The sequence below is a fragment of the uncultured Dialister sp. genome (genome assembly GCF_937959425.1).
Classification (GTDB): Bacteria; Bacillota; Negativicutes; order Veillonellales; family Dialisteraceae; genus Dialister.
Window position 1 is genome coordinate 1 of the sequence record NZ_CALGPS010000183.1, and the last position, 55,081, is coordinate 55,081.

The 55,081-nt window shown below is 51.6% G+C and carries 39 protein-coding genes, 1 tRNA gene, 1 other RNA gene and 1 pseudogene; 39 read left to right on the forward strand and 3 right to left on the reverse strand.

What is annotated here, in order from left to right; genetic code table 11:
- Positions 1-126: 126 nt before the first annotated feature.
- The 3 genes and pseudogenes from Q0482_RS07380 to Q0482_RS07390 all read right to left on the reverse strand — a co-directional run.
- On the reverse strand, positions 127-1,854 hold the full coding sequence (locus tag Q0482_RS07380) for a DUF4127 family protein (protein ID WP_299145108.1): 1,728 nt from the start codon (positions 1,852-1,854) through the stop codon (positions 127-129).
- Between the two features lie 1,654 nt (positions 1,855-3,508).
- A tRNA-Ser gene (locus tag Q0482_RS07385) sits at positions 3,509-3,597 on the reverse strand.
- Between the two features lie 11 nt (positions 3,598-3,608).
- Positions 3,609-4,274 (reverse strand): annotated as a pseudogene (locus Q0482_RS07390) (nucleoside deaminase); the annotation flags it as partial.
- Here Q0482_RS07390 and Q0482_RS07395 point away from each other — a divergent pair.
- The 39 genes from Q0482_RS07395 (at position 4,179) to ispG (ending at position 54,977) form a co-directional block, all read left to right on the forward strand.
- A complete protein-coding gene (locus Q0482_RS07395; RefSeq protein WP_299145109.1) occupies positions 4,179-4,625 on the forward strand; it encodes a histidine kinase in 447 nt (148 codons plus the stop codon). The pseudogene Q0482_RS07390 and the gene Q0482_RS07395 overlap by 96 nt on opposite strands.
- Before the next feature lie 273 nt (positions 4,626-4,898).
- Positions 4,899-6,911 (forward strand): single-stranded-DNA-specific exonuclease RecJ, encoded by a 2,013-nt coding sequence (gene recJ, locus Q0482_RS07400; RefSeq protein WP_299145111.1) that lies wholly within the window; start codon positions 4,899-4,901, stop codon positions 6,909-6,911.
- Positions 6,912-7,140: 229 nt separating this feature from the next.
- On the forward strand, positions 7,141-9,312 hold the full coding sequence (locus Q0482_RS07405) for a bifunctional (p)ppGpp synthetase/guanosine-3',5'-bis(diphosphate) 3'-pyrophosphohydrolase (RefSeq protein ID WP_299145178.1): 2,172 nt from the start codon (positions 7,141-7,143) through the stop codon (positions 9,310-9,312).
- Positions 9,309-9,758 (forward strand): D-aminoacyl-tRNA deacylase, encoded by a 450-nt coding sequence (gene dtd, locus Q0482_RS07410; protein ID WP_299145113.1) that lies wholly within the window; start codon positions 9,309-9,311, stop codon positions 9,756-9,758. The genes Q0482_RS07405 and dtd overlap by 4 nt, the downstream gene beginning before the upstream one ends.
- A 9-nt stretch (positions 9,759-9,767) precedes the next feature.
- Positions 9,768-10,412 carry an MBL fold metallo-hydrolase gene (locus Q0482_RS07415; RefSeq protein ID WP_299145115.1) on the forward strand — a complete coding sequence of 215 codons (645 nt, stop codon included), beginning with the start codon at positions 9,768-9,770 and terminating at the stop codon, positions 10,410-10,412.
- Positions 10,409-11,461, forward strand: a complete 1,053-nt coding sequence (locus tag Q0482_RS07420; RefSeq protein ID WP_299145117.1) for an AI-2E family transporter — start codon at positions 10,409-10,411, stop codon at positions 11,459-11,461. Before Q0482_RS07415 ends, Q0482_RS07420 begins: the two co-directional genes overlap by 4 nt.
- Before the next feature lie 10 nt (positions 11,462-11,471).
- Positions 11,472-11,939 (forward strand): Fur family transcriptional regulator, encoded by a 468-nt coding sequence (locus Q0482_RS07425; protein ID WP_299145119.1) that lies wholly within the window; start codon positions 11,472-11,474, stop codon positions 11,937-11,939.
- 252 nt (positions 11,940-12,191) lie between these two features.
- The gene (gene hisS, locus Q0482_RS07430) at positions 12,192-13,454 is read left to right on the forward strand and encodes a histidine--tRNA ligase (protein WP_299145121.1); all 1,263 of its coding nucleotides are present in this window, start codon (positions 12,192-12,194) and stop codon (positions 13,452-13,454) included.
- Between the two features lie 42 nt (positions 13,455-13,496).
- On the forward strand, positions 13,497-15,305 hold the full coding sequence (gene aspS / locus Q0482_RS07435) for an aspartate--tRNA ligase (RefSeq protein ID WP_299145123.1): 1,809 nt from the start codon (positions 13,497-13,499) through the stop codon (positions 15,303-15,305).
- 54 nt (positions 15,306-15,359) lie between these two features.
- Positions 15,360-15,542, forward strand: a non-coding RNA gene (gene ssrS / locus Q0482_RS07440) — 6S RNA.
- A gap of 449 nt (positions 15,543-15,991) precedes the next feature.
- Positions 15,992-17,308 (forward strand): replication-associated recombination protein A, encoded by a 1,317-nt coding sequence (locus Q0482_RS07445; RefSeq protein WP_299145125.1) that lies wholly within the window; start codon positions 15,992-15,994, stop codon positions 17,306-17,308.
- A gap of 85 nt (positions 17,309-17,393) precedes the next feature.
- Positions 17,394-19,889, forward strand: coding sequence for a DNA translocase FtsK (locus tag Q0482_RS07450; RefSeq protein ID WP_299145128.1), 2,496 nt, complete (start codon positions 17,394-17,396; stop codon positions 19,887-19,889).
- A 60-nt stretch (positions 19,890-19,949) separates the two neighbouring features.
- On the forward strand, positions 19,950-20,993 hold the full coding sequence (locus tag Q0482_RS07455; RefSeq protein WP_299145130.1) for an extracellular solute-binding protein: 1,044 nt from the start codon (positions 19,950-19,952) through the stop codon (positions 20,991-20,993).
- Entirely contained in the window at positions 20,990-22,330 is a 1,341-nt protein-coding gene (rimO, locus tag Q0482_RS07460) for a 30S ribosomal protein S12 methylthiotransferase RimO (RefSeq protein WP_299145132.1), read from the forward strand. Before Q0482_RS07455 ends, rimO begins: the two co-directional genes overlap by 4 nt.
- 15 nt (positions 22,331-22,345) lie before the next feature.
- Positions 22,346-23,602 (forward strand): competence/damage-inducible protein A, encoded by a 1,257-nt coding sequence (locus tag Q0482_RS07465; RefSeq protein ID WP_299145134.1) that lies wholly within the window; start codon positions 22,346-22,348, stop codon positions 23,600-23,602.
- A gap of 440 nt (positions 23,603-24,042) precedes the next feature.
- The gene (gene recA, locus Q0482_RS07470; protein WP_299145136.1) at positions 24,043-25,104 is read left to right on the forward strand and encodes a recombinase RecA; all 1,062 of its coding nucleotides are present in this window, start codon (positions 24,043-24,045) and stop codon (positions 25,102-25,104) included.
- Entirely contained in the window at positions 25,067-25,552 is a 486-nt protein-coding gene (locus Q0482_RS07475; protein ID WP_299145137.1) for a regulatory protein RecX, read from the forward strand. Before recA ends, Q0482_RS07475 begins: the two co-directional genes overlap by 38 nt.
- A 248-nt stretch (positions 25,553-25,800) precedes the next feature.
- On the forward strand, positions 25,801-26,319 hold the full coding sequence (locus Q0482_RS07480) for a CtsR family transcriptional regulator (protein ID WP_299145139.1): 519 nt from the start codon (positions 25,801-25,803) through the stop codon (positions 26,317-26,319).
- A gap of 4 nt (positions 26,320-26,323) precedes the next feature.
- Complete coding sequence (locus Q0482_RS07485; RefSeq protein ID WP_299145141.1) at positions 26,324-26,860, forward strand: UvrB/UvrC motif-containing protein; 537 nt, start codon at positions 26,324-26,326, stop codon at positions 26,858-26,860.
- On the forward strand, positions 26,857-27,912 hold the full coding sequence (locus Q0482_RS07490) for a hypothetical protein (protein ID WP_299145143.1): 1,056 nt from the start codon (positions 26,857-26,859) through the stop codon (positions 27,910-27,912). The genes Q0482_RS07485 and Q0482_RS07490 overlap by 4 nt, the downstream gene beginning before the upstream one ends.
- A gap of 125 nt (positions 27,913-28,037) precedes the next feature.
- Positions 28,038-30,458: an ATP-dependent Clp protease ATP-binding subunit gene (locus tag Q0482_RS07495; RefSeq protein WP_299145145.1), complete on the forward strand. Its 2,421-nt coding sequence runs from the start codon at positions 28,038-28,040 to the stop codon at positions 30,456-30,458.
- Between the two features lie 268 nt (positions 30,459-30,726).
- Positions 30,727-32,124 (forward strand): DNA repair protein RadA, encoded by a 1,398-nt coding sequence (gene radA, locus Q0482_RS07500; protein WP_299145147.1) that lies wholly within the window; start codon positions 30,727-30,729, stop codon positions 32,122-32,124.
- Positions 32,125-32,332: 208 nt separating this feature from the next.
- Complete coding sequence (locus tag Q0482_RS07505) at positions 32,333-33,073, forward strand: NlpC/P60 family protein (protein WP_299145149.1); 741 nt, start codon at positions 32,333-32,335, stop codon at positions 33,071-33,073.
- Positions 33,074-33,157: 84 nt separating this feature from the next.
- A complete protein-coding gene (locus tag Q0482_RS07510; RefSeq protein WP_299145151.1) occupies positions 33,158-33,931 on the forward strand; it encodes a nitrilase-related carbon-nitrogen hydrolase in 774 nt (257 codons plus the stop codon).
- Positions 33,932-34,127: 196 nt separating this feature from the next.
- Positions 34,128-36,737: an alanine--tRNA ligase gene (gene alaS / locus Q0482_RS07515; protein ID WP_299145153.1), complete on the forward strand. Its 2,610-nt coding sequence runs from the start codon at positions 34,128-34,130 to the stop codon at positions 36,735-36,737.
- A 12-nt stretch (positions 36,738-36,749) separates the two neighbouring features.
- A complete protein-coding gene (locus Q0482_RS07520; RefSeq protein WP_291056850.1) occupies positions 36,750-37,016 on the forward strand; it encodes an IreB family regulatory phosphoprotein in 267 nt (88 codons plus the stop codon).
- A 1-nt stretch (position 37,017) separates the two neighbouring features.
- The gene (ruvX, locus tag Q0482_RS07525; RefSeq protein WP_297001254.1) at positions 37,018-37,446 is read left to right on the forward strand and encodes a Holliday junction resolvase RuvX; all 429 of its coding nucleotides are present in this window, start codon (positions 37,018-37,020) and stop codon (positions 37,444-37,446) included.
- A 4-nt stretch (positions 37,447-37,450) separates the two neighbouring features.
- A complete protein-coding gene (locus Q0482_RS07530; RefSeq protein ID WP_299145156.1) occupies positions 37,451-37,711 on the forward strand; it encodes a DUF1292 domain-containing protein in 261 nt (86 codons plus the stop codon).
- Between the two features lie 649 nt (positions 37,712-38,360).
- On the forward strand, positions 38,361-39,629 hold the full coding sequence (locus tag Q0482_RS07535; RefSeq protein ID WP_299145157.1) for a DNA repair exonuclease: 1,269 nt from the start codon (positions 38,361-38,363) through the stop codon (positions 39,627-39,629).
- The gene (locus Q0482_RS07540; RefSeq protein ID WP_299145159.1) at positions 39,626-42,622 is read left to right on the forward strand and encodes an AAA family ATPase; all 2,997 of its coding nucleotides are present in this window, start codon (positions 39,626-39,628) and stop codon (positions 42,620-42,622) included. Before Q0482_RS07535 ends, Q0482_RS07540 begins: the two co-directional genes overlap by 4 nt.
- Before the next feature lie 2,481 nt (positions 42,623-45,103).
- Positions 45,104-45,871 (forward strand): 30S ribosomal protein S2, encoded by a 768-nt coding sequence (gene rpsB, locus Q0482_RS07545; RefSeq protein WP_299145161.1) that lies wholly within the window; start codon positions 45,104-45,106, stop codon positions 45,869-45,871.
- 89 nt (positions 45,872-45,960) lie between these two features.
- Positions 45,961-46,839, forward strand: a complete 879-nt coding sequence (tsf, locus tag Q0482_RS07550) for a translation elongation factor Ts (RefSeq protein WP_299145162.1) — start codon at positions 45,961-45,963, stop codon at positions 46,837-46,839.
- A 103-nt stretch (positions 46,840-46,942) separates the two neighbouring features.
- The gene (pyrH, locus tag Q0482_RS07555; RefSeq protein WP_299145164.1) at positions 46,943-47,671 is read left to right on the forward strand and encodes a UMP kinase; all 729 of its coding nucleotides are present in this window, start codon (positions 46,943-46,945) and stop codon (positions 47,669-47,671) included.
- A 2-nt stretch (positions 47,672-47,673) separates the two neighbouring features.
- Positions 47,674-48,231 (forward strand): ribosome recycling factor, encoded by a 558-nt coding sequence (frr, locus tag Q0482_RS07560; RefSeq protein ID WP_299145166.1) that lies wholly within the window; start codon positions 47,674-47,676, stop codon positions 48,229-48,231.
- A 1,160-nt stretch (positions 48,232-49,391) separates the two neighbouring features.
- Positions 49,392-50,117, forward strand: coding sequence for an isoprenyl transferase (locus Q0482_RS07565; protein WP_299145168.1), 726 nt, complete (start codon positions 49,392-49,394; stop codon positions 50,115-50,117).
- Positions 50,118-50,127: 10 nt separating this feature from the next.
- Positions 50,128-50,937 (forward strand): phosphatidate cytidylyltransferase, encoded by an 810-nt coding sequence (locus tag Q0482_RS07570; protein WP_299145170.1) that lies wholly within the window; start codon positions 50,128-50,130, stop codon positions 50,935-50,937.
- A gap of 11 nt (positions 50,938-50,948) precedes the next feature.
- Complete coding sequence (locus tag Q0482_RS07575) at positions 50,949-52,112, forward strand: 1-deoxy-D-xylulose-5-phosphate reductoisomerase (RefSeq protein WP_299145172.1); 1,164 nt, start codon at positions 50,949-50,951, stop codon at positions 52,110-52,112.
- Positions 52,106-53,128, forward strand: a complete 1,023-nt coding sequence (gene rseP, locus Q0482_RS07580; RefSeq protein WP_299145174.1) for an RIP metalloprotease RseP — start codon at positions 52,106-52,108, stop codon at positions 53,126-53,128. Before Q0482_RS07575 ends, rseP begins: the two co-directional genes overlap by 7 nt.
- 793 nt (positions 53,129-53,921) lie before the next feature.
- The gene (ispG, locus tag Q0482_RS07585; RefSeq protein WP_299145176.1) at positions 53,922-54,977 is read left to right on the forward strand and encodes a flavodoxin-dependent (E)-4-hydroxy-3-methylbut-2-enyl-diphosphate synthase; all 1,056 of its coding nucleotides are present in this window, start codon (positions 53,922-53,924) and stop codon (positions 54,975-54,977) included.
- Positions 54,978-55,081 lie beyond the last annotated feature (104 nt).

The following is a 55,081-nucleotide window of genomic DNA, read 5'->3' on the forward strand; positions in this document are numbered from 1 at the left end:
TAATCTAAGCCATTATCTTCCATGAACCCTTGTTATGTAATCCGGGAATCTAGGAAACAGGCAAACCGCGCCTGCAGCGCGAAGGAAATACATCCCCCTCTGAACCCGGGGCCGTGATGCGTCCCTTTATTTATTAATCACAATGGTAGAAATATCCCCTTCATTTCCATCATCGGAAGAGGAAGCAGGAACGGGGGCTTTTCCCGCTGCCTTGGCTTTAGCCTCGGCTTCTGCTTTGGCCTTTGCTTCAGCCGCTGCTTTTTCTTCGGCTATGCGCTGTTTCTCTGCTCGGGTCTGGTACACGGTGTATCTGGGCTTGGAGGAGACAAGGGCGTTGATTTCAAAGAGACGGTTCCATGGGAAGTCTGCAGACACGGTAGCGGGATTCAGGCCCATTTTCTTTTTAGCAAATTCCTGGATTTCTGCTATCATTTCCTCTTTGATGGCAGGGGTGGGTACCATATTGTTTGTTTCCTTTTCCGTCATGCGGGCGATGTTCTTCCGTACATTGGCCTGGTAGGCCCAGTTGTCGATATACTGCTCCGTGAGCATATTCTTATGGTCCTCTTCCGACATGTCCGGCGAGAGCACCGCCTGGGCGATGGCGTAGCCGATGGTGTTGGACGCCGTGTTCCAGCCGTTATAGGCGGCTACTTTATAAAGCAGGTCGTCCTTTACCATAAGGTTCATGAGCGTGTTGTCGGAGCCGTTGGCAAAGTACACGTCCACCATGGAAACGGGAATGCCCCGGTCTACCACATTTTTCACTTCATTCATGAAATCGGTGGTACTCTGCTTCAGCATGCCGAAATTGCTGAACTGCCCCGATTCGCCGGTGGAGGAAATAGGGGTATTCACAGCCAGCACGATGTCGGGAATATTCTTTCCCGCCATAGTGCCGCCCACTGCTTCGATGTGCTCGCTGATGGTCTTCCCGATGGGCTGGTTTTCATAGCTGGGAATCGTATTTTCCGCCCGTCCCAGGGGGTAAATCACCGTGAAGGATGGTTTTTGATGATTGCTGTCATTGTGGTAGCGGGCGATGAGAAGGAGTGCCAGCTGGTCTGCGCCGGGGAAAGAACCGTATCGGGAAGGGGGGAGGCTCTTTGCGTCTACTGCCAGATAGCGGGCCTCAAGAGCGGACTGGGAGTTCTTGCTGTTATCATCATGACCTTCGCAGAAATAGGTGAAAACGCCGCTCTTCGTATCCTTGATGAGCATGCGGTTGATGGTGTTGTTCTTCGTACGCCGCTTGAACCAGTCCTGCAGATATTCAGAAGGAATGGAAAGCTTCAGAGAAAGCATTTCCGCTGCTTCATCGTTGGAAAGTTTTCCTGCGTCCATCTTGTCCTGCAGTCCCGACAGGCGGTACAAATCATTGCCGTACTTGGTATAATAATAGGGCTCCACGCCGCTGCCGGAAGCATAGGGCGTGCGCATGATGGTGCCGAAGGCATAAATGGGGGTTTTAGGGTACTGGGAGTGGAGAGCCTTGATTTTATTTTCCCGGGTCATGAGGGTATTAAGAGACTCATTATGTTTTCTGGAATCCACAAGGCCGCCGTAAATCAGTGAATCCGTGGAAATCACCGCCGCATCGGCCCGCGCCATATTCTGCTGCACCCAGCGCCATATCTGGTCAGGACTGCCCCGGAAATTCTTCCCTGACAGATACGCCCTGGGCGGTGTCAGTATAGTATAGCCCGCCCTTTCGGCAGTGGAAACCGTATAATCAAGACTGACAGGCCGGTCATCCTGGGGCACAAGCAGGATGGTCTTTGCCTCAGCCGTACTGACAAAGACAGAAAGACCTGCAGCCAGAGCAAGAAGACAAATCTTTTTATGAAAAATCAATGGTGTTACCTCCCCGTGAATTGAGAAATGAGTAATTTGTATTATTATATCATGTGAGAAAAATGACGGGGAAATGATTTTGAAAAGAAAATCAGTACTTTGGCATTTTGATTTCTCCTTGGCTGACAGATGGAATTTATATTTCAGAACATGGAAGAATGAAAACAGGGGCGTGGAAAATCCGCCAAATAAAAAAATCTTTTGAAATTTTTCCTCCTCTTTTCAAAAATAAGGATCTCCCGTTATTTATATAGTAGAGGGACCTGAAAGGCCCGCGGTTCTACCGGAAATCACACCATATGTTTCCAAGATGCGCATAAGAAATGATTCTATGGAGTGACGGAAAGCAGGCAGGGTACCGCCTTTCTCCCTTACCTTACCCGGCCGGAAAGGTTAAGAAAAAACATAAGGAAATCCGGAACTTCCTCATCTATCACGGCAGAAATGACGGGAGAATCCTGCCTGGCGCGCGCCGTCGTGTCATAACACAGAAGCGGCCGTAGACCATGCAAACACCGAACTCATTGGGCATAGGGGATGGGAAGACCGGGTTTCTTTGTGGTTGAAAAAGCAGCTCTATGGAGGGGCTGCTTTTTTATTCTTTTCTCTGATGGAAAACGTAATCTCTGCCTTCGTCATTTCGACTGCAGCGGAGATTGTACTGCAGAATGAGGCTGCCGGCTATCGGCTTTGGTGGGCGCCTTTTATGGACGCGCCCTGCGGGCTTGAAGGTTCAGATGGTTCGGCCCGCTAAAAGCGGGCTGGTTCAGAGGTTCAAAGGGAACGGTGGGCGCCCTTAAATAATGAAGGGCGCCAGTTTATATAAAACCTTTACAACTGTCCTTACGGGTGAGGGAAAACCATACAACCGGGCTGACGCCCGATGGAAATGCGGCACCCCCTTTGGTGGCTGGTGCCACCACCTTACCTCTGCAGGCGGGGGTAAAACAACTCGTGCTTAGCGTAGAGCAAACTATGGCAGCCATGCTTCAGCCATGATTCGTGGAGCTTTATTGTGCCCCCGCTTTTGCGGGGGAAAGGTGGTGCCGTAAGGCACCAAAGGGGGAGAAGCCGCCGGAGGCGGCTAATTCACCACAATGCTATTCTTGCATATGACACTCAATGAGCCTGGCATTATCTGAGCTGGCTGCTAACTGCTAAAAGCTGACTGCTTTCGACTATAGGATTATGGCCTTAAAAATTTCAAAATTTTTTCTCTCCAGGGGGTATAAAAATCGAACCTTCTGCGATATTAGTATCAGAGGGATGAAAAGGCCTCATGAGATGATGAATCTGATTTCCTAAATGCTCTCTTCCACATCCGCGGTAGAGAGGAGGGCAGGGGAGAGGGGAGACATCAGGGAATTCCACTTTTCATCCTTCCGCTTCTGAAAGCCCGGGAAAACAGAAGGAAGCAAGAAAACAGAAGACAGAAAAGCAATAAGGAAGAGCGATCGCAGGACTTTCCTCTCTTTAGCGACAAGTATCGAGCAGCACCTACGTATGTAGGAGGGCCAAGGCGCGTACGCCGTATCTACTGGTTGAACTTACCTGGATACTCCCCCTGATAGGCTTTTCTGTCTTTTTGCGTGGGATCCTTTGAAGAGAGCTTTTTTCCGTATAATAAAAAGCACCCCTCAGGGTGCTTTGCTTTTGGCGGAGCAGGTGGGATTCGAACCCACGGGCCCCGAAGGGCTAACGGATTTCGAGTCCGCCTCGTTATGACCACTTCGATACTGCTCCATATGAAATTGTGAGCGCCGACGGGCGAAGAATTCATCCATCAATGTCTGGCATTTTTCTTTGCAGATGCCGGAGGTGACTTCCATGGTGTGGTTCAGCACAGAAGAGGAGGTGAGATGGAATCTTGAGTCTACAGCTCCATACTGGGGATTGGGGGCACCGTAGATGAGCCTTGATACTCTTGCATTCAAAAGGGCGCCGGCACACATCGGACACGGCTCTATGGTAACATAAAGGGAGGCGCCAGTCAAACGCCACCTTTTGAGGAAGGCGGCGCCTTTTCGGATGGCTGTGATTTCCGCATGGGCGGTGGGGTCGTTTGTATGTTCTTTTTCATTGTGGGCAGAGGCGATGATGAGGTCTTTGTACACCAGTATGGCGCCTATAGGGATTTCCCCTTCAGCCCCTGCTTTTTCTGCTTCTTCCAGGGCAAGGAGCATATATTCTCTGTCTGTCATATTTCCTCGTTTCTTAAAAGGATGTTTTTTTCTAAAATTATCATAATCAATGTGGAAATAAATGGCAAGGCAGGGTAGAATAAAGAAAGGCAATAACCATATTTCTAATGGAAGGTGAATCTGATGGCAGAAGAAAAAAGAGTCAATCTGAAAGCGAAGAAGTTTGAAGCGTATATCCAGAAGAATAATATGAATTTCTTCAATAAGAATGAAGTTCATGATGAAGCGGACACGGTGGTTTTCCAGTCCAATATCAAAGTGGAAGGCCAGACCATTCCCATGGGCATTATTACGGACAACACCATTTATACCATTATCCGTGTGCAGGTAGGAAGCCAGCTGGTAAAGGAAGGAAATAAGGCTAAATTCCTCGAATATCTGAACTCCCTGAACAGAAGCTACAAGGTATTCAAGTATGTAGCTGCAGATGACGGTTCCATTTTCCTGGACTGCTGCCTGCCCAGCACCAATGACAGCTTTGATCCTGAAATCGTCCGTGTAGTACTGGATGTGGTGGTGGATCACCTGAATTCTGAATATAAAAATATTATGAAAGAAGCTTGGGAATAAAGACTTCTTCCCCGGAGCGTGGAGCTCCGGGGATTTTTTTATGGGGACGCCCTGGTGAACGTGAAGGTTCAAAGGGGACAAAAGTTGTGGCCGCAAGAGTAAAAAGGCAGGCTCCCCAGTCTCCAGTCTCCAGTCCCCAGTCCCCAGTCCCCAATCTCCAGTCCCCAATCTCGACCTTTTATTGAGAATGATAATATACGGTAGTCATTGAGAATACGAATAAAAGGTGATAAAATAAACAGGAAAATAAGTAATGAGAATTGAGGACTTTTTATGAATACAGACAAACAGAACTACAAGTGGAATATTAAAATCGACGGGACGGGGGAAGAGGCGGTGCCTGCTTTCTTTTCTTCCTATCATATACCCCGGGGGCTGGGGCGGATCCTGATGCACCGGGGGATTGACAGCGAGGAGAAGCTGTCCCATTTCCTCTATGACGATTTAAGCTGTCTTTCGGATCCATTCCTTATGAAGGGCATGGACAGGGCGGTGGATCGTATTTTACGGGCCATAGAGGGCCACGAAAAAATCGTGGTGTATGGAGACTATGATGTGGACGGTATTACATCCACGTCCATTATGATGCGCTGTCTTTCGTCCCTTTCTGCCGACGCAGGTTATTATATTCCCCAGCGGGAGAAGGAGGGGTATGGCCTGAACCGGGCGGCTCTGGAAAAGCTGGCAGGGGAGGGATACAGCCTTCTTATTACGGTGGACTGCGGTATCAGTTCTGCAGATTTGATTTCCAAAGCGCCAAAGGGCCTTGACATCATCGTCACAGATCATCATACGCCGCCGGCGGTGCTGCCTTCCTGTGTGGCTGTGTTGAATCCTCATCAGGCGGACTGCCCCTATCCCTACAAAGAGCTGGCAGGCTGCGGCGTGGCTTACACGCTCTGCCGGGGGCTTTATCTGAAGCGCTTTGGCAGGGATTATGACGGTACGGTGGAGCTGGCAGCCCTTGGTACCATTGCGGATGTGGTTTCTCTTACCGGGGAGAACCGGATTCTTGTAAAGGAGGGGATGAAACGGTTCGTCCGCACCCCCATCAAGGGGCTGGCAGCGCTTTTGAAGGCGGCGGGCATTGTTCATGATGATACCACTGCCGTCACCAGGGCGGACCAGGTGTCCTTCGGCCTGGCGCCAAGGCTGAATGCAGCGGGCCGCATAGCCCATGCGTCGGAGGGGGTGCGTCTTATGACCACTTCGTCGGCGGAGGAGGCGGAAAAGCTGGCGGAAAGGCTTTGTGAAATCAATATGACCCGCCAGCAGATTGAGCGTACTATTTTTGACCAGGCAAAGGAGCGGATAGCAGAGCTTGGCATAGAAAAGGATATGGCCCTTGTGGTGGACGGGAAGGACTGGCATCCCGGGGTTATCGGTATAGTGGCTTCCCGCATTTTGGAGTTCTATCATCGTCCGGTTTTCGTCATTACTGTCCGTGACGGTGTGGGGAAGGGGTCCTGCCGAAGCATTCCTGCTTTCAATATTTATGAGGCTCTTTCCCGTCAGTCGGATATTCTGCTCCAGTTCGGCGGTCACAAGATGGCAGCAGGCTTTTCCATTGCAGAGGATAAGATTCCGGAGTTCAGGCGCCGTATGAACGAATATGCGTCAGAGGTGCTTACAGAGGAGGACTGTATTCCGGTGCTGGATGTGGAGGAGGAGCTTTCCATGGATGATATCAGTCTTGATTTCATTCATTCCCTTGATCTTCTGGAACCCTGCGGCGCGGATAATCCGAAACCTCTCTTTTCTATCAGAGGCGCCTTTGTGGAAACGGCCCGCCATATGGGGGCTGACGGCCGCCATTTCAAGTGTCAGCTGTCCGGGAAGGACAGTCTGGTAGACGCCATTTTCTGGGGCGTAGGGGAAGAGAATCCCTGCCAGGCAGGGGATGTGGTGGATATGGTCTTCGAGCCGGAGGTGCATGAGTGGTACGGTGAACATGTACAGCTTATCGGTAAAGATATCCGTGAGGAGGATATGCGTCTTCTGGACAGGGATTATCTGGCCGATGTGTACAGGAAGCTTTCCGCTATTCTCCGCAATATGGCCAAGCCGGTGCGGGAGGTGCACTACCTCATGGGAAAGAAATATAATTTCGAGCCAGTCCGGCTGGGCATGGCGCTGGCAGTCTTTGAAGAGCTGGTCATCCTGTCCCGGTTCAGCCGGAACGGGGAGGATTTCTACCAGAAGCGAATCATCGGCGGCAAGCTGAATTTATTAAACTCTTCCATATATAGAAAGCACAGGATTCAGGGAGGTGGACGAAATGGATGAAACCATGGATAAAAAGAAAATGATAGAGGATGAGGAGCTGGCAGAGGGGCCGGTGAAGGCTACCAATCTGGCAGGTGTATTCAACCAGAATCTGAATGAGGAAACGATTCATACCGATGCCTCTGCCTCTACCCTCGCTGAATTCCTGATTCATCAGGAAGAGTACGTAGAGAAGCAGAAACAGAAAAAAGACTGGGGCGGCGAAAAGGAAGAGGAATACAAGCGCCTCATGGATAAGGTAAGAACCTATATCAAGAATCCAAAGAGTCTGGAGGCCATTGAAGAGGCCTATGAACTGGCCAGCAAGGCTCATGCCGCCCAGGTGCGGGCTACCGGCGAACCTTATATCATTCATCCACTGGCAGTGGCCTATATTCTGGCGGAACTGGAAATGGATGCCCAGGGTATTATTGCTGCCCTTCTTCACGATGTGGTGGAAGATACGGAATATACGCTGGAAGATATCAAGATGATGTTCGGTGAGGAAGTGGCTTTCCTGGTGGACGGGGTGACGAAGCTGTCCCAGTTCCACTACAAGGATAAGGAAGACCAGCAGCTGGAAAATTTCCGTAAAATGTTCCTGGCCATGGCCAAGGATATCCGGGTGGTTGTCATCAAGCTGGCGGACCGGCTTCACAATATGCGGACTCTTGGTGTTTTCCGGCGGGAAAAGCAGCAGCGCATCGCCAAGGAAACCATTGAAATCTATGCGCCTCTGGCTCATCGCCTCGGTATTTACAATATCAAGTGGGAACTGGAGGATCTCTGTTTCCACTATCTCCATCCCGATGAATATTATGACCTGGTACGGCAGATGAAGCAGAAGCGGAAGGCCCGGGAGGAAATCGTCAATGATACCATGCGGGTGCTTCACGACCACATCGAGGAAGCGGGCATTAAGGCTACTATTACAGGACGGCCCAAGCATTTCTACAGTATTTATAAAAAGATGAAAAGGGACAATAAGGATCTGTCCCAGATTTATGACCTTTATGCAGTGCGGGTCATTGTAGATACCATTCCCCAGTGCTATGCGGTGCTGGGCATCGCCCATTCCCTGTGGAAGCCGCTGCCCAACCGTTTCAAAGATTATATCGCAGTACCGAAGCCCAATATGTACCAGTCTCTTCATACCACTGTCATCGGTACGAAGGGACAGCCCGTAGAAATCCAGATCCGTACCTGGGAAATGCACCATATTTCCGAATACGGCGTGGCAGCCCACTGGCGGTACAAGGAAGGAAAGCAGGCAGGGTCCAAGGATTTTGACGCGAAAATCAGCTGGCTCCGACGCATTCTGGAATGGCAGGATACAAGCAATCCCAAGGAATTCATGAATGCCCTGAAACTGGATGTTTTCTCCGACGAAGTCTTCGTATTTACGCCTAAGGGGGATGTGATTAATCTGCCGAAGGGTTCCATTCCCATCGATTTCGCCTACCGCATCCATACGGAGGTAGGAAACCGGTGTGTAGGGGCCAAGGTGAATAATAAAATCGTACCGCTGGATACGAAGCTGAAGAACGGCGATATCGTTTCCATTATTACTTCCAAAACAGGGAAGCCCAGCTATGACTGGATCAATATGGTAGGCGCCGCCGATTCCAAAGCCAAAATCAGGAGCTGGTTCAAGAAGGAAAATCGCAGCGAAAATATTTCCAGAGGCCAGGAAGTGCTCATCCAGGAGGCTGACCGTCTGGGCTATGAGTGGAAAAAGCTCATTGCCAAGGACCGGCTGGCCCAGGTGGCTAAAACCTTTAACAACATGAGCGTAGATGACATGCTGGCGTCCGTGGGATTCGGCGGTGTGGCCGTGAAGAGTGTCATGCTGAAACTGACGGAGCTTTACAAGCGGGAGCTGAACGCCCAGAAGCCTACGGCCCAGAAGACGGCCAAGGCTCTGGAAAACCTGAAGATGAGGAGCGTGAAGACCCGTTCCAACAGCGGCATTCTGGTAAAAGGGGAAGAGGGGCTGGTGGTGCACCTGTCCAAGTGCTGCAACCCGGTGCCCGGTGACGATATCGTAGGATTTGTAACCAGAGGCCGCGGCGTGTCGGTTCATCGGGCAGACTGTCCCAATGCCATTAATTTCCCGGATAAGGACCGCATGATCGATGTATCCTGGGAGGAACAGACCAGCAGCATGTTCCTTGTGACCATCGAAGTCATCAGCTATGACCGGACAGGCCTCATGGCGGATATACTGGCCGCTTTGACGGAGATGAAACTTTCCGTGTCCACAGCCAATGTAAAGGTGGAAAACAACGGCATGGCAGTCATGCATCTGGGCATCCAGATCAAGGATCTGCAGCAGCTGGACTTTATTATGACGAAAATCAGAAGAATCAAGGGCGTTCATTCTGTGAGACGCATGCATTCAATGCAGGGAGATGGAAAATGAGAGCAGTTGTACAGCGCTGTAACTGGTGCAGAGTGGATTCGGAGGGAAAAGAAGTTTCCTCCATCGGGAAAGGCCTTTCTGTCCTTCTTGGCGTCAAGAAGGGGGATACGGAAAAGGATGCGGACTATATTGCCGACAAAATCCTGCACCTTCGCATTTTTGAAGATGAAGCGGGAAAATTAAACCTTTCCCTGCTGGATATCAAGGGGGAGCTGTCCATTGTGTCCCAGTTCACCCTCTACGGCGATGCACGCCATGGCAGGCGGCCCAGCTTTACGGAAGCTGAAGCACCGGATAAGGCGGATGCATTGTACCGCAAAGTGGTGGAAAAATGCGAAAAAGAAGGGGTCACCGTAGGTACCGGCGTGTTCCGCACCTATATGAAGGTGGCCCTTGAAAACGATGGACCTGTTACCATCCTTCTGGACAGTGAAAAGAATTTTTAATGGAGATGCATGATGAAGATTATGTACATGGTCCTTGGACCATTTATGACAAATACCTACATCCTGTATAATGAGGAAACCATGGAGGGGCTGGTGGTGGATCCTTCCTTTACGCCGGACCATTATATCAAGGCCATTCAGGACAAGAAAATTCATCTTGAGTCCATTTTCCTCACCCATGCCCATGTGGATCATATGGCCGGCATGAATGAGCTGAGACGAGCTTTTCCAGATGCCAAGATGTACATGGATAAAAGGGACCGGCCCTTCCTGCGGGATGCAGAAAGAAATCTGTCTTCCATGTTTCCTGTGCCCACCCTGGTGGATGACGCCGATGTGTGGGTAAAGGATGGAGATGAAATCGAAACCTGCGGGTACACATTCCGTGTCATTGACACAGCCGGCCATACTCCCGGCGGGATTTCCTTCTATTTAAGGAAAGAAGGCATCGTCTTTACAGGAGACTCCCTCTTCCAGGGCTCCATCGGCCGTACCGATTTTCCCGGCGGCAGCATGAAAGAACTTACCGGCAGCATCAGGAAGAACCTTTTTGCCCTGCCTGACAGCACGGTGGTCCTTTCCGGCCATGGAAATCAAACCACCATCGGGGAAGAAAAGAGAAGCAATCCCTTTCTCACCGGAGGCATCCTATGAAATGGGGCGTTGAATTCTGGCTGCGTACAGCCATTGCGGCTGCTTTCGCAGCGGTGATTATCGCAGCGCCGTCGGTTCTCTTCCCTTTCGTGGTATCTTTGATTATTACCACCCTTTTAAATCCCGTGGCCCATGCGGTGTACGGACAGGCGCAGAAAATGGGATGGAAAAAGTTTCCCTATGATATGGCCATCCTCTTTTCCTTTGCTCTTTTCATTGCAGTGATTTATCTCATTGCAGTCCATATTTTTGTACCTTTCATTTCTGAATTTCAGGAATTCATTAAAAGCGTACCGGGCATGCTGGCAGCGGTGCAGCAGGCCATTCCGGAGCTGGAAAAGCAGTACCAGCTCTCCCTTATGCCGCCGGAAGCCAAGTCCCTTCTGGCCCGCATCCTTCAGGATATCGGTGAATATACACTGAAAATCGCGTCCTTCAGCCTTTCCGCCATTTTCACTTTTGCCAGTACGGTGGTGGAACTCATTGTGGTTCCCTTCATTACCTTCTACATGATGAAAAAGGGCGGGTACTTCGTCAATGCATTCATCCATATTTTCCCCGAACGTTTCCATAACCATCTGGAACAGCTTTTCAGGGAAATCCATTTCGTGCTGAATGCCTATATTCGGGGCCAGCTGCTTCTTTCCACCTTGATGGCGGTGGTGGTTTTCATCGGCATGTGGACTTTGAATATTCCTTATCCACTGGTTATCGGCCTTCTGGCAGGCATTGTGGAAATGATTCCTTTAATCGGGCCGATTATCGGCGCCATTCCGCCGGTGCTTCTGGGCCTTCTCCAGGGAACCACTGTCATGCTGCAGGTTATTGTTTTCTACATCATCGTGCAGCAGGTAGACGGTCATTTCGTCATGCCCAAGCTGATGGGCAGCATTATCAATGTGCACCCTGTGGCCATTATTGCCGGTGTCCTCATCGGCGGCAAGATTTTCGGCGTCCTTGGCATGATGATTGCAGTACCCCTGGTGGCAGTGCTGCAGATTCTCCTGAGACATATGTGGTTCTATGACAGATATAAACGAGTACGGTGATGGAGGGACTATGCGAAATATGAAAAAATCAACGGTCATGAATACCCTGAAAAAGAAAATCAGGGAACATAAGTATAAATTTACCACCCAGCGGCAGATTATTCTGCAGGCTTTCCTGGACAGCAAGGAAAACCATATGAGTGCCGAAGATGTGTATGAAATGGTGCGGGACGAAAATCCGGATATAGGCCTGGCAACCGTGTACCGTTCCCTGGAACTTTTCACCCATTTGGAACTGCTGAAAAAGCTGGACTTCGGCGACGGCAGAAGCCGCTATGAATTAAATGATCATAACCTTTCCCACTCCCATCACCATCTCATCTGCCTGGGCTGCGGAAAGGTGACAGAATTTTCCTATGATTTTCTCAACGAAGTGAAGGATAAAATCAAAAAGGAAAACGGCTTCAATATCGTAGACTACCAGCTGAAATTCTACGGGTACTGCAAGGACTGCGCAAAGAAAAACCAGAATCTGTGAGGGACATACAGCTGCAGAGCGGCCGCCGCAACCCTTGGCCCCAAAGGCCCCGTCAAACCCGAGAACCTTGAGCCGCTGCAGGCTGCTGTCCATCGTAAGAACCTTTACGCCAAAGGCTCCGTCCAATTTCAATTTGCCAACATACCCCGTAAGATGGTACAATTTAATTTGTTAGTGTAAACGGAAAGAGGAAAGCCTCTTTCCGAAAGAATGCCTTTGCAGGTAGTTCTGCAAAAATAAAGAGGTGTCGTTATGCAGGCATTAAAAGGAACCCATGATATTCTGCCTGAAGAAGTGTACAAGTGGGATTATATGGAAGGAGTAATCCGGGATGTATGCGCCCGGTACGGATACAAGGAAATCCGGACTCCTATTATTGAAGCCACCGAGCTTTTCCAGCGTGGAATCGGCGATACTACCGATGTGGTAACGAAGGAAATGTATACATTTACGGACAGGGGAAACCGCTCGGTGACTCTTCGTCCGGAAAATACGGCTTCTGCGGTAAGAGCCTATCTGGAACATAAAATGTACGGCGATCAGCAGGTACATAAGATGTTCTACATTGGCTCCATGTTCCGCTATGACCGTCCCCAGGCCGGGAGGTACAGGGAATTTCATCAGTTCGGCCTGGAAGTGCTTGGCGCATCTTCCCCTCTGGCTGATGCGGAAGTTATTGCCATGGCCTGTGAAATTTTCCACAAGCTGGGGCTGAAGGATCTGGATCTCCACCTGAATTCCATTGGTGATAAGAACTGCCGTCCTGCTTACCGTCAGAAACTCATCGAATTTTTTGAAGGGAAGAAGGACCAGCTCTGCGACGACTGCAGGGAAAGGCTTTACAAGAATCCTCTCCGCATTCTGGACTGCAAAGAGGAAGGATGCAAAAAGGCATCCATCGGCGCTCCGGAAATTACGGATTATCTCTGTGATGACTGCCATGCAAAGTTTGAGGCAGTGAAACATTATCTTGACAGCCTTGGCATTTCCTATACCGTGGACCCACGGCTGGTAAGAGGTCTTGATTACTATACCAATACGGCCTTTGAAATCCAGTATCCGCCTTTGGGCGCCCAGAGTGCCGTATGCGGCGGCGGAAGGTATGACGGACTGGTAGAGGAAATCGGAGGCCCCTCTACACCGGGCATCGGCTTTGCCATCGGTCTGGAACGGCTCCTCCTGGCTCTGGAAATGCAGAACCTCATTCCTGCTCCTAAATCCCAGAAGAGGGTCTATATTGCAGCCCTTGGGGAAGACGCAGTGGCGGAAGGATTTAGAATTCAGGAAGAACTCCGGGGTCTTGGTATCCTGACAGATATGGACCTCCAGGGCAGAAGCCTTAAAGGGCAGATGAAACAGGCAGGGAAGCTGGATTCCCAGTTCACCGTCATCATCGGAAGCAACGAACTGGAAAAGGGTGCAGCTGCTGTGAAGAACATGGCTGACGGAACCCAGCAGGACATTCCTTTTGCAGAGGTTGCCGGTTATATTTCAAAGGAAGAACATCACTCGTAAGAGTTGATTCTTTTATAAATTATTTTAAAGAGGTGCTCTAATATGGAAACAATGGCAGGGATGAGAAGATCCTGCGGATGCGGTAAGGTAACAGAAAACGACTGTGGCAAGGAACTGACACTGGCAGGGTGGGTGAATACACGCCGCGACCATGGCGGTCTGATTTTCATCGACCTTCGCGACAGAAGCGGTATCGTACAGCTGGTTTTAAGCCCCCAGTACGGTGAAGAGGCTTTCCACAAGGCGGAAGGCGTAAGAAGCGAATACGTGCTGGCCGTAAAAGGCAAAGTCCGTGAAAGAAGCGCTGACACCGTGAACCCGAAGATGAAGACCGGCAAGGTGGAAGTAGTAGTTTCCGAACTTCGCGTCCTGAACAAGGCCAAGACTCCGCCATTCTATGTGGAAGACGGCATTGATGTAGATGAAAATGTCCGCCTGAAATATCGCTATATCGATCTCAGACGTCCGGAAATGCAGAACCATCTCATCATGAGACATAAGATTGTCCATGAAATGAGGACATTCCTGGATGAACACGATTTCCTTGAAATCGAAACACCTATGCTTACCAAGAGCACCCCCGAAGGCGCCAGAGACTATCTGGTACCGAGCCGTGTGAACCCAGGCAAGTTCTATGCCCTTCCCCAGTCCCCGCAGCTCTTCAAACAGCTCCTCATGGTTTCCGGTCTGGAAAGATACTTCCAGGTAGCCCGCTGCTTCCGGGATGAAGATCTCCGCGCCGACCGCCAGCCTGAATTTACCCAGCTGGATATGGAACTGTCCTTCGAAGACCAGGATTTCATCCTTGACCTCATGGAACACATGATGCAGAGAGTCTTCAAGAAAGTGCTGAACCGGGACATCGAAATCCCCTTCAAGAGAATCAAATGGGACGATGCCATGAATCTTTACGGCTCCGATAAACCGGATCTCCGTTTCGACATGCACTTCTACAATATTTCCGACCTTCTCCGGGATACCGGATTCAAGGTGTTCCGTTCCGTTCTCGATAACGGCGGCGTAGTGAAAGCCATCAATGTCAAAGGCGATGCTGCTATTCCCCGCCGTGAACTGGACGGTCTCGTAGATTATGTAGGCCACTATGGTGCCAAAGGCCTGGCATGGATCGGCTTCAATGAAGACGGCAGCCTGAAATGCCAGATTACCAAGTTCCTGGGCGAAGATAAAATCCGTGAAATCGGAAAAGCCTGCGAAGCTGAAAAGGGCGACCTTGTCCTCATCATCGCCGACAAGCCGAAGGTGGTGGCCCAGGCCCTGGGCGAACTGCGTCTGGAAATGGCACGCCGCATGAACCTCATCGACCCCAACGAATTCTGCTTCCGCTGGGTTACCGATTTCCCCATGTTCGAATACAGCGAAGAAGAACATCGCTATGTAGCTGAACACCATCCATTCACCGCACCTCGTGATGAAGATGTACAGTACCTCCTTACGGACCCCTCCAAGGTTTACGCCAAGGCCTATGATATGGTACTGAACGGCGTAGAAGCAGGCGGCGGCTCCCTCCGTATCTACCAGGAAGACCTGCAGGAAAAGGTATTCAAGGCCATCGGCATTTCCCAGGAAGAAGCAGAGCAGAAATTCGGCTTCCTCCTGGATGCATTCAAGTACGGTGCTCCGCCCCATGCAGGCATTGCCCTGGGCCTTGACCGTCTCGTCATGCTCATGCTCCACCTGGATTCCATCCGCGATGTCATTGCCTTCCCGAAGACCCAGAGCGCCATCGATCCGCTCACCCAGGCTCCGTCTACTGTAGCAGACAAGCAGCTCAAGGAACTTCACATCAAGGTGGATATCAAGAAAGAAAAAGATCTCTTCGAAAAAGCATAAATCTTTGTCACAGCCTTGTAAAATGATGGGATTTTTGCTACACTATCTGTAAAGGAAACCCTGCTGTGCACGTCGTGCCTTCTTATTTTGAACCAACACCTTTATAACGGGAGTTCAGCGCTGATGAGGTGAGTCAATGCCCCGTAAGGGGACTGTTCAAGAAACCTTGTCTCAAGAACACCCACCTGCAATTATGCAGACTCAAAATACGGCAAAAAACGACATGGTGGGGCGCTAAACAATCAAGCCGTCAAGGAATTCTTGGCGGCTTTTTTGATGGACCGCTTCATGCTGCGCCTTCGGCGTGTGGGGTGACGGGCTCTGAGGACTTGAGGTTCGACAGGCCTTTGGCCTGAGAAAGAAGGCTCTGGCAGTACGGCATGCAGTACTGATGGCACAAAGGCAGGTTCCGTAACGTCCTGCGTTCCCTTGAGTGGAAGAGGGCCACGAAGTGGCGCAGGGGTATACGAGGGTAAGCAGAGGAAAGATAATCGATACTCCATGCGGTTGTGGCTGCTGCAGGGGGCAATAAAACGCATTGCCTCCAGGGCCCTCTGAACCGTTTGAACCCTCTGAACCCGGGCCGCCGCAGGCGGCCCCCCTTCACACGGAAAATCTGTTTGATTTTTCTTCCCATTCATGGGATAATAGAGGGGAAACATTTGTATTTGAGCGAGGCATGGATTATGGACTCTTTATTTGATTACGATAATGGTAAAACCGTTTCCTATGCGCCTCTGGCGGACCGCATGCGTCCTGAAAGGCTGGAGGACATTCTGGGGCAGGAAGGAGCGGTGGGGAAGAATTCCTTTCTTTACCGTATGATTGAGAAGGATACCATTCCCTCCATCCTTCTTTTTGGACCTCCGGGCTGCGGTAAGACAACCATTGCTTCGGTGATTGCAAAGATGACGCACAGCCATTTTGTGAAACTCAATGCTACAGCCAGCGGTACGAAGGATATCAGGGATGTGGTGTCCAAAGCCAAGGAGGACCTTTCCTATTACCGCAGAAGGACCATTGTATTTATTGATGAAATTCACCGTTTCAACAAGGGCCAGCAGGACCTCCTTCTTCCCTATGTGGAGGACGGCACCATTATCCTAATCGGTGCTACCACGGAGAATCCCTATTTCGAAATCAACCGGCCTCTTCTGTCCCGGGTGCGGCTCATTCATTTGAAGGCCCTTTCGGAAAAGGCGGAAATTGAGATTCTCCGCCGTGCTCTGACGGATAAGGTGAAGGGCCTTGGAAATTATGGATACCAGGCTTCCGATGAAGTGCTTTCCATGATTTCATCCTATGCCTCCGGCGATATCCGCATGGCTTTGAATCTTCTGGAACAGGCTTCTTCCCTTCTTCCCATGAAGGGGACCCTCACGGCAAAGGAAATCAAAGAAGTTGCAGGGGACCATGTATCCGTATATGATAAGAACAGCGATTATCATTATGACATTGTGTCCGCTTTTATTAAGAGCATGCGGGGGAGCGACCCCGATGCGGCCCTTCATTACCTGGCCCGCATGATTCATGGCGGCGAGAAGACATCCTTTATTTCAAGGCGTATTATGATCTGCGCCGCCGAGGACGTGGGACTGGCGGATCCCAGAGCCCTGTCCGTGGCAGTGGCGGCAGCCCAGGCGGCGGAAATGGTGGGATTCCCGGAAGCACGGATTCCTCTGGCAGAGGCGGTTCTTTATATCTGCCTGGCACCTAAGAGCAACAGTGCTATCATGGGCATTGACAACGCTTCGGCAGAAGTAAGAACGAAAGCAGACTGGTCCATCCCCGACTATCTGAAGGATGCCCACTACAGCGGCGCCCATGAAATGGGTCATGGAAACGGCTACCTTTATCCCCATGATTTCGGCGGTTGGGTGAATCAGCAGTATCTGCCGCAGGAACTTCGGGGCCATGTGTATTACAAGCCTGTAAGAAACGGGGAGGAAGCGTCCATTTCCCGGGCCTGGGAAAAACGGACAAATAAAGAAAGTACGGATTAATTCATGGAGCCTGCTTTTACAGGATTAAAACGGCAGGCTATTGAATCAGAACTTTCTGAGAAACAGGAGTGTGTGATTGAAGAGTATGAAGAAAAAGACCACGACCGCCAGACGGCGGAAAAATGATGGATCTAATAGTTATGAAATATCAGGCATCATCATCTTCTGCTTTGGTATTTTTACCTTTATCAGCCTTTTCAGCCAGAGTACAGGAATGATGGGGAAATGGGTGAGCGATGGTATTCATTTTCTCTTCGGCCTTGGGGCTCCGGTCTCTGCTTTGTTCCTGATCCTTTTCGGCTTGAGGTATGCCCTGTCAGCAAGGGGCATTGCCATGAGCCGGAGGAACGTTCTGCTTTTTGTGCTCTACATTCTTTTTCTATGCCTGGTGCATCATTATTATGTGCCTCTTGGAAAAGAAATGGAAATTTCTGAAATCCTTACCTACGGCGGCCTGGCGGGGGGAGGACTGACAGCCTTCTTCCATCTGGTGCTGGGGGAAATCGGTACCACTATCCTCCTTCTGGGGCTTGCAGTGGTGGATATCCTTCTTCTGACCCACTGGTCCCTGTCCAGGGGGGCTGAAAAAGTGGGGACCAGAGCCCAGAAAATCAGTGCGAAGACCGGTGAAAAGCTGGGAGGCATGGCTCAGAAAATCCGAGAGAAGAAGGCAGCCATGGATGCAGCCCGTTCCGCAGCCCGGCTGGAAGAGCTGAAGGATAAACCTACGGAATTTATTTTCAAGAAGAAAAAAACAGAGGAACCGGAAGAGGCAAAAGAGCAGGCAGTGGAGATTCCGGCTGAATCAGAAGAGGAAGTTCCTCTCAATGAACCTGTGACAGAAGGATCTTCTGTTACGGAAGTGGAAGATTCTCCGGAAGTGGAAGATTCTCCGGGGGAAGAACTGCCTCCGGAAGTTCCCCTCCCGGAAGCAGAGGAAGAAGGAGAAGAGGAAGGAATCACACCGGTAGAACCGGCAGAGGAACCTTCTCCGGTGGCAGAAGAAAATACTGCGCCTTCTCCTGAAAGGACTGCAGATGAAAAAGAAATCGCTCCTGCTCGTCCGCCGATTACGGCCATTGTGAAACCGGAATATAAATTTCCGCCTCTTACTCTCCTCCATACGGATAATGCTAAGGGGGAAAGCCGGAGCGATGTGGCAAAGAATGCATCTGTAATTGAGTCCACATTGAGAAGCTTCGGCGTCATGGCCAAGGTTATCCATGCCAGCGTGGGTCCTACGGTGACAAGGTTTGAACTGCGGCCGGAAGTAGGGGTGAGGGTGAGCAAGATCGAAGGCCTTTCCAACGAACTGGCCATGGCTTTGGCCGCCACCCATATCCGTATCGAAGCACCTATTCCCGGTAAATCAGCGGTGGGCATTGAAATTCCTAATTCCCGGTCCGCTTCCGTGCCTCTACGGGATGTGCTTGACAGCAGTGAATTTAAAAACGGCAAGGGCCATATTCTGGTAGCCCTGGGCAAGGATATTACAGGCAAACCGGTGGTGACGGATCTGGCAAAAATGCCCCATCTTCTCATAGCAGGTTCTACGGGTTCCGGTAAATCGGTGTGCATCAATTCCATTATTACCAGTATCATTTACCACAGCCGGCCGGAGGATGTGAAGCTCATGCTCATTGATCCGAAGGTGGTAGAACTTTCCGTATACAACGGCATTCCCCATCTTCGTACCGAAGTCATTACCAACATGAAGAAGGCCGAAGGTGCCCTGAACTGGGCAGTGCGGGAAATGGAAGCACGCTACCAGCTTTTTGCCGGTGCCAAGGTGAGAAATATCGAAGGCTACAACAAGCAGAATCCGGACAAGAGAATGCCCTATATTCTCATTATTGTAGATGAGTTTGCAGACCTTATGAATGTGGCAGCCAAGGAAGTGGAAGTGCTTATCCAGCGGCTCACCCAGAAAGCCAGAGCCGCCGGTATTCATCTGATTCTGGCTACCCAGAGACCTTCTGCCGACGTGATTACAGGGGTCATCAAATCCAATATTCCAAGCCGCATTGCCTTCATGGTGGAATCGGCCCTGAACTCCCGCATCATTCTCGATGAAGGAGGGGCAGAAACCCTTCTGGGAAAAGGAGATATGCTTTTCAAACAGGCCGGGGCCCTGACCACGGTCCGTGTTCAGGGTGCCTTCATTTCCGATGAAGAAGTGGAGGCAGTGGTGGACTATGTCCGTAATGAATGCCTTGAGCAGGAAAAGGAACCGGTGAAGTACGAACCTATCGATCTTTCAGTACCGGATAAGAAAGAAGAAACGGGGAACGAGGATGAAGAGGAGCAGGATGATCTTCTGGAAGAAGCGGCGGAATGGGTGCTTGACACGAAGCGAGCCTCCGTATCCGCCCTGCAGCGCCGTTTCCGTATCGGCTATACCCGGGCGGGAAGGCTGATGGACTCCATGGAACGGCTGGGTATCGTCGGACCTGCCGATGGCGCCAAGCCAAGGGAAATCAGGATGGATAAGATGAAAGCCCAGGAGCTTTTCGAGACCATGAAGAATGGAGGACCATCGGAGTCACCAAAGAAAACAGCAGACCCGGAAGGATTGGGCTGAGGCATTGCGCAGCCTCTTTCCCCGAGACAGGTATGATATAATTTGGCAAGAGGTGATTCCATGAAACGACTGGCTTCCGTTTTTCTATTCTTACTGATGGCTGCCCTTGCCTTCTGGGGCATCCTGCGCTTTGCTCGCCAGCAGGCGGAGGCAAAGGCGGAGAAAATGTATCCCTCAGAATATGTGACGGTGTATACGGATATGCCCAATGGTATGCTGGAAGCTCTGGGCGATGCTTTTTATATGGACAGCGGGCTGAAAATGAATGTGGTATATGAATCTAAATCCCAGCTTTTAAAAGCAGGAAACCAGAGTGACCTGCCGGCTCCTGACCTGTATATCACATCCCAGGATACGCTCATGCATTTGAAGGAGGATAACAGGCTTGTTCCCTATGCCTCTGCCCAGACCGATACGGCCCTTAACCTTTTTAAAGATGAAGAGTGCTACTGGACAGGCCTTTGGGTGGATCCGGTGGTCTTTGCGGTGAATGAAGACTATGCAAGGAAGCACCCTGCCTTTTCCTACACCTGGGACGAAGTGCTTACAAGAAGTTCCGTCCGCCTTTCCATGACAGACTTCATTGCCGCCGATATGGCGGAGGATCTGCTTATGTGCCTGGCGGAGCATTTCGGTATCGAGCATACCTTTACCCTTTTAAGCAGGGCTCAGAACCAGATCGTTCAGTATGGTAAATATCTGTCTACTCCTTCCCGCATGGCGGGTATGGGAAAATGTGATATCGGTATTTCCGGATTGAATGAAGCCATTCGCAGCAGGAAGGAAAAAATGCCGGTGGAAATTATGTATCCCGAGGACGGCTCCCCCTGGTATCTTTTCGGCGGCGGCATTTCCGCCGATGCTTCCCATCCTGAAAGGGGAGAGAAGCTTCTGAACTGGCTTCTTACTTCCTCCGAATACAAGGATAAAATGGAAGAGAACCAGTATTATTATGTTTATGTAAATGATTCCAATATGAAACCGGACGGCAGTGGGCATTCCCTGTCTTTCTGGAATCTGGAAAAAATGTATTTTGATGAAGGAAGGAAAGATCTGCTTACCCAATGGGGTGAAAAGATACGTTTTGGAGGTACGAACAGTTGAAGAGAAAACTCGGATTTATCAGCCTGGGATGTTCCAAGAACCTGGTGGACACGGAAATGATGGTAGGCATCATGGAAAAGGCAGGCTATGAGCTGACAGAGGATCTGTCAGAAGCCCAGGTTATCATGATTAATACCTGTACTTTTATCGACCCTGCCAAGGAAGAGTCAGTACAGACCATTCTGGAAGCGGCGGAATACAAGAAAACAGGAAAATGCGAAAAGCTGGTGGCCGCCGGCTGCCTCACCCAGCAGTATAAAGAAGCGCTGGCAAAGGAAATCCCTGAAATCGACGTGTTCATAGGTACTGATTCCTGGCAGCATATCCTGGATGCGGTGAATGAATCCTATGAAAAGGATGAAAAGGTATTCAGCTTTGATACCACCCCCTGTGCCAATGAAGAACTCATCCCCCGGCAGACTCTGACGCCGAAGTATTCTGCCTATGTGAAAATCGCAGAGGGCTGCAGCAATGGATGCACCTTCTGCTACATTCCCTATGTACGGGGTCCCATGCACAGCCGGCCCATTCCTTCCATTGTCCATGAAGTGAGAAGACTGGCTGCCAATGGCACCAGGGAATTCAATCTCATCGCCCAGGATCTTTCCTGCTACGGCAGGGATTTGAAGAACGGCACCAGTCTGGCCGCCCTTCTTCGGGAACTGGTGAAGATTGAAGGAGTGAAATGGATCCGTCTTTTCTACCTTTATCCCACCTATTTTGATGACGAGCTGCTTCATGTGATCCTCACGGAAGACAAAATCTGCAAATATGTGGATATTCCCCTCCAGCACATCAGTGATTCTGTGCTCCAGCGTATGCACAGAAGGGATTCTTCTGAAAGCATCAGAACCCTTCTCCATAAGCTTCGTGCCGCTTCTCCCCGCATGACCATCCGCACCACCCTCATGGTGGGCTTCCCGGGAGAGACAGAGGAAGATTTCAAAGAACTCTGCGATTTCATCAAAGAAGTCCGTTTTGATGATATGGGGGCTTTCAAGTTCTCTCCCCAGGAGGGGACACCGGCAGCCCGGATGACAGACCAGATTGATGAAGAGGTGAAGGAAAACCGGTACCATGAGCTCATGGCCATCCAGGCCGGTATTTCCGAAGAGAATAACGAAAATCTCATCGGTGTGGAAACGGAGGTCCTGGTGGAAGAACTGGTGGATGACGGCGAAGGCCATATGCAGGCTAAGGGCCGCACTGCCTTCCAGGCGCCGGAAGTGGACGGCAATGTGTACATTGACAATCCGGGAGATTTAAAGCCCGGCGATTTTGTAAAAGTTAAAATCGTAGACGGCTACGCCTATGATCTCATTGCGGAAAGAATTTAATTTCCGGGGAAATCTATGATTACTGAAATCGTGACCACCGGTTCCGAGCTTCTCCTTGGGGAGATTGCCAATGAGAACGCCCAGTGGCTGGCATCTTTTCTGAACGAACATGGTTATACGGTAGCCTATATGACTACTGTGGGGGATAATCCCTCCCGCATGGAGGAAACATTCCGCCACGCTCTTACCCGGGCGGACCTTGTCATTACTTCCGGCGGCCTGGGCTCCACTCTGGGAGACATTACGAAAAAGGCGGGAGCTTCTGTGATGGACCTTCCCTATGTTCATGTGGCAGAAGAATCGAAGCGGCTTCGGAAATATTATGAAGATAAACACCGCCCTTTTTTGCCCTCTCTGGACCGGCAGGCCTGGTTTGCGAAAGGGGCCCATCTCTTCTTCAATGAAGCAGGCTCCGCCAGCGGTTCGGCAGTGGAAAAAGGAGGGAAAATCCTCATCCATCTTCCAGGGCCGCCCTTTGAAATGAAAACCATGATGAGGAACCATGTCATGCCTTGGCTTACAGAAAAACTGGGTTCCCAGGGTATTATCCGATCCCTCGTTCTGTCTGCTGTCCATATGACGGAAGCGGAAATTGAAGAAAAGATAGGGGACCTGCTCCGGGCCCAGTCCAATCCCACCATAGCCCTTCTGGCAAGACCGGGCTATGTGGCGGTGAGGGTGACTGCCAAAGGGGCGGATGAAGAAGAAGCCATGGCCCTCATCGAAAAGACCGCAGGTGAAATTGAAAAAAGGATGCCTGTTTCCCGTTACCATCTGGAGGGGGATGTGCTCCACGATCTTCATGAGTTCCTCCTGAAGGAGGGAATGACGGTGAGCGCGGCGGAATCCTGCACCGGCGGCCTGATCGGGAAATTCCTGACTGACAACCCCGGCAGCTCCTCCTATTTCAAAGGAAGCGCCGTGACCTACTGGAATGAAACAAAGGAAAAGGTGCTTTCCGTAAAGCAGGAAGACCTTGACCAATTCACTGCTGTCAGCGCTCCTGTGGCTGAAGAGATGGCAGAAGGCTCCCGCGCCCTTTATGGAAGCGACATGGCCGTTTCCACCACCGGCTACGCCGGCCCGGGCAAAGGGGAACGGGGAGAGGATGCCGGCCTTGTGTATATCGGTATTGCCGGCCCTTTGGGAACGGAAGTGCACAAAGAGCAGTTCTTCGGCTCTCGAAGAAGCGTTCGCTACGGAGCGGCGGAGAAGGCACTGTACTACCTCCTGCAGTACGGGAAGAGGATGGAATTCAGTAAAAATGGTTAGTTTTTTCGTATGTACGTTCCAACTAAATGACGATTAGCTGACTGCCTATATGTCATTTCGAGCGGGGCTGCATGCCGGCATGAGAATAAATGTCTCTGTATTCCATTGAAACTCTGAGTCGAGAAATCTCCTGTCCCGATGTGGCATGTACCATTACGGAGTGAGATTTCTCGACTCCTCTTCACCGGCTTCATGAAATAGAGGCATCATACCTCCGCTGCCCTCCGCTCGAAATGACACTATGGCGGTTAGCATTTGTGTCATTTGTTTTTGGAAATGACGGCAGAAGTCTGATGCCTATCGTCTGACTTTTATCGTCTATTATCTATCGTCTAACCTCTCAGTTCTATTTCCCTCTTTGCGCTATATATAGTAAAATAAGAACAAAGATATTAAGTTAAGAAGGAAGGTTTCCTTCCCATTTCATAAGGAGGATTTCCATGGCAAACCAAACAGAATTAAGCCCGGAAAAGAAGAAGGCCCTTGAAAGTGCCATGCACCAGATTACAAAGGAATTTGGACAAGGCTCCATTATGCGTCTGGGGGATATGGGGGACAAACTGGACATTGATGTCATTCCCACCGGTTCCCTGGCCCTTGATATTGCAGTTGGTGTAGGCGGCTATCCAAGAGGCAGAGTTATCGAAATCTACGGTCCTGAATCATCCGGTAAAACAACCCTGGCCCTCCATGCCATTGCAGAAGCCCAGAAGCTGGGCGGCGTGGCTGCCTTCATTGACGCGGAACATGCGCTGGATCCCATGTATGCCCATCATTTGGGCGTGGATACGAAGGATCTCCTGATTTCCCAGCCGGACAGCGGTGAACAGGCCCTTTCCATCTGTGAATCCCTGGTACGAAGCGGCGCTGTGGACATCGTGGTCATCGACTCCGTAGCAGCCCTGGTGCCGAAGCAGGAAATCGAAGGGGATATCAGCGACCAGTCCGTGGGCCTCCAGGCCCGCCTCATGAGCAAAGCCTTGAGAAAACTCACCGGCATTATCAGCAAATCCAGGACCATTGTGATTTTCATCAACCAGATCCGCGAAAAGGTGGGGGTTATGTTCGGCAACCCGGAAACCACCACCGGCGGCCGGGCCCTGAAGTTCTACGCTTCCATGCGTATTGAAATCAGAAGGGCTGAAGCCATTAAGAGCGGCACCGAAGTCATTGGCAACCGCACCAGGGCCAAGGTGGTCAAGAACAAGGTGGCTCCGCCTTTCAAGGTGGCGGAATTCGATATTATGTATGGCGAGGGCATTTCCAAGGAAGGCACCCTGCTGGATATTGCGGTCAATATGGACATTATCCAGAAGAGCGGCGCCTGGTATTCCTATAAAGGAAGCCGTATCAGCCAGGGCAGGGAGGCTGCCAAGACCTACCTGAAGGAACATCCCGATGTGGCGGCGGAAATCGACAAGATTATCCGCGACACCCTCGTTGTAGAACCGGACCATTTCGAAGATGGCGTATTATCGGAACAGGACGGGGAAGAGCAGTGACAGAAGCTGCTATGAAGCAGCTCTTCACCTGTTGAAATACCGGGGCCAGAGTGAGATGGAAATGAGGCGGAAGCTGAAGGAGCGGAGCTACGGCCAGGATGAAATCGAAGATACGGTGAGCCGGCTGAAGCATTATGGCTACGTGGATGATGAAAGCCTGGCGGAGGATGTATTCCGTGCTTTCAGAAACCGCCGCTGCTACGGCAATACCTATATCCTGCAGAAAATGAAGGCCCGGGGCCTTCCCTGTCCCTACCGTATTCCCGAAGAGGAAGAGAGGGACAATGCCTGCCGTGTGCTTAAGAGCAGGGCAAAAGCCATGCCTTCCATCCTTTCAAATTACAGGAAGGCTGCCTCCTTCCTGGCAAGGCGGGGATTCTCTTCCTCCATCATCTTTTCCGCTCTTTCCGAAGCGGGGGTAGAAGAATCGGACAGCGATTTCCTGTAATTTCATTTCACAAAAGTCAAAAGACAAAATAAATAGTCAAGAAATAAAAGCCTTTTCCCTATGGGGAAGAGGCTTTTTACATGAAGACTTTAGGAATAATATACGAAATTTACGAATAATTCCAGGATTCAGCAGAGAAAGGAAAATAAAAGTAAAATTTTTTTGATTTTACCTATTGACTATTTGACATTAAAGCGATACAATAGAATCGAAAGTTGAGAGAGGTTATGGAAAGTGGTGAGTGTTAAATGAATAATACAATGCTATCAGACAGGATTGAAAAATTCATTCTGGAAATGCTGAATAAAGAAACCGATGACCAGGTCATGCTGAAAAGAAAAGACGTGGCTGACCTGTTAGAATGCGCACCGTCCCAGGTTACCTATGTGATTAATACCCGGTTTTCTTCCGATGACCGGTTTGTAGTGGAGTCCCGAAGAGGAAGCGGGGGATATATCAAGATTTCCCTTAAGAGCGGAAATCTTCCTCAGGCTTCAAAAAATGGTCCCCACGAATCCCGGGAAGGCCAGGCAGGAAAAAGCAGGCCTGCGAAGCCGGGGGAGAATCCAAACAGCATTGAAGCCATAGAAAACGGACTGGACGGGTACTACCGCATGCTTGTTGATTATGACATTATTTCCAGTCAGGAATACCGATTGATTTGTGCAATGACCCGTACCATGCTTGAGTATTGTCCTGAAAGCCACCGCAGGGAGGCGGCCAAGACCATGATTCACCGCATTGAATGGGCCTTGAAAGGAGATTGAAATTATGCTTTGTGATCGTTGTCATGGAAGAGAAGCAGTGGTCCATGTGACACAGATCGTCAATGGCCATAGAACAGAAAAACATCTGTGCAGGGAATGCGCAGCCAAAGAAAATCTTATGCATCCGTCTATGGATTTCTTTGGACATGATTTATTCAGAAACAGCTTTGACAGTTTCTTCAATGACGGTTTCATGAATTCCCTTTTCCGCCCTGCAAGGACGGCCATCGAAAGCCTTTCCTGCCCGGAATGCGGAAAGAAGTATGAGGATTTCAAAAAAGACGGTCTTCTTGGCTGCCCCGGCTGCTATGAAGCTTTCCGCGAAAAACTCCGTCCCGCTTTCCAGCATATGCAGGGGGCCCACCGCTACAGCGGCGACGAGCCGAAGAAGGCGGAGGTAAAGGAAGAATCGCCGGAGCTCACAGAACTGCGGAATAAGCTGTCCAAGCTGGTGGCCGATGAAAATTACGAAGAAGCTGCCAAAGTGAGGGATGAAATCCATAAAATGGAACAGGAAGGGAAAGGAGGCACATCCAAATGACCCTTCAGGAAATATTGGAAAATGAGCTTCCCAGATGGGCCCAGATTACAAAGGATGATCCGGTCATCTTTACCAGAATTTCTCTTTTAAGAAATATGAAGAGCACCCGCTTTCCATCGGAGCTTCCTGATGTGGAAAAGAGGGAGGCGGCGGGAAAGCTGGACGAAGCAGTGAGATACCTTAATGACCATGGTTTGGGAACCTTCCTTCCCTACAGTATGGAGTCATTGAACGGGCAGGAAAAGGAAATCCTCTCAGAAAAAGGATTTCTTCCTGATGGGGCTGCATCGCTGGATGAAAACAGCCGGCTCTATCTCAATGAGGACGGCAGTCTTGCCATCAGGACCAATGTCCATGACCATCTGGCTTTCCTGGGCTTTTCCGGCGGCAATACGGTGTACAGCCTGTGGAAAAGGACGGCCCGCCTGGCAGACGAGGCGGCGGATATTCTGGATTATGCCTTTGACAGGGAATTCGGCTACCTCACCGCTTCGCCCCAGTTCACCGGTTCCGGCATGAAGATGGTATCCCTCCTGTTCCTGCCGGGATTTTCCCTCCACGACAGGATAGGAAGCCTCTCCGAATTTCTGGAACTCCGCGGTTTCCATTTGTCTCTGGCAGCAGGAAAAGCGGACAGCCGCTATCCCTTCTACCTTCTGGAAAATACAAAATCCCTGGGTATCCGTGAAGGGGACTATGTATCGGAACTGGACAAGATTCTTCAGGAAATCACATCGGAAGAGAAGAAGCTTTGGAAAGATACCTTTGAAAGCTCGGAAGAAGACCTTAGGGACCGCATCTTCCGGGCTCTGGGAACGCTGAAATATGCAAGACGCATGAGCAGGGAAGAGGCCCTTTACCTTGCCGGACTCATCCGTATGGGTATTAATGCGGACATGATTCCAGACGAAGACGGCCTTACTTTCTACCGCCTTTATTCCCTCATCCCCGACAGTCAGGTGGCGGAAATCACACGCAGCAGCGGGGAAGATGCAGGAAATCTTGAAAAGTGGAGATCCGCCCTTTTAAGAGATGTACTGAAAAATTTGTAATTTGATTTCATTATAAAAAAATTTCGCTGTATACACAGCTTTATCGCATAGATGTTATATATTTATTCGTAAGTTCTTTTATCGCATAAATCGTATCAAGACTCTGAAGCAAAGGAGGAGTTATCATGGAAGATAGATTTACTGACGGCGTGAAAAACGCCTGGAAATTTGCCGCTTCCGAAGCTGCCAAACTGGGCAGTGACTACATTGGCACGGAACATCTTCTTCTTGGCATTGCCCATGAAAAAGATACCGCCGGCGGCAAGATTTTAAATTCCCTGGGCGTTACTGTGGAAGCGGTGGAACAGCTGCTGTCCCAGTACAGCCAGGGCCGGTCCCTCTTCAGTACCGGTGAAGTCTACGCAGCACCCCGTACCAAGAGAGTGCTGGAAATGGCTGTGGAAGAGGCCAATGAACTGGGCAATTCCTATGTAGGCACGGAACATCTGCTGCTGGCCATTCTTCATGAAGGCGGCGGCCTGGCTGTCCGTATCCTGGAAAGCTTCAACGTGACGGAAGACAAACTGGAAAAGGCCTTTGAAAAATTCCTTTCTGAAGACAGCGGTAAGTCCGATAAATCCGCTAATCTCGGCGACCTGGACGGCTTTGCAGTGGACCTGAACGAAAAGGCCAAACAGGGGAAAATCGATCCGGTTATCGGCAGAAATGATGAAATCAACCGGGTTATCCAGATTCTCTCCCGCCGTAACAAGAACAACCCTGTTCTCATCGGCGAACCGGGCGTAGGCAAGACCGCCATTGCAGAAGGTCTGGCTCAGCGCATTGTGAATAACGATGTACCGGAAATCCTGAAAAACTGCCATATCATTTCCCTCAACATGTCCTCCGTGGTGGCAGGCACCAAGTACAGAGGCGAATTTGAGGAAAGACTGAAAAAAGTCATTGATGAAGTGAAGAAACATAAAGACTGGATTCTCTTCGTAGATGAACTGCACACCCTGGTAGGTGCCGGTTCCAGCGAAGGTTCCATGGATGCGGCCAACATTATGAAACCGGCCCTGGCAAGAGGGGAACTGCGCTGCATCGGTGCCACCACTTTGAAGGAATACAAGAAATACATTGAAAAAGACGCAGCCCTGGAACGCCGTTTCCAGCCGGTAAAGGTTGGCGAACCGACGCCGAAGGATACCCTGGAAATCCTGAAAGGCCTTCGCGACCGCTACGAAGCCTTCCATAAGGCTAAGATTACGGACGAAGCACTGAAAGCGGCAGTGGAACTCTCCGGCCGTTACATTACCGACCGTTTCCAGCCGGATAAGGCCATCGACGTCATTGATGAAGCCGCTGCCAAAGTCCGCATGGAAGCATCTTCTACGCCGGAAGGACTGAAGAAAAAGGAAGAAGAGCTGGAATCCATCAACAAAGAAAAGGAAGCTGCCGTTTCTTCCCAGGATTTTGAAAAAGCAGCCATTTACCGCGACCAGGCTAAAAAACTGCAGACTGAAATTGACGGGCTGAAGAAAGACTGGAAAGGCGGAGACCATGACCATCTGACTGTCACCGAAGAGGACGTGGCAGAAGTGGTATCCAAATGGACCGGCGTACCGGTACAGAATCTGAAGAAGAGTGATTCCGAACGGCTGCTCCATCTGGAAGACGAACTCCATAAGAGAGTCATCGGCCAGGATGAAGCCGTCCATGCGGTGGCTACCGCTATCCGCCGTGCAAGGGCCGGCATGAAGGATCCGAAACGTCCAATCGGCTCCTTCCTCTTCCTGGGCACCACCGGTGTAGGCAAGACCGAACTGGCAAGGGCACTGGCTGAGTGTATGTTCGGCAGCGAGAAGAACATGATTCGTTTCGATATGTCTGAATACATGGAGAAACATGAAGTCTCCCGTCTCGTCGGTGCACCTCCAGGATATGTAGGCTATGAAGAAGGGGGCCAGCTCACCGATGCTGTACGCCGCAATCCTTACAGCGTCATCCTCTTTGATGAAGTGGAAAAGGCCCATATGGACTTCTTCAACATCCTCCTGCAGGTTCTTGACGACGGCCGTCTGACCGATGGCCAGGGCAGGACCGTGGATTTCACCAACTGCGTCATCATCATGACCAGTAACCTGGGGTCCAACTTCCTCAAAGGCCACATGGGCAAACAGCTTGGCTTCTCTTCCGGTGAAAAAGAAGAAAAGAAAGAATCCTTCGAAGATATCAGAAAGATGATTATGGATCAGGTGAAACGGACCTTCCGTCCTGAATTCATCAACAGAATCGATGAAATCATCGTATTCCATCCCCTCACTCCGGAAAACCTTTCCGAAATCGTGGACCTCATGCTGAAGAAAGTGGCAGGCAAACTGGAACACTTCCATGTCACCCTGGACGTTTCCGACGAAGCTAAAAAGGTGATTATCGCTGACGGTACCGATGTAGAATACGGTGCCCGTCCGCTGAAGAGAACCATCCAGAAAGAACTGGAAGATCCTATTTCCGAACTCATCCTCCAGGACGGCCTGAAAGACAAGAAAGTCCTCCACGTAGACAAAGATGAAAAAGGCAAACTCACCTTCAAGGCAGAATAATCGTTTGAGTAGAATGTAGTATAATGGAGCTGTGCATAACGCATGGCTCCATTTTTTATACATAAACCGGGGCCGCTCTGCGACCCGTATAGGCCCCGCCTCCCGCCTGTCTTCCTGACACTGCTCTCTTGCGTTCCCTTGAGGAGCGGCAGGCAAACGAAATTTGCAGGGACCCCAGGCGACTGAAAAATTCGTGAGACGCTTTCCTGTGGAGAGAGGGCCGCGGCACGGTCAGCCAAACAATATATAAGCAGCAAAGGAGACTCCTATGAGTGCCAAAGTACGTACGAAATACATATGCTCCAACTGCGGAGCAGAAACGCTGAAATGGATGGGGCGCTGTCCCCAGTGCGGGGAGTGGAACACCCTGGAGGAGCGGGTGGAGACGCCGGCACCTAAAAGCATGGGTCCCTCTCTTTCCGTAAATCTGCAGGGAAACACCAAACCCCAGAAACTTTCAGCCATTCATTTCAATGGGGATAAGCGCATTCTTCTTCACATGAAGGAAGTGGACCGTCCTCTGGGCGGCGGTATTGTGAAAGGGTCCGTCATTCTCTGGGGCGGGGAACCGGGCATCGGCAAATCCACCCTCATCCTCCAGATCTGCCATGCCATGGCCTCCCAGGGAGAAGGGGTGCTTTACTGCAGCGGCGAAGAATCGGAAATTCAGGTAAAACTTCGGGCAGAAAGGCTCCATGTGAATGATGAAAACTGCTATATTTATGCCGGAAGCAGCATTGACAGCATTTTGAAAGAGGCGGAGACCCTGAAGCCTTCCATGCTGGTCATTGATTCCATCCAGACCATGTATATTTCCGGCGTGGATTCCCCAATGGGAAGCCCTGCCCAGATTAGGGACTGCACCTCTGCCCTGGTACGGTTTGCCAAGCAGACCAATATTTCCGTCATGATTGTGGGCCACGTGACCAAGGAAGGAAATCTGGCAGGCCCCCGCATTCTGGAACACATGGTGGACGTGGTGTTCTACCTGGAAGGGGACAGAAGCTATCAGTTCCGGGTGCTCCGCACGGTGAAAAACCGATTCGGCTCCACCGCCGAGTCCGGCCTCTTCGTGATGGAAGGAAACGGGCTCAAAGGCATTGAAGACCCGTCCCGCTACATGCTCCGGAACCGCAGCGACTCCGCTCCCGGCTCCATGGTGGTGGCCTGCATGGAAGGCCTTCGGCCGGTGCTGGTGGAAATCCAGGCGTTAACTGTTCACTCCGTGCTGGCCATTCCCAGAAGGATCGCTGCAGGCTGTGACTATAACCGCATGATCATCCTTCTGGCGGTCTTGGAAAAACGGGCCCGCATTCCCTTTTCATCGGATGATGTGTATCTCAACGTGGCAGGAGGCTTTCGTGTCAAAGAAACGGCGGCGGATCTGGGCATTACCCTGGCCCTTGTTTCCGTGAAAAAAGATATTCCCCTGCCAAGGGGACTGATGGCACTAGGGGAAATCGGTCTTACCGGTGAAGTTATGCCCGTTTCCAAAATCGGTCCCAGGCTCAAGGAAGCGGTGAAAATGAAGTTCTCCCGCTTTATTCTTCCGGAAGGAAATCGGGAAGAAGTGACCGATTTCTGCAAAAGCAGCGGCCTTACTGCCTTTATGGACTCCGTGGTATTTGTCAAACACCTGTCCGAAGCGGTGGAGTATATCCTGTAGTGATCTAGTGTACTAGTGATCTAGTGTTCTAGTAATCTGGTGATCTGGTGTACTATGAATTAATCAGTGCTTCCTTAATTCAACGGGTTCCTAATTCATAGAGGAAATTCCCTTCAAAATGTGGTAAAATAATAAAGAAATTAGCATGATACACTGGATAACTATGAGATTGAATGATGGATTTTGATGAGTCAAAGGAAGTGCAGGCATGAAGAAGAAACTGTGCGTTCTGCTGCTGACAGGCGTGCTTGCTTTGGGAACAGCAGGGGTTTCACAGGCAGATTACATGATCGGCTCCCAGGGGCCGGAGGTGCGGAATCTGCAGAAAAGGCTGAATGTATACGGGTTCAAAGTAAGAACCGATGGAAATTATAATGTGGCTACTGCCAATGCGGTGAAGAAGTTCCAGCGGAGGAAACATCTTTCCGCCGACGGGATTGTGGGGCCTGTGACTTATAAGGCTCTCATGGGAAAGACCATGTACACGTCCCATGCCAAACCTGCCGGACGGGGGAATGCTTCCATTCCCTATGCGGGCATTGATGATTCCCGTGTGGAATGGCATAAGGCGGGACCCATGAGCGACACGGTGAAGGCGATTACCACGGAAGCCCAGAAGTATCTGGGGGTTCCTTACCAGTTCGGCGGTACTACGCCTTCGGGCTTTGACTGCTCCGGATTTATCCAGTATGTGTTTAACAGAAAAGGCATTATCCTTCCCCGCGGGGCGGACGAGCAGTATCTGTCCGGCAGGAAGATTTCTGTCAATGCTCTGGAACCGGGAGATCTGGTCTTTTTTAAAACCTATGAGGAAGGAATATCCCATTCCGGGCTTTATCTGGGGGACGGATATTTTATCAGTGCCACCAGCAGCCGGGGTGTGGCTGTAGCTACCATGAAGAACGGTTACTGGCATGACCGGTACGTAGGGGCTAACCGGGTATTGTAAAATCTGAAACCAATGAGGGCTGTAAAGAAATATGATTCATATTTCCTACAGCCCTTTGCATATTCCTTGGGCGGAGGTGATGGAATGAGAATTGCTATGCTGCAGATGGATGTGGCAGAGGGAGATAAGGAAAGAAATATCCGCCATGCCTTCGACCTTCTTGACGAGGCGGCGCCGAAGGCGGATGTACTTGTGATGCCGGAGCTGTGGACCATCGGCTACAATTTCCATGATTTTAAAAAAAGGGTTACGCGAGCGGGAGACGGTCTTGTGGACCGGCTGTCCTCCTTTGCCGCTTTCCACCATGTAACACTGGCAGCGGGCACCCTTCCTCTGGAAAAAGAGGGAATAGTGAAGAATACGGGCCTTATCTTCGGAACTGACGGCAGGGTGCAGGCCCATTACAGCAAGAGGCATCTCTTTTACGGCTATCTGGAGGCCCAGCTCATGGCACCGGGTACCCATCTCATGGAAACGGATATTGGCGGCGTAAAAACCGGCATGGCGGTGTGCTATGAATTCTACTTTCCTAAAATGTGGAGGAAAATGGCGAAGGCCGGTATCACTCTCGTGCTGGCTCCCGCTTCCTGGCCCAAAGTGCACCTGTCCCAGTGGGAAGTGCTTACCAGAGCCAGGGCCATCGAAAACGGCATGTGTATCTGCGCCGTGAACATGGTGGGCACCTATCATGGTGTCCAGCTGGGGGGACACTCCATGTTCATCGATCCCGTAGGCCGGGTGGAAGTAGAAGGGGACCTGGAGGAGCATATTTATTATGCGGACTACGATGAAGTGAAATATAAAGACCTGGGCAAGCAGCTGGCGGTGATCCGGCTGGAAAAGGAAATAGGGCAGTAAAGGGAACGCAGGGCGTCCCCGGGTTCAGAGGGTTCGGCCCGCCGGAAGCAGGCGGAACCTTTTGAACCCGGGCCCAGGTCCATCGGTGATACCGCGTAAAGCTCCGTATGAATCTACATCATAAACAAATATCTATTTGCATGGACCGTGCAAGTCATATATAATGAAGAACACAACTACAGTAAGGGGGTTTATCATGAAGGGCAATGATATTCGTGAATCATATCTTTCATTTTTTGAAAATCAAAAAGGCCATCTGAGATTAAAGAGCTTCTCTCTGATCCCGAAGGATGACCCCAGTCTTCTTTTAATCGGTGCAGGCATGGCGCCGCTGAAGCCTTATTTCACAGGCAAGGTGGAACCGCCCCGTCATCGTGTCACCACCAGCCAGAAGTGCATCCGCACCGGCGATATTGAAAACGTGGGCCATACGGCCCGTCACCATACCTTCTTTGAAATGCTGGGGAATTTCTCCTTCGGCGACTATTTCAAGAAGGAAGCCATTACCTGGGCCTGGGAATTCCTGACAGAGGTATTAAAGCTGGACCAGTCCCGCCTTTATGTCACCATTTATCCCGACGACAATGAAGCCCATGATTACTGGCACAAGATGATCGGCCTGCCGGAAAACCACATTTATCCGCTGTCTGACAATTTCTGGGAAATCGGGGAAGGCCCCTGCGGTCCCGACTCTGAAATTTTCTACGACCAGGGCGAGGAATTCGGCACGGATCCGGAAAACCAGATGGGCGGAGACGGCGACCGTTTCCTGGAAATCTGGAATCTCGTATTCTCCCAGTATGACCGCCAGAAGGATGGCTCTTACCTGCCGCTGGCCAAGAAGAACATTGATACCGGCGCAGGTCTGGAACGTCTGGCAGCGGTTCTTCAGAAGAAGAAAAACAACTTTGAAACGGACCTTTTCTTCCCCATTATTGAAGAAGCAGCGTCTCTCTCCGGCGTACCTTACGGCCAGAGCGCCCAGGGCGATGTGGCGCTGAAGGTGATTTCCGACCACGCCCGGGCTATTACAAATATGATTGCCGACGGCATTCTTCCGTCCAATGAGGGCAGAGGCTATGTGCTCCGCCGTATCCTGCGCCGGGCAGTCCGCTTCGGCAAGCTCCTGGGCATCCAGGATGCATTCATCGGCCAGATGATCGATGTGGTTATCAGCATGATGAAGCCCGCTTACCCGGAACTGGTGGACAAACAGGCATTTATTAAGAAAGTAGCCGGCGTAGAAGAAGACCGCTTCCATGCTACCCTGAATGCAGGCACGGACCTTCTTTCCGAGATGCTGGAAGACACAAAGAAGAAACAGGGCACCGTCCTTTCCGGCGACAAGGTGTTCAAACTTTATGATACCTACGGTTTCCCCTGGGAACTGACCGATGAGATCGCCAAGGAACAGGGCCTTACCATTGATAAGGAAGGCTTTGAAGCATCCATGGCTGAGCAGAAGGAAAGAGCCAGAGCGGCCCGGGCCAAAGTTTCTGCCAAAGTGGCAACTCCGGACACCACCAAGCTCGATGCAGCAAGCCTCACTACAGAAGACAGGGACGGAGAAACAAAGCTCCTCCTTCTTGGCAAAGACGGTAAGGAAATCAAGGAAGCTGCTGACGGTACAGAAGTGACTGTCATCCTTCAGAACAACCCCTTCCATGCAGAAGGCGGCGGCCAGATCGGCGATACCGGTACCATTACCGGCGAAGAAGGGGTAATCGACGTAGAAGATACGAAGAAACTCCCTGACGGTATTATTTATGTCATTGGCACTGTCCGTGAAGGCACGATTTCCGAAGGAGACACGGTGAAGGCTGTGGTTGACAGGGAAAGAAGAGAAGACCTGGCAAGGAACCACACCGGCACCCATATGCTGCAGGCAGCACTTCGCGAAGTGCTGGGCGGACAGGTAAACCAGGCTGGCTCTCTTGTACTTCCGGACCGCCTCCGTTTCGATTTCACCTGGCCGGAACCGCTCTCCAGAAAACAGCTTGCTGCTGTGGAAGAAGCGGTGAACCGTGAAATCCTCCATGCCCTTCCTGTGAATATCCAGGAAATGCCTCTGGAAGAAGCAAAGAAATCGGGCGCTATGGCTCTCTTTGGTGAAAAATACGGTGCCGTAGTACGGGTGGTTTCCGTAGGAGATTTCAGTAAGGAACTCTGCGGCGGCAGCCATGTGAAGAACTCCGGCGAATTGGGGTCCTTCCGCCTGATCAGCGAAGGAGGCATCGGCTCCGGCATCCGCCGTATCGAAGCAGTGACCGGTAAAAAGGCCTATGAAATGATGAAGGCTGACCGCAGCATCCTCGAAAATTCCGCTTCTCTCCTGAAGGGAAAAGTGGAAAATGTTCCGGAAAAGATTGAAAAACTCCTTTCCGAAGTGAAGGATTTGGAAAAACAGCTGGAAGCACTGAAAAAAGAACAGACAAAGGGCGAGTTGGATTCCCTTATGAAGGATCTCCAGGAGAAGAAGGGCATTTCCTTCTTCGGTGCTGTGGTACAGGCAGATAATATGGACGACCTTAGAAAGGCCGCAGATGTAGTGAAGGCAAAACTTAAGAATGGCGCCTTCATCCTTGGCACCGTGTCCGGCGACAAGGTAAACCTGGTGGGCATGGCTTCTCCGGAAGCGGTGAAGGCCGGTGTTCATATGGGCAAGGTAGTTTCCAAAGCCGCCAAAGTATGCGGCGGCGGCGGTGGCGGCAAGCCGGCAGTAGCACAGGCCGGCGGCCGGGATACAGCAAAGCTGGAAGATGCAGTGAAAGCAGGCGTGGAGGCTATTGCCGACATGCTTGGTTAAGGAGGGATATATATGTCAGTCTCTGATGAAACGATTTTATTCAATACCAATGCCGATGAAGGCGAGAACCGACAGGCAGCCATGATTCTGCAGGAAGTGTATGCGGCTTTGAAAGAAGCAGGGCATAATCCTACGGTACAGCTTGTAGGATATCTTGTTTCAGGGGAGCCGACATATATTACCAGCCGACATGACGCCAGAAGGCTTATTTCTGGTATTGAAAGAGATGAACTGGTGGAAGAACTGGTCCGTTTCTACGTAAAGCACAAGGGCTTATGAAATGAGAATCATGAGTCTTGATGTGGGCTCCGTCACCATCGGCGTGGCGGTGAGCGACCTCTTCGGCTGGACCGCCCAGGGGCTGGAAACCATACGGCACACCACCCGGGAGGCCGATTTCAAAAGGCTTCGGGAGCTCACGGATCAGTACCAGGTAGAAGAATTTGTCATCGGCCTGCCGCTCAACATGGACGGCACAAAGGGCATCCGTGTGGAAAGAACCGAGGCCTTCGCCGAAGAACTGGCCAAGGCTTTCCCTGACATTCCCTACCATTTCTGGGATGAACGGCTTACCACCGTCATGGCCCAGAAACAGCTTATCGCAGCCGACGTGAGCCGGAAAAAACGAAAGAAAGTCATAGATAAAATGGCCGCTGTAGCCATCCTGGAAGGGTATCTGCAGCATCTTTCATTCAAAAACAGAGGATAAACCTATGACCGAGAAAAAAGAAGACCCCATCATTATTACCATTACCGGCCCTGACGGCAGTGAAAAAGACTACGTGCAGGATACGGTGATTCCCTTCGCAGGAAAGGAATTCGCTGTACTGGTATCCATTCCTGAGTCCGAGGACGAAGAAGAACCGGATATCATCCTTGCCAGAATTGACACCGATGAAAAGGGCGAGGCGGAATACGTTCCTCCAACGGATGAAGAATATGATGCGGTGGCAGACATTTACGACGCCATGTAAGAAATGTGACAAAGGGAACTGCGGCAGGAAGCCGCAGTTCTTTTGTGCTTTATGCATGGGACAGGAATGTGATAGAATAGGAAGAAAGCGCCTTTGAAGGGGCCGCGGAGCGGCCCCGGGTTCAAGATGGGGCGGCCCGCCTGAGGCGGGCTGGTTCAAAAGGTTCAGAGGAGGAAGGTTCTAAAGATTGACAGCGCCTAAGGCGCTGAGGGTTCTTACGTTTGACACGCCTTACGGCGTGAAGGTTGTGGTGGGCGCCTGCGGCGCCAGTATGAATAAAACTTTTACAACCGGGCTTCGCCCGATGGAAAACAGGCAAACCGCCCTTGCGCGTTGGAAAAGCGCTCCCCCTTTGGTGGCTTCGCCACCACCTTTCTCCACGGGAAAGCGTCTCACTTGGTTCTCAGGTCGCTATCACTCCCCTACGAACCAAGTTCGCTTGCCACCCCGCTGTGCGGGGGCACAATAAAGCTCCGGCTCTCCGCCATGCAGCATTTGAGACACAAAAGCCAATCCCGTAACGCTGACTTTATACTCATCGCCGCGAAGCGGCGATACCTTCCCCTCTGAACCCTTTGAACCTTTTGAACCCTCAAACTAGAAACTAGAAACTCTAGAGACATATACAAGAAACATACAAGGAGGACGTATGGGTAAACATTTTTCTTTTATCCATTGTGCTGATCTTCATCTGGGAGAACCATTCAGCGATATCCGCATGGGAAGCAGCGGTCCCTGGAATGAACAGATAGGGAAGGCCACTTTTAAGGCCTTTGAGAAGGTGGTGGATGCAGCCCTGGAGAACCGGGTGGATGCCATCCTGATTTCCGGCGATGTTTACAATGGCGACCATCACAGCCTGTCCGCCCAGATGGCCTTTGCCCGGGAGCTTTACCGGGCGGCCCAGGGGGGCATCCGGATTTTCATGGTTCATGGGAATCATGACCCCGGCGAGGCCTGGCGGGCGGATATCCCGCTTCCGGAAACGGTTCATATTTTCCCCGCCGACCATGTGGAAGCCGTTCCCCTGATGAAGGACAGGGAAAAGGCGGCCACTATTTATGGTATTTCCTATAAAACACGCCATGTGAAGGAAAATCTGGCAAAAGAGTTCCACCGGGAAAAGGACGATGGTTTTGCTATAGGCATGCTTCATACCGACGTGGGCAGTGCCGATTCACCCTATGCACCCTGCACGGCAGATGATCTGAAGGCTGCCGGTATGGATTACTGGGCCCTGGGCCATGTGCATACCCGCAAAACGATTTCCACATCCCCCTACATTGTCTATCCCGGCAACACCCAGGGCCTGAGCCTTCGGGAAACGGGCCCCCGGGGATGTTACCTGGTGGATGTAGGTGCCTATGGCACGGTGACTTTGAAATTTATTGAGACCGACACCATCCGCTGGATGGATATGACCATGGATATTTCCGCCTATTCCCAGGCAGAAGAGCTGATCCAGGCAGTGACCAAGAGAAGGAGCGGCCTCAAGGAACTCACCGGAAGGCCCAATATCATTCGCCTTATCTGCACCGGAAGCGGCCCTCTCCATGATGTGCTGTCCACGGAGGACGGCAGGGATTTCATCCTTCAGTCACTAAACGATAAGGAACAGTTCCGCTACCTCTTTGCCTGGTTCGTCCGGCTGGAAGACAGGACAAAGAGCGCCATCGACTTGAAGGAAAGGCGGGAACTTCCCGACGTGACGGGAAATTTCCTGAAGGCCTTCGATGAAATCGACAGGATGGATGAGGAAAAGAAAAAGGAAGAGCTCCGTAAAATTGCCGAGCAGCAGCCGGAGCTTGTGAAATACAGGAAACTGCTCCATTCCCTCTCTGACGAAAGCCTGCTTCATGCTTTTCAGAAAGCAGAGCTTCTGGGAGCGGAAATGCTGACAAAAGAGGAGGAAAAATGAAAATTACCGATCTTCAGCTCCAGCAGTACGGCATTTATCACGATGCCTCCTGGCAGCCCTCCCAGACGTCCCTCAATATCGTAATGGGAGAAAATGAAAGCGGTAAAACCACCATGCTCCGTTTCATCCGGGACATGCTCTTCGGCTACGGAAGGGGCAAATGGCAGGGACGGAAAGGAAATATGGGCTTCGTCCGTTCCGACGGCCAGTTTTACCGTGTTTTCCGGAACGAAAAGGAACAGTGGTTTGAAAATGCAAACCATGTGAAATTTACGGAAGACCTGCCTGCCGCCTGGTGGCACGGTCTCAACCGTTCCATTTATGAAAAGATATTCGCCGTAGGTCTGGAAGACCTGCAGGGCGCCTCCTTCCTGGCCAACGCCACCGTGCGGAGCCGTTTCTTCATGCTCCAGGGCGGCGACAAACTGGCTAATGCCAAGGCAGAACTGGAGGAAGCCAAAGGAAAACTCTTCACTTCCAGTGCCCAGGGCAAGAGAAAAATCAACCAGCTGGCTTCTGACCTGGAGGAAGCGGAAAAAGAACTGGACAGCCTTTCCAAACAGGAAAAGGATTTTTCCGACCTTCAGCACCGGCAGGAGGAAATGAAAAAGGAAATTGCCGACCTGCAGTTAAAGCTGGACAAGGATAATGAAGAAAACAGCCGCCTGGAAAAGCGGCTGGGCGCCTGGAAATACTATCAGCAGGCGGTGAGCGTGAAGCGCCAGCTGGATCTTTCCTCCCAGGTCACCATGTTCCCCTCCAACGGCAAGGAACAGTGGAACCAGCTTATGAACCGCATGAAGGTGATTCACGACCAGAAAGAGTCTCTGCAGGAAAAGCTGGATGCCTACAAACCTGTGAAAAAAGAGGAAATCATCCCCTGGATGGGCGTGGAAAACGAGCTGGAAAGGCTCTACGTAGATTTGGGCCAGTGGCGCCAGACCATGGCGGACGCCGAAGAAATGGAAAAGGAAAAATCGGACTGGCGCATCGATTTCGTCAATCTTGGTTATTCTCTTCCCCTGTGGGACCACGCCCTGAGTCTGGACAAGCCCTGCGAGAATGTGGACTGGGAAGAGGGGAGACGACTCTCCAAAAGCCTGGGCGTCAGGAACAATGAGCTCCATTTCTGGGAGCAGCGGGAACCGGAAGTGGAAAAACTTTCCGAAGATATGGAACTGCCGGAAAAGGAAGAATCGGAGTCCGACTGGCAGAATATCGAATCCATGGCCAGCGAGCTGGAACAGGTGCTTCATGAAGAAGCGGACATCCAGTCTGAAATGGACAGTATCAGCGCCACGGAGGATAAGAAATTCACTCCCTGGCTGTGGCTCAGCATGGCCTTCATCCTCATGGCGGCGGGCAGCATGGCTGCCTTTTACATGGCCAGGGCAGGCACCATAGCCATGTACGGCGCCGGCGGCGCTGCAGCCGCTGCTGTTTTATTCTTCTACCTTCACAGCCATGCCATCCATAAAAAGGGAAATACCCTGGAAAAACTGGCTCTTCGCAAAGAAGAGCTGGAAACACAGCGGAAAAATGTGAGCGGCAAATTCCCGGGCCAGGCACCGAAAACGGTGGACGAGCTGAAAGCTTTCCATAACCTGATGCAGGAAAAACGATCCGGTTTCTACAAGGACCAGGCAAAACGCCAGGCCGTTTCCTGGAAAAAGGAAACTATCAGGAAACAGATGCAGCAGCATAAAAACTGGGAAGAAGAAGGAGAAATCCTGACCGAAAAAAGGAATAAGGCGGAAAAAGCCTGGAACGACTGGCTCACCAGAAACAGCCTTCCCAAAACAGGAGCGGAAAACCTTTCCGCCCTGCAGGAACAGTGGCAGAAGATTTACTCCGCCGAAGGAAAGGGCAAAATCCTTGATTTCCGCCTGGAGCAGATCGACGCCAAACTGGATGCCTTTGCAGCAAGAGCCCAGTCTATCATCAAGGCCACTGGCCTTCCCTACGCCGTAAGTCCCGACGGCATAGCCGACATTTATGAGGAAAACCATCGCCGCAGCCTGGAGTGGGAAGCGCTGCAGGAAAAGAACAAGCAGCACGAAGCCTATGAAAAGGAAATGAGCAAGCTGGATGAAGGCTGGGCCTCCTGCCAACGGGAAATGGACACCCTTCTGAACCTGGTTCATGCTAAAAATGCGGAAGAATTTGCTGAAAAGGTCAATGCCCACGAACATCATGACCAGATTGCCAGGGAATGGGAAAGGGTGAAACAGGACCTTCGCATGTACGCCGGCGGAGAAGAAGAATTCGAAGCCCTCTGGCATGCACTGGAAACAGGCCAGTATGACCAGTGGATGGAAAACCACAATACACTGTCCCGCCGGATTGAAGAGGAATCGGCGAAACTGGGCGAACTCCAGAGAACCCAGGGCGCCATCGACAACGAAATCTTCCGCCTGGCAGGAGATGACTCCATGACCAGCGCCCTCCAGAAAAAGGAAAGAATCGAAGCGGAACTGAAATCCGCCCTGGAAGAATGGCTGACCCTCATGTACACCGAAGAACTGTTGACCCGTGCCCAGACTATTTATGAGTCGGGCCGCCAGCCTCAGATCATGAAAATGGCCAACGAATTCCTGAAGGATATGACCATGGGGAAATACTCCCTTCACATGGCAGACAACGGGAAAGACATTTTCATCGAAGACAGTACCCATGCTGTGAAAAATGAAAAAATCTGGTCCTCCGGCACCGGCGACCAGGTATTCCTCGCCATCCGCCTGGCCATGGCCCTTTCCTTCGGAGAACAGATCGAACCGCTGCCCATTGTGCTGGATGACATCTTTGTCCGTTTTGACGAAAAACGGCAGCGCGAAACCCTCCGCTTCCTCATGGAACTGGGAAAGAAACAGCAGATTTTCCTCTTCACCTGCCACGAAAGAACCATGCACATTGCAGAAGAAGTGGGATACGAAAAGGGTACAGGAGAATTCATCCACCTGTCTGCCGGACAGATTGAGCAGGTGGGGAGTTGAGGAATTAGTGGAAGTTGGATGTATTCCCGATATGGACACGCTTTCAGCGTGAGGGTTGTGGTGGGCGCCCTTTGGAAAATATGGGGGCGCCATTACGATAAAACCATACAACCGCCCTTGCGGGCGATGGAAAAAAGGCACCCCCTTTGGTGCCTTACGGCACCACCTTTCCCCCTGTTCAGGGGGCACTATGGGTGCTTCCCAATGTGCCACATGACACTATCGGTAGATATAGAGAGGTTTTATTCTCCCCCCTGAATAGGGGGGGGAGTCCGGCGCAGCCGGATAGGGGGTGGCCACGCCAGTGGCCAATTCACCGTAATGTTTAGCGTGAATTAAGCAGCAGGAAGGTATTCCCGTAACGTAAGGCTCCTTTCTCAGAAAAGGAGCTGGGCAGAGCCCTGAGAATAGGTCTTGAAGATAGATTCAAGCCACTATGAGACATCTTAGGCCCCGATGGGGCCTCGGATTTTCTGCGAAAATCTGCTATCCTCCGTCGCCTGACGGCGACACCTCCTTCCAGAGGAAGGAGGCTATAGCACTACCTCATGCGGCACTGGTGACACAAGAGACAAGCCCCGTAACGCTGACTTTATATTGCGCCCGTAGGGCGCCACCACAACCCTCGCAGCCGATAGGCTGCGTCAAACCTAAGAACCCTTGGGCCCGGAGGGCCCATCAATCCTAAGAACCTTTCCCCCTGAACCCCGCTAACGGGCCCTTCGGGCCCACCCCCTTTGGTGCCTGCGGCACCACCTTCCCCCCGCAAGCGGGGGGACAACAAAGCTTCGCGAGGCTTTATATTCATATGAGCCTCTATATTAAGCACGGGTTGTTCTGCCACCGCTTGCGGGGGAAGTCCGGCGCAGCCGGATAGGGGGTGGCCACGCCAGTGGCCAATTCAGCAGAATGCTTAGTGTGATTTATGTAGCAGGAGGGTAATCCCGTAACGCAGGCTCCTTTCTCAGAAAGGAGCTGGGCGAAGCCCTGAGGATAGGTCCGAATAATGCTCTTTGCACCTATGTGCCACATCAGGCCCCTTTGGGGCCTCGGCCTTTCTGTGAAAGGCCTGCTATCCTCCGTCGCCTGCGGCGACACCAACGGCCGGGCATTAAGGTGTTCGCTTTGTGTGCAGGCTATACTCAAATAAGAGCCCGGCTCAGAAGCCCTCTGCAGGGCTTCTGCCTTCCAAAGGAAGGGGGCTATAGCACTACGTCATGCAGCACTGGTGACACCAAAGCAAGTCCCGTAGCGCTGACTTTATACTCATTGCCCGAAGGGCAATCCACAACCCTCAGCCGCGAAGCGGCTGTCAGTCGAGTAGACGGAATCAGATTACTCTGTCCGCCCCTCACAGAACCGTACGTGCGGTTTTCCCGCATACGGCTCTTAGAATAGTCCTTGGGGTGTACTCGTTACACCTTATCAGTTGCAGTTCCGTTTACATTTAACTAATCTCTAAGTCTTAGTTTCGTCTACCTCTCTGTGCAGAACCTGTTTCCCTGCAATTGTTGACTATTCTTTACCCCCTTCACTCCACCTGCTTTCACAGGTTTCATCACTACTATGAGGTAATCCGACTGCTGACCGGGCATCTGTGACGTCTCCATACAGTAAAGTATTTTGGCGTCCATACCATTGGGATGGGTGTCATCCATTTAGGACCCTTGTCAGCTCTCCCAGGTACATGTATAGTACTTCGTGCGCTCGCCATGCTCTATGACCCCGGTGGAACCTGCACAGTTCTCGCCTATCGACCTGTACATTTCTGCCTGCGACCTAAGTTAGGGTATCGGCTTCCACACAACGTTCTAACGAGGCTGAATCGCTTCACGCTTTCGCATTACGGCTCTCGCACTCCTTTGTCTACGCTTCATGCTGGCCTCACGGCTTCACATGCAAGACTAAGTACCGGCTGCTTGCTAGGCTTTGCCGGGCCCGGGCTCTCACCGGGCTATACCATACACGCCGAACTGGCGCACAACTTCAGAACCCTTGCGCCCGTAGGGCGCATCCATCTTAAGAACCTTCCCCTACACAACCTGCGGACCCGCCCCCCTTTGGTGCTGACGCACCACCTTCACCCATAGGGAAGCGTGTCACTGGATTCTCAGTCGCCCAAGGGCTCCCTACAGCACGGCTATCACCGACTCACTAGATTCTCAGGTCGCTGCCGCTCCCCTACGAATCCAGTTCGCTGGTGTGACTCCAGTTCCCTTGCCACCCCGCAAGCGGTGGGACAATAAGACAGGGGAGAACCCTTCTACACAACCCTTTTACACAACCTTCGGCCGCAAGGGCCGTGAACCTTCACGCCCGCAGGGCGTGTCAAATTTCCCTCTTGCATCTCCCATTTCTTTTTGATAAAATAAAAAAGCTTGAGTACAAGTACACATGTCCGTGGATTTCATATCTGTGCCCTCTGACAGGGTGGTTATGGAAGAAGAAGCGGGCAGAGGTTATTAACAGGAGGTTATTATTATGTCAGTTGTATCCATGAAACAGTTGTTAGAAGCAGGCGTTCATTTCGGTCATCAGACCCGTCGCTGGAATCCGAAGATGGCTCGGTTCATTTTCACCGAACGCAACGGTATCTACATCATCGATCTGCAGAAGACCGTGAAGAAGGTTGAAGAAGCTTATGCTTTCATCCGTGATGTAGCAGCTAAGGGCGAACCGATTCTCTTCGTAGGCACCAAGAAGCAGGCTCAGAATTCCGTGAAGGAAGAAGCTACCCGCTGCAATCAGTTCTATGTAAACGAACGCTGGCTCGGCGGCATGCTCACCAATTTCCGCACCATCCAGACCCGTATCAACCGTCTGAAGGAACTGGAAAAGATGTTTGAAGAAGGCACCACTGACCAGTATCCGAAGAAGGAAGTTATCCTTATGAAGAGAGAACTGGAAAAGCTGGAAAAGAACCTCGGCGGTATCAAAGACATGAAGAGACTGCCCGGCGCTATTTTCATCATCGATTCCAAGAAGGAAGAAATCGCTGTTTCCGAAGCTCACAAGCTCCACATCCCCGTTGTTGCTACCGTTGATACCAACTGCGATCCCGATGTTATCGATTTCCCGATTCCTGCCAACGATGACGCTATCCGCGCTGTAAGACTGCTCACCAGCAAAATGGCTGATGCTGTTCTCGAAGGCCGTCAGGGCCAGCAGGAAGCTGAAGCTGCTGCAGAAGAAGCAGGCGAAGCTGCTGAAGCACCGGCCGAAGAAGCTGCTGCTGAAGACAAGGAATAATCTAATGGTTCGGGGGCCCTTTAAAACCCCCGGGGCATTGCCCCTCTTTATCTGACAAACACCTTGAATTTTATGATGGAGGTCATAAGATGAAAATCACAGCTAGTATGGTAAAAGATCTGCGTACTAAAACCGGTGCAGGCATGATGGACTGCAAAAAGGCACTGGTTGAAGCTGAAGGCGATATGGAAAAGGCTGTTGATATTCTCCGCGAAAAGGGCCTGTCCCAGGCTGCGAAGAAGGCAAGCCGCGTAGCTGCTGAAGGTGCTGTAGTTTCCGCTATCTCCGAAGATGGCAAAACCGGTACCATCGTTGAAGTCAACTGCGAAACCGACTTTGTTGGAAGCAACGAAGACTTCAGAGCTCTGGCTGCATCCATTGCCCAGCAGATTATTGCCGTAAATCCTGCCGATGTGGAAGCTCTCCTGGCATCCGACCTGAACGGCAAGACCGTTAAAGATACTGTAACCGAAGCTGTTGCAAAAATCGGTGAAAACATTTCTGTACGTCGTTTCGTACGTTACGAAAGCGCTGAAGGCAAAGTTTACAGCTACATCCATGGCGGCGGCAAGATCGGCGTTCTGGTTGAACTGAAAGGCGGAGATGATGAACTGGGCAAGGATATTGCCATGCAGGTCGCTGCTGCTAATCCTTCCTACCTCGACCGCACCGAAGTGCCTCAGGCTGAAATCGAACATGAAAAAGAAGTTCTTGCAGTGGAAGCAAGAAATGAAGGCAAACCTGAAAAGATCATCGAAAAGATGGTTCTTGGCAGAATCAACAAGTACTACAAGGAAGTATGCCTTGTGGACCAGGAATTCATTAAAGACGGCGATCTCACCATTGCCAAACTCCTGAAATCCAAGAATGCTGAAGTTCTTCGTTTTGCCCGTTTCCAGCTGGGTGAAGGCATTGAAAAGAAACAGGACGATCTGGCAGCAGAAGTTGCTAAACAGCTGAATCAGTAATTTACATATAAGAGGACACTTTCCGGTGTTCTCTTATTTTGTAAATGGATGGAAATACTATATAATAGATGTAGATCCGTTATGTTGTTTCTGGGGGTGTACCATGGAAGCTGAAACGAAACATTATAAGAGAGTTATGCTGAAATTATCCGGCGAGGCCCTGGCCAATGACAAGGGCTTCGGCATTGATCCGGAAGTGGTTTACCGTCTGGCAGGGGAAATCAAAGAAGCCTGCGAGTCCGGTGTGGAAATCGCAGTCGTTGTAGGCGGCGGCAATATCTGGAGAGGCCTCAAGGGCAGCCAGGGAGGCATGGACCGTGCCTCAGCCGACTACATGGGCATGCTGGCTACTGTCATCAACTCCGTAGCCCTGCAGGATGCACTGGAAAAACTGGGCGTATCCACCCGCGTGCAGACAGCCATTGAAATGCGGCAGATTGCAGAACCCTACATCCGCCGCCGCGCCATCCGCCATCTGGAAAAGGGCAGGGTGGTCATCTTCGGCGCAGGCACCGGCAATCCCTATTTCACCACCGATACCACCGCAGCTCTCCGCAGTGCGGAAATCGAGGCGGATGTGATGCTCATGGCCAAGAAACAGACCGACGGCGTGTACGATGCGGACCCGAAGTATCATCCGGAAGCCAAGATGTTTACCCATCTTACCTATAATGACGTGCTGCAGAAACAGCTGGCTGTTATGGACAATACCGCCATTACCCTCTGCATGAACAATAATATTCCCATCGTTGTCTTTAATATTGATGTTCCCGGAAACATTGTGAAAGCCTGCAGGGGAGAAACCCTGGGCACCCTCATTGAAAGGAAATAATTATGTACGAAGACGAACTGAAAAACTTATCTGTGAAAATGGACAAATCCATTACCGCCCTGAAAAATGAATTCACATCCATCCGTACCGGACAGGCCAATGCAAGTTTGCTGGACCGGGTATTTGTAGAATACTACGGCAGCCGCACACCGGTTACCCAGGTGGCCACCGTTTCCGTACCGGAAGCCAGAATGCTGGTCGTACAGCCCTGGGACAAGAGCCTTCTGAAGGAAATCGAAAAAGCCATCCTCCAGTCCGACCTGGGCCTGGTTCCTATGAACGACGGCAACCTCATCCGCATGGCCATTCCCCAGCTTACCGAAGAAAGACGTAAGGAACTGGTAAAAGTGGTCAACAAAAAGTCTGAAGAAGCCAAGGTGGCAGTCCGCAACATCCGCCGCGACGGCAATGTATTCCTGAAAAAGGAAGAAAAGAACAGCGACGTTTCCAAGGACGTGATCAAGGATACGGAAGACAAGATCCAGAAGCTTACCGATAAGAAGATTAAAGAAGTGGAAGCTGTCACCGATAGAAAAATTAAAGAAATCATGTCTGTGTGACGGGGCTGTAAAGCAGCCCGGATTGACGGCCCTTCAGGTCGAGGTTTGACGGGCCTTTCGGTGCGAGGGTTGTGGTGGGGCGCCTTTTAATTTTAGAAGGCGCCCTCTTATTGATAAAAACTTTACAACCGCCCTTACGGGCGATGGGGCTAGTGACCAGTGGCTGGTAGCTATTGGCTGGGAAGACCATACAACCGGGCTTTCGCCCGGGGAAAACAGGCAAACCGCCCTTGCGGGCGATGGAAAAGCGCCCCCTTTGGTGGCTGCGCCACCACCTTCCCCCCCAGCTTCGCTGGTGGGACTATGGGTGCTAAGCAGTGTGCTACATGACACCAAAGGTAAGCATTGAGGGGCTTATTCTGCCCCCTGCATAGGGGAAAGTCCGGCGAAGCCGGATAAGGGGTAGTCGCCGTAGGCGACTAATTTACCTCAATGCTTATCATGCCTTAAGCAACGGGAGGGAAAGCACGTAACGCAGGCTCCTTCCTCAGAAAGGAGCTGGGCGGAGCCCTGAGGAACACTTGAAGACAGTTCCAAGCTACTATGAGACATCTTAGGCCCCGATGGGGCCCCGGATTTTCTACGAAAATCCTGCTATCATCCGTCGCCTACGGCGACACCAACGGTCGGGCATTAAGGTGCTCGCTTAGTGTGTGCACAGCGAACTGGATTCGTAGGGGAGCGTAGCGACCTGAGAATCCAGTGAGTCGTTTCCCCTGTGGGGCAGGCTATACTCGAATATTAGCCCGACTCGACAGTCCTCTGCAGGACTGTCGTCTTCCAGAGGAAGAAGGCTTTTGCTCTTCGCCATGCAGCACCGGTGACACAAATGCAAGCCCCGTAACGCAGACTTTATACTCATGGCCGCGCCAGCGGCAATCCACAACCCTCGCCCGCAAAGCGGGCGTCAAACCTAAGAACCCTTGGGCCGCAGGCCCATCAATCTTAAGAACCTTTCTACACAACCCTTTTACACAACCTGCGGGCCCTACGGGCCCGCCCCCCCTTTGGTGCCTGCGGCACCACCTTCCCCCCGCAAGCGGTGGGACAATAAGTGAGGTGGGAGGGAACCCTCACGCCCGCAGGCGTGTCAAAGCGCCGGTTGATTTCATCAATCGGCGTTTCTTCACTGTTTTATTATCCTGAAACGAGGAATATGTATGTCTGATAAAAAATCCTTTCCTGAGCATGTGGCCATCATCCTTGACGGGAATGGCCGGTGGGCCCGGGAGAGGGGCAGGGAGCGGACTTACGGGCACCAGGTGGGCGCCGCCAATGTGAAGACCATTGTGCGTGCTGCCGGCCATATGGGCATCAAGGTGCTCACACTCTATGCTTTTTCCACAGAGAACTGGAAAAGGCCGTCTCTGGAAGTCCGTTTCCTTATGAAACTCTTTAAAAATTACCTTATTTCCCAGCTGAAGGAGCTGGTGGAAGACAATGTGCAGGTCCATATTGTAGGGGACACCTCTGTCCTCTCCGACGGTCTCCGAAAGGGCATTGAAGAATGCGAGCGGGATACCGCCGCCAATGACGGACTGATTCTGAATGTGGCCATCAACTACGGCGGCCGCATGGAAATCGTGCATGCCATGCAGGAAATCGCTGAAAAGGTGAAGGCCGGTGTGCTGCTTCCTGCTGACATTACCGAAAAGACGGTGGAGGCTCATCTCTATCCTTCTGATGCGAAGGACGTGGATCTTCTGATCCGTACGGGGGGAGAGTCCCGTATTTCCAATTTCCTTCTCTGGCAGGCTTCCTACAGCGAACTGTATTTCACAGATGTGCTCTGGCCCGATTTTACGGAAGAGGAGCTTCGAAAGGCAGTGGACTGGTTTACCGGCAGGGACCGGCGTTTCGGCGGCCTTACGGAAAAGGATCACTAATGGAGGTATTATGAAAGTTCGTGTTTTGACAGCCATTGTGGGCATCATTGCGGTGCTGGGCCTCGTATGGCTGGGTGGCTGGTTTCTGACAGGCGCCGTATTTCTTGTGTCCCTCATTGCTCTTGCAGAGTACGACCGGATGCTGAAGCAGATTTCTATCCGCATTTACCGTATTCCTGCTGCATTGGCGGTGGGGCTGACGGTGCTTTCCGCCGGATTTTACTCTGTCCGCATTTTTACGGCCCTTCTGTTTCTCACTTTCTGCCTCCTTCTTTTCCTGATCCTTGCTATTAAGAAGGAGGATATGACGAACCTGGTTTACACCTCCTTTGGCGCCCTTTATTTCGGTATCGGTTTCGGCACCCTGGCACTTCTTCGGGGGAGCCGGGAGCTTTTGCTGGTGGGAGCGGTGAACGGGGACCCTGGCGTTTTCCTCATTCTTTTCGCTCTGGTATGCACCTGGGCCAGCGATTCCTTTGCCTACCTGGCAGGAAGGAGCTTTGGAAAACATAAAATGGCGCCCCATATCAGCCCCAATAAGACGGTGGAAGGCCTCATTGGCGGCGCTGTCGGCTGCGTGGTGCTGGGTATGGCCCTTGGCTTTGGGTTCAAGTACGACATGACCCATGCCTTTTTCTTGTCCGTCATGGCGGCTGTCATGGCGCCGGTGGGGGATCTCTTTGAATCCTATGTGAAGCGGGCCTGTGATATTAAGGACTCCGGAAATATTCTTCCCGGCCACGGCGGCATGATGGACCGTTTCGACAGCCTTCTTTTCGTGGCGCCGTCCCTGGCTGCTGTGCTTGCCCTGCTTAGGTGAAAGGAGTTTTTATGAAGGAAATCGCAGTATTAGGTTCTACCGGTTCCATCGGCACCCAGACATTGGACGTCATCCGTGCCCATTCCGATTTATTTCATGCCCAAGTGCTCTGTGCCCATAAAAGCGTGGAAAAGCTCCTTGCCCAGGCAGAGGAATTTCATCCTTCCGCCATTGTCATTACCGATGAAGAAGCGGGAAGAAAATTCAAAGACCTCTATCACGGGGCTGCCGAAGTCATTATCGGCGGGCAGGGTTTGACTGAAGCGGCAGTGAGGGAGGATGTGGACCTGGTGCTGGTGGCGGTGGTAGGTATTGCAGGCCTTGCGCCCACCCTGGCTGCCATCGGCGCCGAAAAGGAACTGGCCCTGGCCAATAAGGAAACTCTCGTGGCCGGCGGCAGCCTGGTGCTGGAAGAAGCGAGAAAGCACCGCGTCCTCATCCGTCCCGTGGACAGCGAACATAGCGCCATTTTCCAGTGCATGCTGGGACAGGATAAAAAGCATATCCATAAACTCCTTCTCACCGCCTCTGGCGGTCCTTTCCGCGGAAAGACAAGGGAAGAGCTCGAGCATGTGACCGTGGCAGACGCCATGAAGCATCCCACCTGGAACATGGGCATGAAAGTCACGCTGGACTCCGCCACCATGTTCAACAAGGGACTGGAAGTCATCGAAGCCCACTGGCTCTTTGGCGTGGACTACGACGATATCGAAGTCATCGTCCAGCCCCAGAGCCTCATCCATTCCATGGTGGAATACGACGACGGCTCCATTATGGCCCAGATCGGAAATCCGGACATGCGCCTTCCCATCCAGTTCGCCCTGACCTATCCGGAAAGACTGCCGTCCCCTTCCAAAAAGTATGTGAACTGGCGGGACATTGCGTCCATTATCATTGAAAAACCGGACCTTGATGTGTTCCGCTCCCTTAAAATGGCTTACGAGGCAGGAAAGGAGGGCGGAAGCGCCGGCACCGCCTTCAATGCGGCCAATGAGGAAGCCATCCGCGCCTTCATTGCAGGGAAACTCTCCTTCCTTTCCATTTATGACGTGGTGGAAGAGACCCTTTCCCGTTTCATTTCAGGCCCTGTCCGCTCCTATGAGGACATTATGGAGGCAGACCGGATGGCCAGAAATCTGGCCCGGAATGAAATCGAAAGGATATCCCTATGCTGATTAATATCCTGGCCCCCATCTTCGTCTTTGCGGTTATCGTTCTCATTCATGAAGGAGGCCATTTCCTCACCGCCAAGCTCACCGGCATGAAGGTAGAAGAATTTGCTGTCGGATTTGGTCCCAAGCTGGGCGGTGTGAAGAAGGGGGAGACCCTTTACTCCCTCCGTGCCATCCCTCTGGGGGGCTTCAACCGCATTGCCGGCATGGACGGCAGCAAGACCGACGATCCAAGGGCCTTCTCCAACCGTCCCGTATGGGCAAGGCTCCTTGTCATAGCAGCAGGATCCCTCTTCAACGTACTTCTGGCCTTCTTCATCTTCACCGGCGCCTTTCTCTACGCCGGCTACCAGACCTTCCCGGACCTTCCGGTGGTGGGAAGCGTCCTTTCAGGCACCTCCGCTGAAAAACAGGGAATTCAGGCGGGGGACAGAATCCTCTCTGTGGCAGGAAAAGATGTGAAAAGCTGGACGGATATAGGGAAAATTACAAAAGATCTGGACAGTCGTATTATTCCTGTCAAAGTGAGCCATGAGGGGGAAGAGAAGACCCTTACCATCATCATGACCGACAGCGAAGGGGGAAGGCCCATCATAGGCATTTCTCCCTACCTAGAACATCATAAAGTGGGAATAGGACAGGCATTCCTCATGGGAGGAGAGCGCTCAGTCTATCTCCTTAAAATGATGGTCACCGGCCTTGTAGATATGATTTCCGGCCATGAAGCGGACGTGGCAGGCCCCATCGGTGTCGCCCGCATGAGTGCCCAGGTGGCGGATACAGGCTTCCTGTCCCTTCTTCTCTTCATCGCCCTTCTGAGCCTCAACCTGGGCTTTTTGAACCTCTTGCCCATACCGCTCCTGGACGGAGGCGTCCTTATCCTTACCCTCATTGAAGGAATAAGCGGCAGGGAACTTCCGGATAAGGCACTTTACTATATCCAGGCAGTGGGAGTCACCATCCTTCTGGGACTTTTTCTCTTTGCCATGTGCAATGACATCCAGGGGCTGATGAAATGACGCCCGCGGAGCGGGCGAAGGGGATAATGGCTTGCAGCTAGTGGCTGGTGGCTGGAAAAACCATACAATCGCCCTTGCGGGCGATGGAAAAGAGGCCCCCTTTTTTGGTGCTATAGAATGAGTGACTTAAATCAGATTAACACTGCGGTGATTCCCCCTTTGGTGGCTGGCGCCACCACCTTTCCCCCGCAGGCGGGGGCACAACAACCCGTGCTTTATTCAGAGCAACTTTTGATGGTAATGTTTCGCGGAGCTTTATTGTCCACTGTGCACATCCTGCATAGGATGTGCAAGTCGGGCGAAGTAAGGCGCCTAGCCTGCCCATAAGGGCGCTTTCCTTTTGTCGCCCGACCGATACAGCGGGGTGGCAAGGGAACTGGATTTGTAGGGGAACGCAGTGACCCGAAAATCCAGTGACACGCTTCACACCGTGGCGAAGGTGGTGCCGTAAGGCACCAAAGGGGGGAAGGCCGCCGGAGGCGGCCAATTCAGCAGAATGTTTAGGGGGACTTTATGCAGCACTGGTGACACTAATGGTAATCCCGTAACGCAGACTTTATAATCATAGCCGCGCCAGCGGCTTTCCACAACCCTCGCAGCCGATAGACTGCGTCAAACCCAAGAACCCTCCGGCCACAGGCCGGTCAAACTTAAGAACCTTTCTTCACAACCCTCTGAAATACAACCCTTTTATACAACCTGCGGGCCCTACGGGCCCGCCCCCTTTGGTGCCAACGCACTACCTTTTCCCCGCGCCCTACAGGCGCATTAACACAATCAATCAGGTGAAAAAATGGAAACAACCAGACAGATACATGTAGGCAGCGTTGCCATCGGCGGCGGCGCACCCATTGCTATACAGTCCATGAGCACCTTCAGTCCCGTGGACACAGCCTATGCGGCTGCCCAGATTAACGCCCTTCACAAAGCCGGCGCCGACATCGTCCGCATGGCGGTGCCGGACAGGAAAGCAGCGGAAGCGCTGGGAGCGCTTAGGAGCCTGGTGGACGTGCCGCTGGTGGCAGACATCCACTTTGACTACCGCCTGGCTTTGACGGCCATGGAACAGGGCATTGATGCCCTCCGCATCAACCCCGGCAACATCGGCAGCCGGGAGAATGTGGTAAAAGTGGTGGACATGGCCAAAGAAAAACATATCCCCATCCGTATCGGCATTAATGCCGGCTCCCTGCCCCAGCACATTCTCGATGAATACGGCGGCCATCCCACCGCCGAAGGCATGGTGGCCGGCGCCATGGAACACGTGAAAATTCTGGAAGAAGAAGACTTCCACGACATCGTTATTTCCGTCAAATCCACCGACGTTCCCATGATGGTCAAGGCAAACCGCCTTCTCCACGAAGAGGTGGACTATCCACTCCATCTGGGCGTCACCGAAGCAGGAACCCTTTACCGGGGCACCATCAAGTCCGCCATCGGCATCGGAAGCCTCCTTCTGGACGGTATCGGCGATACCATCCGTGTCTCCCTCACCGACGATCCCCTGAAGGAAGTAAAGGCGGCCAGGGAAATCCTGAGCTCCGTAGGCATGCAGCAGTACGGCCCCGTCCTCGTTTCCTGCCCTACCTGCGGCCGCACCCAGGTGGATCTTATCCACATGGCACAGGAAGTGGAAGAAAAGATCCAGAAATTCAAGAAACCTATCCGGGTAGCCGTCATGGGCTGCGCCGTCAACGGCCCGGGAGAAGCCAGGGAAGCGGACTTCGGCATAGCCGGAGGCAAAGGCAGCGGCCTTCTCTTCCGTAAAGGTAAAATCCTCCGCTCCGTGCCGGAAGAAGAACTGATTCCTGCTCTGATGGAAGAAATTGAAAAATTTGAAAATCAATGAAAAAAGGGGCTGTGAAAAAATGATTTACATTTTTTCACAGCCCATATTTTATCAGCTGCCGCAGGCAGCTGACCCCTTCCGGCTCGCTGCGCTCGCCACCCACC

What these genes read in the sequence shown, in the direction of transcription:
- Q0482_RS07395 (WP_299145109.1), top strand. Translation starts at nt 4,179, where the DNA reads ATGGCAGAAGAAAAAAGAGTCAATCTGAAAGCGAAGAAGTTTGAAGCG.
- recJ (WP_299145111.1), top strand. Translation starts at nt 4,899, where the DNA reads ATGAATACAGACAAACAGAACTACAAGTGGAATATTAAAATCGACGGG.
- Q0482_RS07405 (WP_299145178.1), top strand. Translation starts at nt 7,141, where the DNA reads ATGGATAAGGTAAGAACCTATATCAAGAATCCAAAGAGTCTGGAGGCC.
- dtd (WP_299145113.1), top strand. Translation starts at nt 9,309, where the DNA reads ATGAGAGCAGTTGTACAGCGCTGTAACTGGTGCAGAGTGGATTCGGAG.
- Q0482_RS07415 (WP_299145115.1), top strand. Translation starts at nt 9,768, where the DNA reads ATGATGAAGATTATGTACATGGTCCTTGGACCATTTATGACAAATACC.
- Q0482_RS07420 (WP_299145117.1), top strand. Translation starts at nt 10,409, where the DNA reads ATGAAATGGGGCGTTGAATTCTGGCTGCGTACAGCCATTGCGGCTGCT.
- Q0482_RS07425 (WP_299145119.1), top strand. Translation starts at nt 11,472, where the DNA reads ATGCGAAATATGAAAAAATCAACGGTCATGAATACCCTGAAAAAGAAA.
- hisS (WP_299145121.1), top strand. Translation starts at nt 12,192, where the DNA reads ATGCAGGCATTAAAAGGAACCCATGATATTCTGCCTGAAGAAGTGTAC.
- aspS (WP_299145123.1), top strand. Translation starts at nt 13,497, where the DNA reads ATGGAAACAATGGCAGGGATGAGAAGATCCTGCGGATGCGGTAAGGTA.
- Q0482_RS07445 (WP_299145125.1), top strand. Translation starts at nt 15,992, where the DNA reads ATGGACTCTTTATTTGATTACGATAATGGTAAAACCGTTTCCTATGCG.
- Q0482_RS07450 (WP_299145128.1), top strand. Translation starts at nt 17,394, where the DNA reads ATGAAGAAAAAGACCACGACCGCCAGACGGCGGAAAAATGATGGATCT.
- Q0482_RS07455 (WP_299145130.1), top strand. Translation starts at nt 19,950, where the DNA reads ATGAAACGACTGGCTTCCGTTTTTCTATTCTTACTGATGGCTGCCCTT.
- Q0482_RS07465 (WP_299145134.1), top strand. Translation starts at nt 22,346, where the DNA reads ATGATTACTGAAATCGTGACCACCGGTTCCGAGCTTCTCCTTGGGGAG.
- recA (WP_299145136.1), top strand. Translation starts at nt 24,043, where the DNA reads ATGGCAAACCAAACAGAATTAAGCCCGGAAAAGAAGAAGGCCCTTGAA.
- Q0482_RS07475 (WP_299145137.1), top strand. Translation starts at nt 25,067, where the DNA reads ATGGCGTATTATCGGAACAGGACGGGGAAGAGCAGTGACAGAAGCTGC.
- Q0482_RS07480 (WP_299145139.1), top strand. Translation starts at nt 25,801, where the DNA reads ATGAATAATACAATGCTATCAGACAGGATTGAAAAATTCATTCTGGAA.
- Q0482_RS07485 (WP_299145141.1), top strand. Translation starts at nt 26,324, where the DNA reads ATGCTTTGTGATCGTTGTCATGGAAGAGAAGCAGTGGTCCATGTGACA.
- Q0482_RS07490 (WP_299145143.1), top strand. Translation starts at nt 26,857, where the DNA reads ATGACCCTTCAGGAAATATTGGAAAATGAGCTTCCCAGATGGGCCCAG.
- Q0482_RS07495 (WP_299145145.1), top strand. Translation starts at nt 28,038, where the DNA reads ATGGAAGATAGATTTACTGACGGCGTGAAAAACGCCTGGAAATTTGCC.
- radA (WP_299145147.1), top strand. Translation starts at nt 30,727, where the DNA reads ATGAGTGCCAAAGTACGTACGAAATACATATGCTCCAACTGCGGAGCA.
- Q0482_RS07505 (WP_299145149.1), top strand. Translation starts at nt 32,333, where the DNA reads ATGAAGAAGAAACTGTGCGTTCTGCTGCTGACAGGCGTGCTTGCTTTG.
- Q0482_RS07510 (WP_299145151.1), top strand. Translation starts at nt 33,158, where the DNA reads ATGAGAATTGCTATGCTGCAGATGGATGTGGCAGAGGGAGATAAGGAA.
- alaS (WP_299145153.1), top strand. Translation starts at nt 34,128, where the DNA reads ATGAAGGGCAATGATATTCGTGAATCATATCTTTCATTTTTTGAAAAT.
- Q0482_RS07520 (WP_291056850.1), top strand. Translation starts at nt 36,750, where the DNA reads ATGTCAGTCTCTGATGAAACGATTTTATTCAATACCAATGCCGATGAA.
- ruvX (WP_297001254.1), top strand. Translation starts at nt 37,018, where the DNA reads ATGAGAATCATGAGTCTTGATGTGGGCTCCGTCACCATCGGCGTGGCG.
- Q0482_RS07530 (WP_299145156.1), top strand. Translation starts at nt 37,451, where the DNA reads ATGACCGAGAAAAAAGAAGACCCCATCATTATTACCATTACCGGCCCT.
- Q0482_RS07535 (WP_299145157.1), top strand. Translation starts at nt 38,361, where the DNA reads ATGGGTAAACATTTTTCTTTTATCCATTGTGCTGATCTTCATCTGGGA.
- Q0482_RS07540 (WP_299145159.1), top strand. Translation starts at nt 39,626, where the DNA reads ATGAAAATTACCGATCTTCAGCTCCAGCAGTACGGCATTTATCACGAT.
- rpsB (WP_299145161.1), top strand. Translation starts at nt 45,104, where the DNA reads ATGTCAGTTGTATCCATGAAACAGTTGTTAGAAGCAGGCGTTCATTTC.
- tsf (WP_299145162.1), top strand. Translation starts at nt 45,961, where the DNA reads ATGAAAATCACAGCTAGTATGGTAAAAGATCTGCGTACTAAAACCGGT.
- pyrH (WP_299145164.1), top strand. Translation starts at nt 46,943, where the DNA reads ATGGAAGCTGAAACGAAACATTATAAGAGAGTTATGCTGAAATTATCC.
- frr (WP_299145166.1), top strand. Translation starts at nt 47,674, where the DNA reads ATGTACGAAGACGAACTGAAAAACTTATCTGTGAAAATGGACAAATCC.
- Q0482_RS07565 (WP_299145168.1), top strand. Translation starts at nt 49,392, where the DNA reads ATGTCTGATAAAAAATCCTTTCCTGAGCATGTGGCCATCATCCTTGAC.
- Q0482_RS07570 (WP_299145170.1), top strand. Translation starts at nt 50,128, where the DNA reads ATGAAAGTTCGTGTTTTGACAGCCATTGTGGGCATCATTGCGGTGCTG.
- Q0482_RS07575 (WP_299145172.1), top strand. Translation starts at nt 50,949, where the DNA reads ATGAAGGAAATCGCAGTATTAGGTTCTACCGGTTCCATCGGCACCCAG.
- rseP (WP_299145174.1), top strand. Translation starts at nt 52,106, where the DNA reads ATGCTGATTAATATCCTGGCCCCCATCTTCGTCTTTGCGGTTATCGTT.
- ispG (WP_299145176.1), top strand. Translation starts at nt 53,922, where the DNA reads ATGGAAACAACCAGACAGATACATGTAGGCAGCGTTGCCATCGGCGGC.